Here is a 54,361-nt window from a genome sequence, read left to right as displayed (position 1 = left end):
TCGCGGGACAAAGCAGTATCGGCCTGGCCACACGACTGGAAAGACTGGCAAGAGTCGGATGACGACCATTTTACGTTATTGCAAGAGAAGGCAGGCCCCGAGCCAGGCACAACACCCCCCTACGCCTACACTGCTCGTGCTCTGGAGCTACAAACTGGCATCAGCAAAACGCAGATCAATCTGTCCCTGAAGCACTGCATCGATATTGGCCTAGCCAAGACCGACCGCAAAACAGGCGCCCCAAGAGCCAACACCAAAGCCCTGCTTGAGTTCATCGTTTACGGCCTGAAGTACGTGTTCCCAGCCCGCGCGGGTGAGCTGACACGCGGTATCGCCACCGGCTTTGGAGCACCTGTGCTGGACAAAAGCCTTATCAGCTCCGGTGAACACGTTCCCGTCTGGCCCTATGCCCGTGGCAATACCATGGGAACGAAAGTCGAGCCGCTGTTCAAGAGCGCAGCCGATGCGGCTCGAAGAGATCCGGAGATGTATGCCTTGCTGGCGCTGGTGGATGCCATACGGTTGGGGCAACCCCGTGAGCGCAACCTTGCTGCAGACATGCTGCAGGATAGATTGGAGCTGCCATGAGTGTTTTCAGTACCCTTCACGCCATGCTGCTTGAGGTTGCTAGGGCTTTGGGGCCTGACCTTTGCCAGCAGATGACATTTGTCGGTGGCTGTACAACAGGGCTCCTGTTGACCGACACCTTCACCCGGGAACAAGTGCGCAGTACCGACGATGTCGATCTGATCGTACACGTCATGGGTCCGGTTGGCTTTGCCCACTTGCAACAAACACTCAGCGATCGCGGCTTCCGAGTCAGCCCGCAAGATGACGATGACTTCCCGATCTGCGCCATGAAACTGGGTGACCTTCGCGTCGATTTCATGCCAGACGACGATTCCCTCGGCTTCAGCAACCGCTGGTACCGCGGCGCCATGAGTACCGCCACGGCCTATCAGCTCGACGAGCAAACCATGATCAATCTGGTCAGCCCCGTGTACTTCGTGGCCACCAAGCTCGAAGCCTGGAAAGGCCGTGGACGAGGGGACGCACTCTCGAGTCGTGACATCGAAGACATCCTCAACCTGGTTGACGGGCGCGAGGAGCTACAGGACGAAATCGAAGCAGTCGGACCCGATGTGCGCGATTACATCCGACAGGAAGTAGCGCAATTGCTGGACGACAGGAACTTTGAATATGCCGTCAGTGCTCAAGCCAAGGGCGACAGTGATCGCGAACAGTTGCTGTTCGAGCGACTGGAAGCCCTGGCAGGGGCGAACCACTAATGCAGATTGGCTGGATCAGCCGCAAGGGCAAGGCCAGTCTTCGTAACAGCGATGCTGCAGCGTACGGCCGCAAGGACCACTTCGTGCTGGCCATGCTCGTGGATGCAGCCGAGAAGGGCGATGGGCAAGACTTTGCCAGGCACTGGTGCCGGGTGGTTATCGACGCCGCGCTGGGAGCGTCGCAACAGCTGAGCCTCGAAGGGCTGGTTGGCATCATGCGCGCCGAACAGCAGTATTTACGCCAACAACACCTCCACGCGATCGCCAGCTACTGCTGCGTACTCGTCGACCAGCAACAACAGCTGCTCCATGTCGCGCATGTAGGTGATTGCCTTGCGGGAATCCAACCTCCCGGAGCACCCATCAACTGGCTGAACCGCCCGCATAATCTTCAAGATCAGCCAATCTGGTCAAAATCCCCACGTACCGCAGAATCGCGGCATTTGCTGACCCGCTCGCTGAATGCGAAGCGCTTTTGCGCTCCTGACTGCCTGACGACACAACTATCACCGGATGCGCGGCTATTGATTTGCAGTGACGGCTACTGGCATGAACACTTGCATACGGGCGTCGATCTGCACTGCGTCAATGATGATGCCAGCATGCTTCGCATAGCGCCTGGAGAGCCGGCTATCGAACTTCAATCGGACTGCGACAACTTCCGAGAATGGACTCAGGCGAATCCTGCCTAGACGAAGCCTCCCTTTCACATGCCGTTAGCAGTTGTGTCGGACGCCGAATGGAGTTACATGCCGTTACTTCTAACGGCAAAATAAATCAGATTTAACCCCTTTCTTGTAGGGCATTTCCCAAAGATACTGGCGCGATCTATTTTCCGTTGCAGCCTGGCTAACTAGGGCTCTAGTCTCGGGGTGTCGTTGCACATCAACGATGCAGCTTTGACAGGCTGGAATGGTAAATAGTCTGCGGCTAGCCCTTATGGCGGCTGTATGTGGAGCACGTTCGCGTGCGCCGGGACTTTTGCTATTTCCACCGGTCTGTCAATCCACGTACAGCTGCCACCATCCTGTTTGACAGCAGGCTGGTGGACGCACCCATTGGGTAAATAGCCATGCTGAAAATAGTCCCCGATCCACCTTATCTTCACGCCCTCGAAGACACGCTGATGATGGCCGCTGACTACGCACTCTGTGCGGAGGTCGTTGCCCAGCAGGCGATGTTGATGCAGCCCAAGTCACCCGTGTCGTTGTTGATCATGACGTCAATGCACGAGCTGGATTCCCTGCGCAAATTGCTCGAATCCGCACTGGCTCAAATCCAGAAGCCAGCGGATCCGCAGACGCTGCATTAATCCGCATCATGACTTGCCTGGCCTGACGCTTTTGCAGAACTTCAGGGAGATCAAACAGTGGCCACCGAAGAAACCCACTTCACTGTCGGTAAAACCACCTTCTACCAAGGTGATAACCAGACCCACCCCCTCTTCCGCATCGAACCCGGCATTCCTTGCCAGAGCGCCCGCGAACAGGCCTCAGAGCTGATGGGCTACGTGCGCGACCTGACCATCGACGGCCTGATGGAAGACAAACCCCAGCTGCTCTGGGCCTCGCACTACCTCAGCGCCCTGGCCAAGGCACTGCTCGATGATGCCGAACTGGGGATGATGAAAAATCCTTGATACCAGCGATTGCCATCAGTCACTCAAGGTTGCTTTCATACCGCAGCCATCCTGCAACATCTACTCCCCCGCCTACGCGGTCTTTGGGATGAGTCCGGCCTTCATACACAGGCACCTCTGGGAAGTCGAATGGGCTCATCCCCTCAATACAAGCCACGTTGACCCCGTACTGGTCCGGCACAGAGCGACGCTGGTGGAAGGTGTAGATCCCACACTTCGAGCAGAAGTAGTGCTTGGCTTCGTGTGTGTTGAATTGATAGAGGGTCAGCGCTTCTTCACCTTTGGTGACGGTGATGTCGTTCAGGTTGGCTGATACCGCCACGGCGCCACGCATGCGGCAGAGCGAGCAGTTGCACCTTCGCGCTGTACGCAGCCCGTCGGTCAAGCGCAGTGAAAATCTCACTGTTCCGCAATGGCAGGCTGCTTGATAAACAGGGCGATCATCGTCTTTTTCATCAGTCATAGCGTTTCTCTACTCTGACAAGCCAATCCGGTTATTTACGGGGCAAGGCCAAGTGAAACGATGAATGCCCCGTCCCGAACCCTATGCGAGATAACCCTGCAACAATCGCCGCACATTTTCCACTAGCGCAGACTCCCCCTTACGCGGTGGAAGCAGCGAGAACCTGGCTTGCGCCAATACTGGCAAGCCAGCCCTGTAAGGCTCCACACCATGCGGGACAGCACTCGCGTTAAGGCACGCAATTCCAAGCCCTGCCTTCAATGCTGATTGCAACCCCGCCACGCCTGAAGTCGAGTAGACGATCTCGTAATCGACATGGGCGCGCTCCAGCACCTGGCAGCTGTACTCCGACAATCCGCACCCGCTGATCGCGAGCAATGGCAGCGGCTGCCCAGGCTCTGGCACCCAACCGGCAGCGGCAACCCATTGCAGTGGTTCCTGCCTTACTTCAAATAGGTTGGATGAAGACACGCGCTCGTTAAAACGCATGGCCAGGCCAATGTCCAGGTGGTCATTTGCCTGATCAATTTCCAGGCTCTTTTTCATCACCACATGAAGCCGAAGCCGTGGATGCCATTCACGTAGTTTTTTCAGTAGCCCGGCAATGTCGTCGGGGCGAAAGTAATCCGTGATCGCCAGGCGAATCTCGCCTTCGAATTGTTCGCCTCGAACGTCGGACAGCGCCCGCTCGCCAAGGGCGATGATTTGCCTGGCATGGCGCAAAAGCCGTTCACCAGCAGGTGTCGGGCGAACGCCTTGCTTGCCGCGAATGAGCAACTCGACACCGATGGCATCTTCCAGCTTTCGCAGCTGTTCACTGATGGCGGAGGTCGAGCGAAACAAGGCTGGGGCGGCTGCCGAGATACTGCCTGCGTCACAAACCGCCAAGTAGACGTACAGCTGAGCAATGTCGAAGTGGTACATGCAGGTTCCGGATAAATAGGAAGATGAGCACCGATTTTCCCGCTTTTGTGGATGATGTTCAAAGGCTAAGTTACAGGCACATCACTTACGAGGATTACCGAAATGCCTGGCATAACCCTGACCTTATCCGGCGCGCCAGATACTGCCTTGGCGTCCCGACTCAGCCACGAGCTGACTGAACTGACCGCACGCGTTCTGGACAAGCAGCCATCACAAACGATGGTGATCGTGCGGTTCGTCGATCCTGGCTTGTGGTTTATCGACAGCGAATCGCTTGAGCGCTTAGGGCGAAACAGCTTTCGCCTGGAAGTCACGATCACCGACGAAACGACGACAGTGGAGCAGAAACGGCAGTACCAGCGTGAAGCCTATGATCTGCTTTCGGGACGGATCGGCAATGTGCACCCCCATTCAAACGTCCACATCATCGACGTGCGCGCCACGGCTTATGGCTATGGCGGGGTGCCGCAAAGTGCGAAGCTGTGGAGCTGAAACAGGTAACTCGGCCTGGCGTTATCGAACCAGCGCCAGCCGCAAGCCAAGCCCCACCAGTACAGCGCCCATTGCGGCATCGATTGGCCGACGCACCTTCGCGTAAAACGCCCGCACCCGAGCCGTGGAAAACATCAATGCCAGCGCGGAAAACCAGGCAAACGCAACAAGCGTGACCACCACCACGGCAGCAGCCATCACCCAGCCTGGAGCATGTGCCGGCAGCACGGTGATGAAAAAGCTGCCGAAGAACGCCGCGGCCTTAGGATTAGTGGCAGACACCAGCAACCCGACGCGGGGTGCTGCTGTGGTGGTGTTTTGCGTCGTGCTGATTTCAAGGGCTGCATAAGGCCGCCGCGCGCCAAGCAGCATTTTGATGCCCATGTAGATCAGATACGCCGCGCCCACCACCCGAATCGCGTCATACAACCACGCCACTGTGCTCAGCAAGACCCCCAATCCGACAATCGCCAGCACCGCCCAGATGGCGATGCCTGCGCTGGTGCCCACTGCAACACCAATTCCTCGGCTGCGGCTGACCAAGGCGTTGGAAGTGACGGCGATGAAATCGGGGCCTGGGCTTACGCAGGCCAGGAACATGACGGCGCCAATGGTCAAAAGCTGGGGAACGTAGTCCACGTGATGTCTCCAGTTACTTCGTTGTCTATCGCGCTACGTCGTAATGCACCGACAGCTGGCCTTTCTTCTCTTTGAGCTTGAGCACCTTGATCGGCCCGACCAAACCCGTCGAGGCGACATGCGTACCGCCGCAACCGTGCATCGGCAAGGTGCCGAAGCACACTGAGCGGACACCGTCCTGGTCGCTCAACTGCCGCGGCAGGTCACGCTCGACCAGCGTGTTCACCGCCGCCTCGATGCCTTCGGCCGTGAGCGCCTCGCAACCCGCCTGGCGCTCGAAAACCACCCGGCACTCCCCCGGCCAGTGGTGGCCTTTGCTGGGGAGCCAGCCCACGTTCTGCCCGACACACGCAATCAGGTGACCGGCGGAATGCAGGCGAGCATGCAGCGCACGCACCTCGGGCGAGATGGCAATCTCGACGCTGCCGACGGGCACGGGTTGCCCGACGACATGCGCCACATCGCCCTCGATATTGAGCACTTCCTCTACCTGGATACCCGCGATGGTTCCCTGGTCCGCCAGCTGCCCACCGCCCTGGGGGTGAAAGAGGGTTTCGGCCAGCCCGACCCGGAACCGCCCATCCTCCATCGGCGTGCAACGCACCACGTGCGTGCTCAAGGTCAACTCATCACTGGTGTAGTACGCCCGTTGCGTCATCGATCAAAATCCTTGGTTCTTTCCGGGCAGCGCCCGATCAAGACTCAAGGCTAAAGGGCGAGGATGTCGCGCACTTGTAAAAAATTGATGGGGCAACAGCGATCAGTAACGAGACGGTGGAACGCCAAAGGCTTGCCTGAAGGCTCGATTGAAGTGGCTCTGATCGTAGAACCCCACCTCTTGCGCGACCCTGGTCAATTCCCACTGGGTATGGCTCAGCAGCACACAGGCGCGCTCCAGGCGCAAACGCACCAGCCAGGCATGTGGCGTCATGCCGACCGTTTGCTTGAACAGCTTGAGGAAGTGAAAACGCTCCAGGCCGCACAACGCAGCCAGTGCTTCGAGCGTGATCTTCTCGGCGAGGTGTTCGTTGCAGTAGTCCCGCACACGGTGCCACTGCACGTTCGAAAGCGTGCCTTTTACGAACTGCGGCTTGACCATCCGCGCTTGGGCGAACAGCCGACCGAGCAGCATAAGCCATTGAGCATCGACGAACAGCGGGTCGGTAGGCAGCCCTGCTGCAAGCGCGTCGTGCAGCCGGGAAAGCTGGAGGGCGAGCCTGGCATCCTGCAACAGCGCGCCACCCAGGGCGGAAAACTGGTCACGGCCCGTCAGCTCTTCGGTCACGCTGCGCAACAGGTTCGCAGATACGCGAAAGGTCTTTAGCGTGTAGGCGTCGTCGCCTGCACTGATGCCATCGTGGATCTCGCCGGGTGGCATCAACTGGATGGTGCCTGGCGAGAGCAGCGTCGTCTCGCCATTGAACACCTGGCGTTGCACGCCATCGGTGATCAATCCGACGTGGAAATCCAGATGATAGTGACTGCCGAAGCGAAAGCTTGAGAAGCGGGCCTCGCTCAGTACCAGCCCCGGGATTTCGCTGTTGCGTTTGTAATCAACGTGATCTGCCATCGACCGCCTCCTGCCACACCGGGGGATCATCTCATACCTGATCTGGTGGGGCAGGCGTGGTTGTCGGGTTTAGGGCTTGGCGAGGCTGCGCCAGCGCTTGGCTGGCGGCAGCGGTGCCTTCATCAGTCGGCTGGATCATTCAGGTTGCTGGGGTCGATCATCCTTCCGCACTGTTCACTGGCCAGCCGGCTGATGATCCGGATCGCCTGGTGGATACCTGCTGTGTTACGAAAGCTCAGGTGAGGGTTGTGTTCGCACTCCAGCACTTCATCGTGCTGGACCAAGGCTTCGCCGAGCAGTTCGAGGGTCCAGGCGTAGCTTTGGATGGTCGATAAGCGCTCCTGGTCAGTCATGGGACACCTGCCTTGGGTTGGAGGTGGGATGAGCCAGGTCACAGATCGGGTAGAAGCGGTGAGGTTTGGGAGCCGGCGCGGAGCGGCGGTGGAGAACGGATGCGAGGATCCTGAACAGATTTCTGGTGGTCATGCATGAGTTCCTTTCGTTGTGGAACTGCCACCGCTCGCGGCCAAGCAAGTTTGGGTGGCAGCAGTACGCGGGTTGGCCGACCGGGACGAAAGGAGCCCGGCACACCCGAAGGTGTCCCGCGCACCACCGCCATAACACGACATCGCGGGCACAAAAAAAGCGCCTGCGATGAAGACTGGGCGCTGCTGCGCCTTTCGATTCCGACCGGCCAAGGTCGCATCGCCGATGCTTCGGCGACTGGGGCAATTTATCCCTATGGAACCGCTTGCGCAAGGGCGCGTGGGTTGTTCAGAGGCCATACGCTTTGTAGGAAGTATCCGCGCCTTTATGTTCCGAACAGTAGACGGCACGCTCACGCTGGAGCCCCACGAAGGTGATCGGGTGCTCGGATTCCACTATTCCGTGGTGACCTGGACGCCCCAGCCCAATCCGCGTGGAACCAAAGTCGGCGAAATCACCATCGACTGGGCAAAAGAAAAGGCGACCCTTTCGGAGCCGGCTTCGGATGTTAATGAGGCTGTAGTCGCAGCGATTCTTTAGTTTCCGGATCTACGATCCATCAGGTCAGAACCCGTCGAATCATCGCCGTATGGTGGGGCCTATCGACTGTCCCTACGTCAGTGAGTGCCAGTTTCACTGCTACCAGATTCGGGGGGCCAATTACTGGCAAGCCATGCCCAAAAATGCGCGTTTGCAGTCCTCGCCGAACATCTCGGAGATTTGCCCTGAAAGGTCAAACCACCCATTTTCGGCAATTTGTTTCAGCGACCTGAAAAGTGCGCGACTTTCTTAAAAGCACAAAAAAGGCCTGCATCGCTGCAGGCCTTGATATCTGGTGCGGAGACAGGAATCGAATAAAAGGCATTTAACCCAGTAAATACTGAAAAAATTATGCCAGCCACTCAAAACATATCCCTAAACGTATCCCTAAAGCGAAAATCACTCGCAGCTCTCCACTACGTAGTGATGTTTTTTCAGGACCAACGAGCCAAGGCTTACGATCCTAGAGCGCCGAAGGATCAGTCAGACTTAGCTGCTGAGGTACCTCTGCGTCCATTCGCCATCGAGCTTATCCATCCTTTTCTTGCTTAGACCTCTACACCAAGGAAAGCGCCTCCACTCAGCGTGACGAAGAAAACCCGCAAGACGACGAGATCTTTTCCAAGAAGACCAGCCGCCCAGCCTCAGGGTCTCTATGCGCAACCTCGCCCGATTCAGCCCACCCGTACTGGCCTTCGCGTTGGCAGCGGCTACCAGTTCATACGGTGGTAGGTCCTCAAGTCTTGCGGCCTCTGCCCATAGCAGATCAATCATGATCAGGCACCGTCTACGAATACCATCATGGCAGACCAGCCAAGTTGTGATTTCACTGCGCAGCCTGTCATGTCTTGATTCTACTTCTGTGGGCCCCAGAGACCCATAGCACTTCAGGTGTTCCGACCTGTTCTCCAACAATGTACGGAAAGGAGAACCCTGTCTCAGCAGTTCCGTGCCGAAAATTGGGTAAACGTCCTGTATTTTGATGTGACCTTGCAAGATCCTGGTACAAAGATCAGATAGCATTCCACATACATTGCGAACGGATGCCTGTGCCCACGAGGAAGCGATTTCGTCAGATGGCATTTGAGATTGCTCACGAAGCTTCTGAAGCTGATCGTGATGAGCGACTTGGTAAAAGTCGTTGACCCTCCGCCCGAGAAAAACAATCGTCGCCCAATCACTCCGTAGCTCGATCCATCTACTGCGGTACATCTCAGCCCAATCAAGCCTCTGCTGCTGTCGCTGCCCTGACAGAATTTTGACTTGAGCAGCACCTACGGCGACTAGTAGCACCGTTGCTAAAGCGGTCAGCTCAGCATCCTGCATAACTCCTCCGGCCCAAAGCTGTGAAAGCTGGATGATGGCTAATGGCCGGAGGCACTGCAAGAAACAAATGGTCGTCGCCAGGGCGGTGAACCTCCGTATGAGGGTGTTCACCAAGTTCACCAGTTCACTAAGCTTCCAAACCTTCCGCTAACAAGATGCCGCGGGTTTCCAGCCCCGTATCTGGCCTTCTCTCTCAGGGTCCCCGACGGTCCCAAGGATCGGAAAGTGGGGAGTCGCTTCAGCCGCTGAAGGCACGATCTATTAGGGGGCATGGGGTCAAATAACAACGAATCTAAAACGGTGTAACAGGTGTAATGGGTGTAACGAAAGAACTCAACCCATTGTTTTTAAAGGGCAAAACCTTGATATACGCTCTTGCTCTCGCTTTCCTCTAGCAGTGTAACAACAGACCCGGTGTAACCATGGTTTGCTGCTATCGATCCGGAGCGGACGCTCAGCCACCATGTGCTTGCATTTAACATACGGAAATTCGTATATTCGACTTTCCATATGTACTGGTGCAGCTATGATTACCCCGCTCCATGTGTTCAAGAGCCTATCCGACGAGACCCGTGCTCGCGCCACCTTGCTGATCGCCAGCCTTGGTGAACTATGTGTCTGCGAACTGATGTGCGCTTTGAATGACAGCCAACCTAAGATAAGTCGCCACCTAGCGCAGCTGCGCAGCAATGGCATGCTGTTGGATCGGCGACAGGGTCAGTGGGTGTACTACCGCCTAAACCCGGAACTTCCCGTCTGGGTGCATGAAATGCTGCAGGTGACCTTGCAGGCCAACTCACAGTGGTTGGCAGAAAACTCGCTTCGGCTGCAAAACATGGACGGCCGCCCCGTCCGTGACGCTGCCTGCTGCTGACCAACATCGAGCGAGGTCTTCATGCTGGTCGCAATTGCCGTCTTTGTTTTCACCCTCATCCTGGTCATCTGGCAACCGAAGGGGCTTGGTGTGGGCTGGAGTGCCGCGCTCGGTGCCCTGATCGCCCTGTCGGCGGGTGCCGTTTCGCTGCACGACATCCCGACCGTGTGGGCGATTGTCTGGAACGCCACCGCAACCTTCATCGCTGTCATCATCATCAGCCTGCTGCTGGACGAGGCCGGTTTCTTCGAGTGGGCCGCGCTGCACGTGGCGCGCTGGGCGAACGGCAGCGGTTACCGCCTATTCGCCTTCAGCGTACTGCTCGGTGCTGCCGTGTCGGCACTGTTCGCCAATGACGGTGCGGCACTGATCCTCACCCCTATCGTCATGTCGATGCTGCTCGCGCTCCGTTTTTCTCCCGCCGCGACGCTGGCCTTCGTCATGGCCGCCGGCTTCATCGCCGACACGGCGAGCTTGCCGCTGGTAGTCTCCAACTTGGTGAACATCGTCTCGGCCGACTACTTCAGGCTGGGCTTCAGCGAATATGCCTCGGTGATGGTGCCGGTGAACTTCGTTAGCGTGGCCGCAACCCTACTGGTGCTGTTCCTGTTCTTCCGCCGTGATATCCCGAGGCAGTACACGGTCGCGGCCTTGAAGACGCCAAGCGAGGCGATTCATGACCGCGCAACCTTCAACTTCGGTGGCTGGGTGCTGCTGGCGTTGTTGATCGGCCTGTTCGCCCTGGAACCACTTGGTATCCCGATCAGTGCGGTAGCCGCAGCCTGTGCGGCGATCCTCTTTGCCGTCGCCGCTCGCGGACATCGCATCTCGACCCGCAAGGTACTGCGCGAAGCGCCCTGGCAGGTGGTGATCTTCTCTCTTGGCATGTACCTGGTGGTCTACGGGTTGAAAAATGCCGGCCTCACCGACATGCTCACCCACCTGCTGGATCGCCTCGCGCAGCAAGGGCTGTGGAGTGCCGCCATTGGCACCGGGTTGATTGCTGCATTGCTGTCCTCGGTCATGAACAACATGCCCAGCGTGCTGGTTGGCGCCCTGTCGATCCAGGCCAGCGAGGCGCAAGGGCTGGTGCGTGAGGCGATGATCTACGCCAACGTCATCGGCTGCGACCTCGGCCCAAAAATCACCCCCATCGGCAGCCTCGCCACGCTGCTCTGGCTACACGTGCTGGAGCGCAAAGGCGTGCGCATCACCTGGGGTTACTACTTCAAGGTCGGCATCCTGCTGACGCTGCCGGTTCTGTTGATCACCCTTTCGGCCCTGGCATTGCGCCTGAGCCTCTGACATCCGCCACGAAGCGGAGGAGCCCCCATGCGAGTCCTGTTCATGTGCACGGCCAACAGCTGCCGCAGCATCCTTTCCGAGGCCATGTTCAATCACTTGGCACCTCACGGATTTGAAGCCGTCAGTTCCGGCAGTTTTCCGAAGGGCCAAGTGTTGCCTCGCAGCCTGACCACCTTGCAGCATGCCGGCATTTCAACCGATGGGCTGAGCAGCAAGGGTAATGACGCGTTCGTGGACTGCCCTCCTGATATCGTCATCACGGTGTGCGACAAGGCAGCCGGCGAAGCTTGCCCGGTGTATTTCGGCCCTGCACTGAAGTCGCACTGGGGGCTGGAGGATCCGTCCGATGTCGTGGCTGACCAGGCATCGGTCGACGCAGCATTCCGCGCCACGCTGGCTCGCATCGAGTTACGCTGCCGGGCGTTCTTCGCTCTTCCTTTCGAAACCCTTGGCCGCGACGAACTCAAACGCGAGCTGGATCGCATTGGCGCTCTCTGAGCAGGAGGAAACATGTCCGATCAACTGCCTAATCTCGATCTCTCGCTGTTCGACCTACCGACAGCGACAACCCCTACCAGCGAGCACAAGCCGCGCATCCTTTTGCTATACGGATCGACCCGCGAGCGCTCCTTCAGCCGCCTGCTGGTGGAAGAAGCAGCGCGCCTGCTGGAGCACTTCGGCGCCGAGACGCGCATCTTTAACCCCTCTGGTCTGCCGCTACCTGACGACGTGCCGGTGGAGCATCCCAAGGTGCAGGAACTGCGTGATCTGGTGCAGTGGTCGGAAGGCCAGGTCTGGTGCTCGCCGGAGCGTCACGGCGCAATGTCCGCCGTGTTCAAGGCGCAGATCGACTGGGTTCCCCTTGCGCTTGGGGCCGTGCGCCCCACCCAGGGCAAGACACTGGCGGTGATGCAGGTCTGCGGCGGCTCGCAGTCATTCAATGTAGTCAACCAGCTGCGGGTGTTGGGTCGCTGGATGCGCATGTTCACTATCCCCAACCAGTCGTCGGTCCCAAAGGCCTATCAGGAGTTCGACGACGCGGGCCGCATGAAGCCGTCGGCGTACTATGATCGCGTGGTGGACGTCATGGAGGAACTGGTGAAGTTCACCGTGCTGCTGCGTGACCGCCAGGAGTTCTTGGTAGATCGGTATTCGGAACGCAAAGAAAGCGCCGAGCAGCTTTCCGTCCGAGTAAATCAGCGCTCAATCTGAGGCAGACATGCGCATTGAAGTCAGAGAAGCCCGCCACGAGGACGGTGCGGCGATCCAGGCCATCTACGCCCCTTTCGTGACCGACACGGCGATCTCCTTCGAGGAAATACCGCCGACAACCGAGGAGATGCGGCAGCGCATCATCACGACGCTGCAGACTTATCCATACCTTGTCGCGGAGCGCAATGGGCGCCTGGTTGGCTACGCGTACGCCAGTCAGCATCGGGCACGGCCTGCATACCGATGGGCGGTGGATGTCACTGTTTATGTCGCGGAAGGCGAGCACCGCTCTGGGGTGGGTCGCAGTCTCTATGCCGAGCTGCTTCCGGTACTCTCCAAGCAGGGATTCAACGCAGCCTATGCCGGCATTGCGCTGCCCAACGCTGGCAGCGTCGGTCTGCATGAGCGGCTGGGCTTCCTGCACATCGGCACCTTTCCTCAGGTCGGTTTCAAGCTGGGCCGGTGGCACGACGTAGGTTATTGGCGCATGGAGCTGGGCGCGCCGATTGAATCGCCGACAGACCCTCTGCGCTACTCGGAAATGCTCGGCTGACGTCCGCAATGGGTCGATAGCAGTCGTTCGCGACTGGCCGCTATCGACCCATTGCGGACGTTCGAGGCTTCTACGAAACGATGGTCGATTCACGCCACGATCCGCTATAACGACAAAAATTCCACGCCCCTACCTCAACCGAATTTACTTATGGAAAACCGATGAGTCGGCAGATAATATCAGACTGACATCTCATGTGAGGAAGGATGACGGTGACGGTAAATCTGGTGAATTTTGATGAGCTAGCTAGTAACCTTGGTAGCCTGTCATTCAATGTTGCAAATATCAACAAACGCTTTAGCACAACAACCCTTTATGAACAGTTATTGAAAGAAGACACTACTGTTGTGAACGACGTTTCTCTAGACAAGCGGGAGCGTTTTTTCACCACTGCCAATCCCATTTTTTTACGCCGCATCCACTTTACGGGCGCCAATCAAAAAGGGATTGAGTTGGTTATCTACACATCAGAGGGCACCGCTCGGACTGTCCCAGTGCCGCCAGAAACAAAAGGCGGATCTGTAGCTATAATCAACGAGTTCTGCGTAAAATTTTCAATCAAGACCAGCAATAAATTCTCAAAGCCAACGCTGAGAAAGGTTGAGATTTATGGCTTTGAATTCACTAATGCCCAGAAAACAAAAACTGGAATTCAAAACTATATCAATGCAAACAACAACGTTGCAGAATTCATCAAGCAGGCTCGATTGGAGGTGAGCAACCTCCAGGCCAGCCATGATGGACTGACCTCCGACTCCACCTCTTTAGCTGAGTCGATAGAAACCCTGACCGCTGAATCGGCTGAACTTTCAGCAAATGTCAATAAAGAAATGGCTACATTAGGTCAGGTCAAAGCATCGCTCAAAGACTCCGAAGCCGATCTGACCAAGCTCAACGCGGAAGTTGAGGCAAAGCGTAGCAACGCACAACAACTTGATCGGGAGCGCAAAATTCTTAACGACGAAATTGCTTCGCTTAAACAAGAGCTATCAAGCCTAGTAAACGACAGAAGCGTAATTTCGGATGAGTTCACTGACTACGTCAAGGAAGGTAAGGCGCAAGCAAGAACTTATCTCGCACTAATGATACTGCCTTGCCTTACCATCGGTCTGTGTGCATATCTGATTCATAACGGCGCAAGCAACCTAGTATTTACCCATTATGCTGCACGAGAAGACATGATTGCAGCATTGATGCTTCGAATTCCACTTGCACTCGCACTAGGGGCAGCGATCTATTACTCTTGGCTCATCGGTTCGGCTTTCTTGAAAAAGATTTTCAGCATCCAAGAAGAACGTCTAACCTTAGCCAAGTTGCTCGTGCTGGCGAAAAATACCGTATTCTCTACAGCAGAAGATCTGGGCATCGACCCTAAAGAAAAGTTTTATCTACGAACCAGGCTGAAAATCGAACTTCTGAAATCGCACCTAGCGAAGGATATCGGATCTGAAATGAGATTGATGGAGCTTGAAAAGCAGGCGACACCACCTCGTAATTCCCAAGATACTAAGGATGAGGGGTCCGAGACTGAAGCCAAGTCAACATAGCATTCGAGTTGAGCTAGATGCTCTATTCCGTCAATGAAGAATGGCGTACTAGATTAGAATCTGCCTTCGAGGCTAAGCAGGCAGAATTTTGAAAGTAGGTGAATGGCCGCTGAGGGTCGAAAGCAGCCGGTCGCGACTGACCGCAATCGATCCATAGCGGCCCTTAGCGAAGGGCCGTTAGCTATCTGTTATGAGCGACAAGAATTCGGCCAAGAGCGGCCATCCGACCTGCTTACTAAATTAGGTACATTCATTCATCCGTCTTGCTCTCCACGATAATCTGATCATTTGGGACATCTAACTGGCGTCGAAGCGCGCCATCCTTGAACGAAATGACGGTCGTATTACCAAAGCCCTTGAATTGCACGGTCACATCGGCATAGGCCTTGTAGCCATCTGGTGCCTTGACCTCTTTTATTATCAGCGCATCAGGAATAAGAGCGCTATATGGTGCTTTCACATACACGGCGGCGTGCTCAATCCGAACCTGAGCCATACGCATCGCACTATCCATCAGAAGACCTGAAACACCGCCTATAATTAACGGCGTCAGCATGACGACGGCGATACTCACCACATAGGCACTTTTATGTTTTCCGGCTTTATCGTAGCTCTGTAGCTCGCCTTTCTCAGCAGTGACGATCACAGAGGCAAGCAAACGCTCATGCTGACGGTACTGGTCCCCTGCTGACTTCGCTATGGAGTAGAAGATGTACAGCGCTATCGAGAGCAACGGTAAATTCCAGTAGGCTACCATGTCACGCTTGCCAAAAAGCCATATCAGTAAAATAGCAAATGTAGCGAAAGGAATGCTGCCCCAATGAAACTGGGCCAGTTTATATGCCATTTCTTTCTTTGGATTCATTCTTTTCTGTATGTATTTAAAAAGGAAATTGAAGATTGGCCTTATCACAACCGACAAGGCAATGCCAAGTGACAGCAGGCAAACGACGAACATGGCATATACAGCACCAAAACAACTCGCTGCCAGCATAAACAATAGCCCGTCCCCTAAGGTCAGGCCTTGGGGGAAATGGCCGATCCGTAGTGCATAAATTATTACGCAGGCACTACCTAAGCCGACACTAAGCTTGAGCGCAGCACCAGTTAGCTTCAATAGACTTTCAGTGGTTGACTCAAGCGAGGAAATAAATGTCTTCATAAGCGCACACCTGTTAAGTTTTAGTATTATCCATTACAGCTCTCCCATAGTATGTCGGCGCAACCACTCATAGCATGAGCCTGCAGATTTGTAGATCTGTTAAATTTCCGCAAATAAAACAGAACTGCTGTTCTCGGCCAGTATTCACCAGTGACGAACGTCCGCAATGGGTCGAAAGCGGTCAGTCGTGACCGGCAGCTTTCAAATCGAAGGGGACGAGACGGGCGAGTGACACAGAAGGCCATTGATTCGTCCCGATGAGTCATATTGATGCCTTTCCATATTCAGGCTAATACTGAAACATCTGCCTGGGGAGGCACGAATCATGCAAACAAGATTTATTATCGTTCCAGCCGTTCCAGTAGAAAGAGAATCTTTCCAATCAGGATCTCGGTTTTATTCCACTACCGTGTCTGGTGGCTTCGACATCTATGACAACCAGGAAAAATTACGGCTGAAGCCAAGCTACCCGGCCAGATCGCTCGCGGAGGCTGCACGCTTGAAGCTAAACAGCGAATGCCGTAACCCGGACGAACTTTTTCCGTTCTTGAGGGTGGAATGCAATGCCACCGAGGAGTGACTTGGGAGTGCGTGCGGACTTTGGTTGAGCTGCTTGCCCCGCCAACGTGGTGGGCTTGAGGTGAGCGCAGAACAAGCCGCTGGGTTAGCCGAGCTAGTGTCTGCTATGGGTCGAAAGCAGTCCTGCCTGAGGACTGCTTCTGGCCGGTTCCTGCCCTTGGTGAATGGCACCTATAGGTCGAGAGCGGTCATTCATCAACTGCATCTGTCGACCGAAACTAGTCCTCCTCTAACTTGGCACGACCGCTATTGGATGAACACGTAGGAAACCCTAACCATGCAACAGCAAACAGCCCGCATCTGCGGGCTGTTTCGGGTTACGCTTCGATCAGGTCCGCTAGGGAGATGTGTTCAGCGCCATCTAACACATCATTGCGGCTGAGATCCCTAGACAAAGGACCGAACCCCGGTATCGACAGTCCTGACAACAGCATACTGCCACCACCCCGATAACGATCAGCTGCCAAAATCTTCGCGCCGACGGCAGCCAGTTGCTCGGCCAAGCGATTCCATTCCTCACCGAGTGTCAACTCGGCTGTGGCCAGAGCATTGTCCTGGGCATGGCTTTGTTGCTGCTGAGTGGTGGTAATCTGAGTATCAAGCACATCAATTTCTGCCTGCAAGGCAGCGATAATCAGTTCTTGGCGCCTTGCGTGTTCATCAGCCTCGATGAGCATAGCGCTGGCCTTCTGCATATCATTACTTGCAGCCTTCTCGCCCTCGCTATTGCCGGTTGCTACGCTGCGAGCGTAGAGGTTCGCTGCGTCAAGCTCAGCTTGTTGCGCTCTTTCGATGGCTAGTTCCGTTTCTTTTTGAATCGACTGGAGGCGTTCATGTACGAGCACGCGAGTACTGCTCAATGCAGCGACTGTACTTGCGGAATCGGACATGACTTGGCGAGCCTTCGCCCTGGTCTGTTTCGCATCCGCCAAGCGCTCCTGATAACTGATCTTGCGATCAATTCGCTCAATAGCATCAGGAATACTGCGCAAGCGACCCTCTGCGGCGGAAAGCTTATTCATAGCCGCCGTCCTTTCAGGGCTACCTATGCAATTGCCATGACGGTCCCAGTTACTCGGTGTCGCCTCCCACGCGGCTCTCAGGCCCGGAATGCTATCTTCAAGAGAGTCACGCTCTGCAATCAATTCGTCACGCTGCTTTTTCAGTTCTTTCATGATCAACACCTAATGATTGGAAGTGGTTATGTGCGAGGCTGGCAAGGCCATATGTTGCCGACACTACCTCGTGGGTTTAGAGGTAGTGGTTCAAGCAGCCTGTGCTTCGTTCTCAGCCAGTTCAGGGATCGTCACGACGACGTAGCAGCGCTGTAGTCCGAGGCCGGGCAGGCGCACAGAGGTGGAGGCCTTGCCATCTTTGCCAGGCTCTAATACCCGACGTCTCAGCAGCTCTTTGTTGACTGCATTGATATTCATGCCTCGGAAGATTTCAGAGCGCCAAGCTTCGGGAAGTACGTAATAGGTCGTCGTCGTGTGCGACGTGTCACCCATGCCGTGCTCCATCGACTTGCGAAAGCCGAGCCGGTCAATAGTGCGGGGGCCGTGCTCGTCTACCTTGGCAGCGGTCGACTCCCAGCGTGTAAAGCGGCTCTCCCCAAAACGCTCAATCACCTGGCGCAGGCGGGCGAGAATCGCATCACCTTCCAAGTTTCCAGCCCCTCCTCGCTCAGCAAGCCAGGCATTCAGACACACGCGGGCGGAGTCGAGTGCCAAACCGTCCGGCCATCCCGTAACGCCCAAGGCGGTGGCCAGCTCTCCCGCCGCCGCGGCCAAACCGAAGCGGGTTGCGGCACGCTGGGCCTGGCCGCTAGCGCTGGCAGGTAGGGCTTCAGTCGTGAAGCGCTCCACTGTGCTGCGCACCATGGCTGTGTAGGCGCGCAATTTGGTCGGGTCGCAGAGGGCCGACAGGAAGGCAAGGGCAGGCGAGCCATAAAACTTGGCCACCCGCGCCTTAAGCGCATCCGACAAGGCAGCGGCATCGTCGAAGCCATGCAGCTCCTCGAACAGCCCAAGCCCTTTGCTAGCATCGGCTGGGACGGCAAGTAGCCGCACCTCCATCCCTGCTTTCAGGTCCTTGTTTGCTTCGGCCATGTGTTGCGCAAGGGTCTTTTCACCCGTGGAAAGGAACAGCAACCGCCATTCTTGTACTTGGCGCCCGCTCAACCCGCGATCATTGGCCCGCGCCTTGCCGGTGCCGTTGCCCAACATATAGACCGTTTCCCCGATGATTCTCGGGTCACACATCCCTATCTCATCGAGCACCAGCAACCCGTCCGAGTGCGCTGCCGCGATGCTTTCCAGGGCGTTATCAGTAGAGCGCCAGGAGCGCACCAGGCGCGGCCCACCCCAAACTGAGGCCGCGACCTGCAAGTGGGTGGTCTTTCCGCCCGAGCTGTCTCCGTACAGATGGAAACCGCCCGATTCATGCCCGAGCAAATGCAGCACTGCCCCAGCAAAAGCCACGCACACTACGAATGCCAGGCGGTTATTGCCCACACACAATGCGCCGATGTGCTGTTGCCACTGCTCCAGCGTGCCCGATTGAGTGACGGGCGGGAGCTGGGCGCCGGCCTCGTAGAAATGGAGATATTCAGTACTCGCCCCTATCTGCCGATCCGGCACCAGATAGGCGTCCCCATGCCAGCCCAGGCGGGTTACCAAGCGGGCGCGCTCGGAACCGTCATAGCCTTGCAGGTAGCTCTGTAGGTCGTTACGCGAATTGCGAGCAGTGCGCACGGGTGCCAGGCGCAGCCCCATATCAACCAGTGGCGCAAGTACTTCCTTGCCAAAGTCGCCCGCCATTGCCCTGGCCGGAATGTTAAGGCGCTTGCTGGCCCCGTCAGGATCATCGAACTCCACCAGCAGGCCCCAACCGTGGCCCTTTTCGTCTCGGGTGCGAGCCAATATCTCTAACCGTGAACAAACCGGTCGTGCTTCGCCATCTTCACCGGCATAGAACACCCCATCCTTTGTGACACGAAAGCCGCTCGGGGCCGGGGCGGTTTTCTTCTCGGATTGGGGCTTGGCCTGGTCAGTGGCTTTGCTCTGCTTGGTGGGGTTGGGCGTGGTGGCAAGTGCGACGGCAGACAGCTTCCCGGTGCGTTGCAGCTCCGACAAGTGTTGGGCTGTCCAGCCTTTAGATTGGGCATCCGCCGCATCGTCACCTTCGCGCCACTCACCGCCTGGCGCGAAAGTGGGGCGCTCACCGTCCATACCAGGGAGTTGTCTGAATACAGTCAAAGCTACCGTCTGAACCGAGGCAGCTCCAAGCTTCCGAAGGTGATCGGCCAAGGCATCCATGCACTTCAAGCCTGGAGCGTCGTTATCTGGCCACAGCAATACGTCACGCCCGGCTAGCGCCGCGAAATCAGCCTTCTGCCAGGAGTTCGTCCCGTTAGGCCAGCAGGTGGCAACATGCTCGGGCAACAGCTCGGCAGCGGCATCGGCGGCCTTTTCACCCTCGCACAATACGACTGGTGCCGAAGGACGTTTAGCCAGGTCATCAAGGTGCAGTAGCGGGCGCGGCTCCGACAAGCCCTGCCAGCGCCAGGCCAGCGAACCGTTAGCAGAGTGTTTACACCAGGTGAGAGGCGCGAAGACTTTACGCGCCGTGCCGCTCTCATCCGGCCCGAGGTCAAAGCGGTACAGCACCATAAGTGGCTGACCGTTGGCGTCACGGTAAATCCAAACCTTGGAAGGTTTACCGTGCTGCCGGTGCGCTTGCAGCACCTTCTGCATTGCCTGTTCAGGAATGGGCAACACGGGCACCCACTCTGGCTTTTTGGCCTGGCCAGTGGGCGGTGTGACGTTGGTGCTATTCGTTGCCTCGACACCGAGGAAAGCCGCCAGCTTGTTGCAAGCTTCGACATCGGTGCCGCGATCAAGGTAGCGCACCAGGTCGATCAAATCCCCACCTTTGTCACCGGTGGCGAAGTCGCACCAGGTAGCTTTGGCCAGGTTCACCTTGAGCGATCCTGAATGCTTGTCAGCTCGGGTTGGGTTGGGGGCGGTGTACTCCTTGCCGCCGTCTACACGCTTGCCATTGGGAAGCCAGTGGGCTAACACGCGATCAATCGCCGCCAGGGAGGCCGCTTTGACCTGGGCAAAGGTCGGATGCCGGGAGTTGGGGGTGGTCCTACTCATGCTGGGCCCCCTCGGCAATCTGAATCCCAGTGGTTACATCATCGACAAGCGCCTTTGCCTGCTCGCCCAGATAATGTGCCGCCCACACCAGTGCATTGTTGTCTTCGCTCACGCCAGCTAGCTGGGTCAGTTTGTTTACGCAGTTCATGAGCACCGATGCCTGCTCCAATGCTTCCTCACCGGAAACACCCGGGCACACCTTGAAAAGCGGTTGATTCAACGAGCTGTGCTTAGAGAAGGTGACCCCACCTACGGTATTGACCTGAAAGTGCCCGTTCATTTCCAGCCCCCTTCCGCGACATGGGAGGTCGAGTCATCGGCATGCACGACCAGGGTACGAATCTGCTCCAGCGTTCCGCGCACATCCCACAGGGCGCCGAGGATCACACTATTAGCCAGGCGTTGCCCGTGCTCACTCTCAAACTGATCCTCTACCAAGCACAGCACTGCTTGGGCTCGCTCAATGGCGCAAGTGAGCGCGTCAATCGGGACGCCTACCGGCGCATTTGCTGTGATGCATAGCAGGTCTTCTGGCTGAGAAAAGTGCTGTGTTGGATTGGTCATTGGGCACCCCCGTTTGCTTCCAGGGCGCGAGCACGGGCCATAGCAGCGTTGTAACGCGCCAAGCGGACGGAGAGGGACGAGTCGGCGTGCAGTGCCGCAATGGCACGGGCCTTCAGGGCAGCAATGTGGTTCTGGAGGGCAGACGGATTGAGGGCGTGCATGGGCGGAGCTCCTTGATTTGAGGAGCTGCCACTGATCGTCGCCAAACGATTTAGGGTGGCAGCTGTGCGCAGGTTGGCGAACCGGGAATCAAGGAACCCGGCAGACCCGAAGGTCTCCCACGCACAGCCGCCATAACACGGGAATGCGGGCACAAAAAAAGCGCCTGCATTCGTGATAGGGGCGCTTGTGCGCCTTGATTTCGTCGGGTCGCCAAACCCGGTCGCTGAATTTGCAGCGACCTGCGAAGAGTAACGTGTGAACCGACGAGGCGCAAGCTGATAGGTGCGGTCAGGTTGCATGGCTCTGGGCCATGGCATAGAGTAGGCGTGCAAAGTGAATATCCTCAGACGCCCTCGGTTGCAGCCGGGGGCGTTCTCCTTAGTGGGCGGCGACCGGGCGGCGCTCAAGCTTGAGCCAGGTGAGATTGCGGCCTTGCCGCGCCTTCTCATACATCTGCCCTAGTGCATCGGGATTGGCGAGCACGTTGGGAACCAACTGCGCCGCATCTCGAATCGTCACGTCGCCAGGCGTCTCGATAGCTAGTAGCCCCCAATCGAGAGTCGGCCAAATCAGCAGCAGAACGTGCGCCCCTTTGGCCAGCGCTTCGTCCCGCAGTTTTTGCAACCGCGCCAACCGCCCATGTGTTGGAGCCTTTTGACCCAGTTCGTCGATTGCATCGAGCGCTGCGTGAGGGAGGAAAATGGGCGTCATGCGGCCACCTTGTCACGCGCAGCGATACGAGCGCGCGTCCAGGCCTGAACTTCAGAAAGAACCCAAGCCACGGGAGCGCCGCGGGCGGTGCTGTCTGTGAGTTTCACAGGCTGAGGGAAGGTGCTTTCAGGTTGACTCATCAGCTTGTAGATCGTTGGGCGTGCAAGCCCCACGAGCTCTACAACTTCTTTCATGCGAATGAGCCTGGCCGGCTGATCGATTGCAGAGCCGCCCAGCGGTGCGGGTTGGAGTGTCATAGCTGTATCCCTGTATTGGTTTTACAGGGCGCAGACTATGGAGTTGCTACTTAACGGTTAAGGTTCACTTTACTTTTTTGTTAGTGAACTGGGTTGGGTTACGCAACCAGGGAATGCGTTTTAGAACCTCACCCATCTGTACCTTCGATAGCGACGTTCCCGTTTCGCGCTCCTGCCAAGCACGTAACTTGCTGTTCAGGTTGTGCCTCGCTGTTCCTGCCAGGACAAGTTCTCGGGCCTTTCCCGCTATCGCTCGATCACGGCTGGCAAGTTCCTTGCGCCGAGCAACGCCACTCAACACTCCGTCGATTTTGGTGTCTGCATGCCTTGACGCTGCGTTGGCCAACTCGCCTATCTCGCAGCATGCTGCGTTTTCATCAGGTTCTAGCCAGGCGCTAGCACCTGGCACGTAGTCGTCGATGCAGCAAAGATGCATCTGGTAGTACTCAAGGGCGGGTATCTCTTGACCTTGTGTAATCAAGTTCTCGGCCAAGCCGCATAAAGCATGGATAGCATTTGCCAGCGCGAAAGCAGCAATAACTTGCACATCTGTCGCCGTTTCGAGCCCGGTATAGTTCCGGAACTGGGCTACAAGTTGCCTGGCCCCGTAGTGAGAAATCACCTGGTAGATCGCGTCATTGTATTGCAGTGCAGCATTGCTCAGCTCTGCGCCGATTTCCTCCGGGAGCCAGTGGCGGCAGCGCTCCATGATGTTCAGTACGGCATCAACCTCTGAAGCGTAACCACTGAAGATTGGAAGGCGCTTTAGATGCTCCCTGATGGTGCTGGATTCGGTCCGGGTCGGATGGATGGCCAGCCCATCAATGGACAAAGAGTCAGGCTGCATCAACATTCCCCCACGCCCCGGCAGTTTGCGCCGAGCCCGCGATTTGCATTGACCTGAGAGAGCATGCGCATAGGCCAGCAGGCGGGCGAGGGGCTTTTTGCGTTACACGGGACGGCGAGGTTACACCGGATGTACGAAAATATTTTGGTCGGTGTTACGCGCCTAATCCCCAATGAATTCAGCGTCTTGGCCTGATCCGTTACACGGGTTACACCTGGTACACCGGCTTTTGATGGGACAAGCATTGTCATGCCCTCCACCATCATCTCAGTCTGCTTCATGGATGGAGGGACCTCCCATGAGCAAAATCATAGGGAGTAATCGCATCCCTGCGATTAGCATCCAGATAGTCGGCCCACCACTGCACCATAAGTCTCCGCTCTTGTAAGTGCTCAGCCTTGTGGATGTAGGCGGCACGCACCGTGTTTCTCTCTTGGTGGCTCATTTGCCGCTCGACCGCGTCTTTACTCCAAAGTCCTGACTCAACCAGTGCAGAACAGGCCATTGTCCGAAAACCATGGCCGCATACCTCTGCTTTGGTGTCATATCCCATTCGCCGCAGCGCTTTGTTCACGGTGTTCTCGCTCATGGGCTTCCAGTGATTGTGATCGCCCGCAAACACCAGATCGAAACGACCAGTGAGGTTACGAACTTTCTCCAGCACCTCTACAGCCTGTCGGCTGAGCGGCACCAAGTGTGGCGTGCTCATCTTGGAGCCTCGATGAGAGTTCTTCACACCCTGAATAGCCAACCTTTCGCCAGGGATTTCCCACATCAGCCTGCCCATGTCTATCTCTCCCCAGCGAGCGAAGCGGAGCTCGCTGGAGCGGATGAACACCAACATGGTCAGTTGCACCGCGAGCTTGGTCAGGCCGCGCCCGCTGTCGGCATCTATCCGCTGGAGAAGCTCAGGTAAGCGCTCGAACGGCAAAGCAGGCCTGTGCGCTGTTTTGCGGGTAGCCGTGGCGCCTTGCAGATCGATCGCAGGGTTGAAATCCAGGTGGCCATGCTGAACCGCCATGCGGAGGATGCCCGTCATGTACTGGCGTAGGCGCGCCGCCGTATCCAAGGTATCCCGCTTCTCTGCCGCTTTCAGTGGTACAAGCAGATCCCGTGTTTTCAGCTCCGCGACCGGACGATCACCGAGGGTGGGCAACAGGTGTGATTCAATCCGTCGCCATACGGTGGCAGCATGACCAGGTGTCCACTTACGAGCGCAGGCCGCGTGCCATTCCTGAGCAAGCAAACGGAATGTATTCGCCCGGGCGTTAGCCGCTTCCTGTTTGTCCAAGCGCGCCTGCTCGATGGGGTCTTTCCCAGCAGCAAGGAGCTCAAGCGCCTGAGCGCGTCGCTCCCTGGCCGCTTTCAAGCCGAGCGCCGGATAGTTGCCAAACGTTGCTAAACCATCCCGGCCATCAGGTTTGGTGTACTTCATACGCCAGGTCTTGACCCCTGACGGCTTCACCAGCAGGTAGAGGCCCTTGCCATCGAACAGCTTGTAGTCCTTCTCCCGTGGCTTGGCCGCATCACATTTGGGATCGGTGAGAGGCACCACTGTGCGCGCCATAGGGATACGTTTCCTTGTCGAACCGAGATATCCCTAACCATATCCCTAAATCGCGTATATGCCCAGAGACAAAACGAGACAGACAGAAACAACAAAGCCCGCTCTAGGCGGGCTTTTCTGGGTGTTTCGTAGACAGTCATAGACTTCTAGAAACTGGTCTCTGGTGCCGGAGACAGGAATCGAACCTGCGACCTTCGCGTTACGAGTGCGCTGCTCTACCGACTGAGCTACACCGGCGTGTAGCGCAACGTACCACTGCCGCACCCGCCGCGTAAACCCCTGTTTCCCCGGCCTTATTCCCCGCCCCTCAGGGCGCTTTGCAGCCCTTCGGCGCGAGGTCTTCCTCGATATCGGTCGTGCAGGTCCAGCCAGTTGGCGTGCGCGTCAGGGCAAGGCTCTTGCCAACCACATTGGTCGGCGCATCAACCAGGGTGCATGCAATCGTGCCAATCCCGTCAGCCGCCTTGCTGCTCACCGCAATCGCACAGTTCGCCGTAGCCGGCTGGCCGCCCAACTCGGCCACACTCCCAACATCCTTGCCTTCATTCAAGCGCAGCTCCATCGCCGTCTTCAGCGCGCTGATCTCCAGCAACCCGGCCGCGGCCTTGGTGCGGGACTGGTGGTTGGTGTACATCGGTAAGGCGATGGTCGCCAGAATGCCGATGATCGCGACGACGATCATCAGTTCGATCAGGGTGATACCGCGTTGCCCTTTCATGAACGATTTCCTTTTTGATACGGGTACTCGTGGAGGTCAGGTTCGCCCCCAGCTGGCAGCGGCGCAGTAGGCCTGAACAGACACCTTTTGTCACCCCTGCCTGCCAGGGCGTCATCTTCGCTGAACTACTCTAGTGAGCATCACGGACGCACGCCCGCTCACGGACGCGGCAAGCTGTTTCCAGGCTTGTCGCACGAGTAGAAAAGGACCTTTGCATGAACTCATCTACACACCTCTATAACTGGTACGGCACCGATGCCAACGGCGCCGCAGTCAGCGGCCAGGTCAGCGGGCGCAGCCCTGCGTATGCGCGGGCCGGCTTGCAGCGCCAGGGCATCCGCGTGGTCAGCCTGCGGACGGCTGGCGGGTTTGAATGGCGTTTGCCGAAGGCTCGGGAAAAGACCGACCCGGCGGGTTTCAGTCGGCAGCTGGCGACCTTGCTCAAGGCCGGGGTGCCACTGCTGCAGGCCTTCGAGGTGATGGGGCGTAGCGGTTGCAGTGCGGAGCAAGCGGCCTTGCTGGATAAATTGAAACGGGATGTGGCCTCGGGCCTGGGGCTGGCGGATGCGCTACAGCGCCATCCGGCGTGGTTCGATGGGTTGTACTGCAACCTGATTCGTGTGGGCGAGCAATCCGGCACGCTCGATCGGCAGCTGGAGCAACTGGCGGCGATGCTGGAGCAGCGCCAGGTGCTGCGTAAACGCGTGCGCAAGGCAATGCTCTACCCGTTCCTGCTGTTGCTGACCGGGTTGGGCGTTTCGGCGGTGTTGTTGCTGGAGGTTATTCCGCGTTTCGAGAGCCTGTTTGCCGGTTTCGATGCGGCGCTACCGGCGTTCACGCAGTGGGTGATCGACTTGTCCACAGGGCTGGGGCGCTTTGCGCCGCTGCTGTTGATGACCGCGCTTGGCCTGGGCTTCGGCGTGACCCGGTTGTATCAGAAGCATGCGCCAGCACGCTTGTGGATAACTGCGCAGGCTTTGCGCCTGCCTGTGTTCGGCAGGCTGTTGAGCCAGGCAGCACTGGCGCGCTTCGCTCGCACCCTGGCCACATCATATGCTGCCGGGGTGCCGTTGCTGGATGCGCTGGTCACCGTGGCCAAGGCCTGCGGTGACGACCTGCACGAGCAGGCGGTGCAGCGCTTGCGCCAGGGAATGGCCAACGGGCAGGCGCTGAATCAGGCGATGGCCACTGAACCGCTGTTTCCACCATTGTTGGTGCAACTCACCGCCATCGGTGAATCCAGCGGCACGCTGGACCAGATGCTGGATAAGTCCGCCAGCCATTACGAGGAACAGGTCAGCCAGACGCTGGACCAGTTGACCAGCCTGCTGGAGCCGGCCATCGTGCTGATCCTGGGCTTGCTGGTCGGTGGCCTGGTGGTGGCGATGTACCTGCCGATCTTCCAGTTGGGTAGCTTGATCTGAACATGACTTCATGGACTTTGCTGGCCGAGCAGCCGGCGTACTTCATTACCCTGGCGGCTGTGCTAGGCCTGCTGGTGGGCAGCTTCCTCAACGTGGTGGTGCATCGCTTGCCGATCATGCTGGAGCGCCAATGGCGGCGTGAGGCGCAGGAAGCATTGGGCCTGCCGACCACCGAATATGAGCGCTTCAATCTGTCCCTCCCCGCCTCCCACTGCCCGCACTGCGGGCACGCGATCCGCGCCTGGGAAAACATCCCGGTGCTGAGTTACCTGGCATTGCGCGGGCGCTGCTCGGCCTGCAAGCAGCCGATCAGTGCGCGATATCCATTGGTCGAACTGGCCTGTGCGCTGTTGTCGATCGTGGTGGCCTGGCATTCCGGCGCAAGTATCGAGGCGCTGGCCCTGCTGCCGCTCACCTGGAGCCTGCTGGCACTGAGCCTGATCGATCATGACCAGCAGATTCTGCCCGATGTCATTGTGCTGCCGACGCTGTGGCTGGGTTTGATCGTCAATGCCTTCGACACCGTGGTGCCGTTGCCCGCTGCACTGTGGGGCGCGGTGGCCGGGTACCTGAGCCTGTGGTCGGTGTATTGGCTGTTCAAATTGATCACCGGCAAGGAGGGCATGGGCTATGGCGACTTCAAGCTGCTGGCGCTGATCGGCGCCTGGGGCGGCTGGCAGGTATTGCCGTTGACCTTGCTGCTGTCATCGGTAATCGGCGTGGTGGCGGGCCTGTGCCTGCTGCGCGTGCGCAGCCAATCCGCCGGCACGGCCATACCCTTTGGCCCTTATCTGGCGATTGCGGGGTGGATTGCTGTGCTCTGGGGTGATGAAATGTACGCCTTCTACCTGCAACTGTTTGGAATGTGATGACCACCAAGGCCTTCACCCCCTGGATTCTCGGGCTGACCGGCGGCATCGGCAGCGGCAAGAGCGCCGCCGCCGAGCGCTTCGTCGAACTTGGCGTGCACCTGGTCGACGCCGACCAGGCGGCGCGCTGGGTGGTCGAACCCGGTCGCCCGGCACTGGCCAGCATCGTCGAGCGCTTCGGCACCGGTGTGCTGCTGGACGATGGCCAACTGGACCGCGCAGCGTTGCGCCAGCTGATCTTCGCCGACCCGGCTCAGCGCAAGTGGCTGGAGCAATTGCTGCACCCGCTTATCGGGCAGGAGATCTTCAGTTACCTGGCCAAGGCCGAGTCGCCCTATGCGGTGTATGTGTCGCCGTTGCTGATCGAGTCGGGCCAGTACCAGAAGGTCCAGCGCGTGCTGGTAATCGATGTGCCGCAAGAGCTGCAGGTGACGCGCACCTTGGCGCGTGACAACACCAGCCCTGAGCAGGTACAGGCCATTCTCAGGGCCCAGCTGGCCCGTGAGGAGCGCCTGGGCCATGCCGACGATGTGGTGGTCAATGACGGCGACCTCGCCGCACTGCACGAGCAGATTGACCGCCTGCACCATTTTTACCTGACTTTACGAGGAGGCCAGCCATGAGCCAGCCATTGACCGTCGATTGCCCGACCTGTGGCGCACCTGTGGAATGGAACGAGAAGAATGCGTACCGGCCATTCTGTTCAGACCGCTGCAAGCTGATCGACCTGGGCGCCTGGGCGGCCGAGGAGCACAAGATTCCGGTGGCGCCGGATGCCGAGGATGAGCTGTTCTCGGGGGAGCTGGAGCCGCGGCATTAAACTGAAGCCTAGGCTGCCTGTGCCGGCCTCTTCGCTCGTGAACCCGCTCCCACAGGTCCGTCACAGATCTGCAAGCGGTGATCCCCCTGTGGGAGCGGGTTTACCCGCGAAGAGGCCAGTACAGCCAAGACATAAATCAGCGCTCATCATCCTTCCACGGCGCCTGCAGATACCGGGTGCGGTTGAACGTCTCCAGCCATTCCGGGCAGAACACCACCAGCGCACTGATCACCATGCCGTTGATGAACGCCTCCGGGAACATCATCAACCACAGGTAGCCGATAAAATCGCTGAGCCACTCCGGCATCGCAAAGCGACCATCCAGCCATAACACCCCCAACGCCACCGGCACGCAGATCAGCACCGTCAGCGCGGCGGGAAAGAACCCCGAACAAAAGATGTAAACGAACAGGTTTCGCGGCTGCGCCCGCTCGACCAGGATGGCGCATACCTCGGTAATCAGCACCGGCAAGCCCACCAGCAGCAAACCGTTGACCCCAAGTGCCGCGAGGTCCTGCCTGCCCAGCGCCAGCAAGCCGAGTTGCGCGAGAAAACCACCTACAATCGCCAGCGGCCAGTCCAGCAATAATGTCACCGCAGTCATGCCGATAAAGTGATACGACACGCCTGTATCGAAATCGCGCCTGACCAGCCACAGGGCAAACAGGCAGAACACCGTGCCGAACAGGAGGTGCTGACGCCGCCGGTCGGTCACCAGCTCGACCCAACGCGTGCAACTGGCAGCCCAGATCAGCAAGGGCACGTAACCAAGCCAACCCACGGCCAGGCTGGTTGTGGATAAAACCTGCGCGCTGATCACCTGGAACCTATCCCTTTTGGCCATGTGGACAAGCTGAGTCTACACCCTGCCCCGTTTCCTACGGGCAAACAGCATCTTACCGTCATCGATTAGCGGCTAAGCTTGTTCCCATGGATGACTCTGACTACCTGCGCCTGCTTACCATCCAGGCCGAACAAGCCAATGCCTTTCTCTCCAACGCCCGCAAGTGGGAGCGGGAGCGGTGGGTGTGCCAGCGCCTGTTGCAAGGGCTGAACATCCCCTACCGCAGCGAGGACTTCACCCCGGCCGGCCAGGAGCCACCGGATGTGCTGTTCCGCGATGCGGCATTCGAAGTGTTCTTCGTGCTCGACGAAGGCCGTCGCCTCAACGACGAGTGGCGTGAGGAGCTGCAACGCCGGCGCAGTGCCTTTTCCCTGGCTCAGCTGGTGCGCCGCGAAGCCCGCCCCCGGCGCATCGCCGCCGCTGAACTGCTCGGGCGCCTGGCGCCGACCCTGCGCAAGAAAGCGCACAACTACCGTGAGCGTGGGCTGGACTTGAGTGAGTTGGACATCATTGCCTTCGCCAGCCTCAAGCGCGAAGTGCTCGACCTCAACACCCATTTCCCACCGCCCACCGAGTACCTGCGCCAGGGCTGGCGCTCGCTGTCGCTGGTGGGGCCGACCTTCGCCCGGGTGCTGTTCGCCCACCCCGATGCACCGGACTTTCTGCGTGGCAACCTGGGGCGCAGTATCGTCTTCGACGTGGGCATCAGTCTTTGATCCACTGCCGAGAGTCTTTGCGATGGCGTAGACTCGGCGCCAGGGATAGAAAGCATTATCATTTGTTTGACGCGCTTGCATGAACGCTGTGGCGTTCCTGCAGTCACAAACGTCTATCTGACGAGGCCCACCATGACCAGCCGCCTGAACCCGGAAGATCAGCGTCGTGTCGATGAGTATCTGCGAGCCCCCCAGCACCAAGTCGAGCGCCGGCCTTTCCGGCCCTGGCTGCTCCTTGTGCTGGTACTGGCCGTGACCATCGGGTTGGGTCTCATCAGCCGCCTGCTGAGTGGACTGGTGCTATGAGCTGCTTCGCGCTCGCCCTCCCCTCGTGCAGTTTGCGGCCGGCCCTGGGGGCCACGAATTCCGTAAACCTTATGAGATATCCCCATGACTCATCGCATCGTGATTGTCGGCGGCGGCGCCGGCGGCCTGGAACTGGCGACCCGCCTGGGTAAAAGCCTGGGCAAGCGCAAGCAGGCCGAGATCACCCTGGTCGACGCCAACCTCACGCACATCTGGAAACCCCTGCTGCACGAAGTGGCCGCCGGCTCGCTGAACTCCTCGGAAGACGAACTGAACTACGTGGCCCAGGCCAAGTGGAACCACTTCAACTTCCAGCTGGGGCGCATGAGTGGCCTGGACCGCGAAGGCAAGCAGATTCAGCTGGCCGCCACTCTCGATGAAGAGGGCCGCGAGTTGCTGCCTGCGCGCACCCTGGGCTACGACACCCTGGTCATCGCCGTGGGTTCCAACACCAACGACTTTGGCACCCTGGGCGCGGCGCAGCACTGCCTGTTCCTCGACACCCGCAAGCAGGCCGAGCGCTTCCATCAGCAGCTGCTGAACCACTACCTGCGTGCCCATGCCGGTGACGTGGCCAGCGAGCAGATCAGCGTGGCCATCGTCGGCGCTGGTGCCACCGGTGTGGAACTGGCCGCAGAGCTGCACCACGCGGCCCATGAACTGGCGGCCTATGGTCTGGACCGCATTCAGCCTAAGGACATGCACATCACCCTGATCGAGGCCGGCCCGCGCGTGCTGCCTGCATTGCCGGAGCGTATCAGCGTGCCGGTGCACAAGACCCTGGAGAAACTCGGGGTGAAAGTGATGACAAACGCGGCGGTCAGTGAAGTGACCGAGGATGGCCTGAAGACCAAGGATGGTGAAGTGATCCAGGCCAGCCTCAAGGTGTGGGCGGCAGGTATCCGTGCGCCGGGCTTCCTCAAGGACATCGATGGCCTGGAAACCAACCGCATCAACCAGCTGGTAGTGCGCCCTACCCTGCAGACCACCCGCGATGACAACATCTTCGCCTTCGGTGACTGTGCCGCGTGCCCGCAACCGGGCAGCGATCGCAACGTGCCACCACGGGCCCAGGCCGCGCACCAGCAGGCTTCGATGCTGGCGCAGAGCCTGAAGGCACGGCTGGAGAACAAGGCACTGCCAACCTACGCGTACAAGGACTACGGTTCGCTGGTGTCACTGTCGCGCTTCTCGGCGGTGGGCAACCTGATGGGGAACCTGATGGGCAGCGTGAAGCTGGAGGGCTGGCTGGCGCGGATGTTCTACGTGTCGTTGTACCGTATGCACCAGATGGCGTTGTACGGGTTCTTCCGCACCGCACTGATGATGCTGGGTAGCAAGATTGGCCGGGGCACCGAGCCGCGGTTGAAGCTGCACTGACCGACAACGAAGGGTCGCTTGGGCGGCCCTTCTTTTTGCACCTTTTTCGAGGCTAAAGAAAAAGGGCATCTCATTCGAGATGCCCTTTTTGCATGGTGGGTCGTGTAGGATTCGAACCTACGACCAATTGGTTAAAAGCCAACTGCTCTACCAACTGAGCTAACGACCCAAAAAATGGTCGGGGTGAGGGGATTCGAACTCCTGACATCCTGCTCCCAAAGCAGGCGCGCTACCGGACTGCGCTACACCCCGAGGTCTTGCTTAAAAAAAAGGGCACCTCATCGAGATGCCCCTTTTTACATGGTGGGTCGTGTAGGATTCGAACCTACGACCAATTGGTTAAAAGCCAACTGCTCTACCAACTGAGCTAACGACCCGGAAAATGGTCGGGGTGAGGGGATTCGAACTCCTGACATCCTGCTCCCAAAGCAGGCGCGCTACCGGACTGCGCTACACCCCGAGATTGGCTCCGCGACCTGGACTCGAACCAGGGACCCAATGATTAACAGTCATTTGCTCTACCGACTGAGCTATCGCGGAACTGAACTTCGGTACATCTTTACTACTTCGAAGCCTGTGTTAGCTTCGGACTCTTGAGCTTCGTCGCTTTCGCGTTGTCGCTGCTGAGGCCGGCTATTCTACATTCTTCGTTTTGCTTGTCAACCACTTTTTTTCATTCAACTTACTGATTTGTAAGTTGTTTTGCGGTCACCGATGTTGCTGGTGATTCGCTTAGTGCCTGACAACGCGGCGTATATTAGGGGCACTCGTTTTTTGATGCAAGCAGAAATTTCAAAAATTTCAGCAGGTTAGCCTGAAAGCCCGGAAAGCCCCGGATTTGCGGGGCCGGCACAGGTAAATGGGCAAAAAAAGCCCCGCCGAAGCGGGGCTCATTTGCAACACTGATCAGGCAAAGACGATTTCGTCGCCTTCCACCTTCGCGGTAATCGCCGTCCCCGGGAGGAACTTGCCAGCCAGGATCAACTGCGCCAACGGGTTTTCGATCCAGCGCTGGATGGCCCGCTTCAGCGGCCGTGCGCCATACACCGGGTCGTAACCCACGGCGATCAGCTTGTCCAAGGCCTCCGGGCTCAGGCTCAGCGACAGCTCGCGTTCCAGCAGGCGGCTGCGCAGGCGGCCAAGCTGGATCTCGGTGATGCCGGCGATCTGCTCGCGGCCCAGTGGCTCGAACACCACCACTTCGTCGATCCGGTTGATGAACTCCGGACGGAAGTGCGAACCCACCGCGTCCATCACCGCCGCACGCTGCGCCTCGCGGTCCCCCACCAGCTCCTGGATCTGTGCCGAGCCCAGGTTGGAGGTCATCACGATCACCGTGTTGCGGAAGTCCACGGTGCGGCCATGGCTATCAGTCAGGCGGCCGTCTTCCAGCACTTGCAGCAGCACGTTGAACACATCCGGGTGCGCCTTTTCCACTTCATCCAGCAGCACCACCGAGTACGGCTTGCGGCGCACGGCCTCAGTCAGGTAACCGCCCTCTTCATAGCCAACATAGCCTGGCGGAGCGCCGATCAGGCGAGCTACGGAATGCTTTTCCATGAACTCGGACATGTCGATGCGCACCATGGCCTCTTCGGTGTCGAACAGGAACTCGGCCAGCGCCTTGCACAGCTCGGTCTTGCCCACGCCGGTCGGGCCGAGGAACATGAACGAACCACTCGGCCGGTTCGGGTCGGACAGCCCGGCACGCGAACGGCGCACGGCGTTGGCAACCGCAGTCACTGCCTCGCCCTGACCGATCACCCGCTGGTGCAGCAGCTCTTCCATCTTCAGCAGCTTCTCACGCTCGCCTTCGAGCATCTTCGCCACCGGGATGCCGGTCCACTTGGATACCACTTCGGCAATTTCTTCCTCGGTGACCTTGTTGCGCAGCAGCTGATTTTCGGTCTTGCCGTGCTGGTCGACCATCTGCAGGCTGCGCTCCAGGTCAGGGATCACCCCGTACTGCAGCTCGGCCATGCGGCTCAGGTCGCCTTTACGACGAGCGGTTTCCAGTTCCTGACGGGCCTGCTCGATCTTTTGCTGGATCTGCGCCGAGCCCTGCACTTCGGCTTTCTCCGACGCCCAGATCTCTTCCAGGTCGGAATACTCACGCTCCAGCCGCTCGATTTCCTCGGTCAGCTTCTCAAGGCGCTTCTTGGCCGCCTCGTCTTCTTCCTTCTTCAGCGCCTGGGACTCCACCTTCAGCTGGATCAGGCGACGGTCGAGGCGGTCGAGCACTTCCGGCTTGGAGTCGATTTCCATGCGGATGCGGCTGGCCGCTTCGTCGATCAGGTCGATTGCCTTGTCGGGCAACTGACGGTCGGTGATGTAGCGGTGGCTGAGCTTGGCCGCGGCGATGATCGCGCCGTCGGTGATGGCCACCTTGTGGTGCACTTCATAACGCTCTTTCAGGCCACGCAGGATGGCGATGGTGTCTTCCTCGCTCGGCTCCTCCACCAGCACCTTCTGGAAGCGCCGCTCCAGCGCCGCGTCCTTCTCGATGAACTGGCGATATTCGTTGAGCGTGGTGGCACCAACGCAGTGCAGTTCGCCACGGGCCAGGGCCGGCTTGAGCATGTTGCCAGCGTCCATGGCGCCCTCGCCTTTACCGGCGCCGACCATGGTGTGCAGTTCGTCGATAAACAGGATGATCTGGCCTTCCTGCTTGGACAGCTCGTTGAGCAGGCCTTTGAGGCGCTCTTCGAACTCACCGCGGTACTTGGCCCCGGCGATCAGCGCGCCCATGTCCAGCGCCAGCAGGCGTTTGCCTTTCAGGCCATCGGGCACTTCACCATTGATGATGCGTTGGGCCAGGCCTTCGGCGATGGCGGTCTTGCCCACGCCAGGCTCACCGATCAGCACCGGGTTGTTCTTGGTTCGCCGTTGCAGCACCTGCACGGTGCGGCGGATTTCATCATCACGGCCAATCACCGGGTCAAGCTTGCCTTCTTCGGCGCGCTTGGTCAGGTCGACGGTGTACTTGTCCAGGGCCTGGCGTGACTCCTCGGCATTGGCATCATTCACTGCCGCACCGCCGCGCAGGTTGTTGATGGCGTTTTCCAGAGCCTTCTTGCTCACACCTTGGCTGAGCAGCAGCTTGCCGAGCTTGCTGTTCTCGTCCATGGCGGCGAGCAGTACCAGTTCGCTGGAAATGAACTGGTCGCCCTTCTGCTGGGCCAGGCGATCGGCCTGGTTGAGCAGGCGCGCCAAGTCCTGCGACATGTTCACGTCGCCAGTAGGATTCTGGATTTTCGGCAACTGGTCGAGTTCTTTCACCAATGCCTGGCGCAGGCTGTTGATATCGAAGCCGACCTGCATCAGCAGCGGCTTGATCGAACCGCCCTGCTGTTCGAGCAGCGCCTGTAACAGGTGCACGGGCTCGATGGCGGGGTGGTCCATACCAACGGCCAGGGACTGGGCATCGGATATTGCAAGCTGGAGCTTGCTGGTCAAACGGTCTATTCGCATGGGGTACCTTCCTTTAAAGGGCAGGTCGGAGCGATGGACAGCGCCTGTTTATGAAGAAACCTGCCTGAGATGCCTTAATAGATAAGGGTGATTCTGGAAGATTCAAGCTTAGCGGGGTTGACCGGGGTCAACCTGATGGATTAGCTGTGGCCCATTCGCGGGTAAACCCGCGAAGAGGCCAGTACAGGCTAGCGCGGGTCCAGCCAGACCAGCGAGGCGAAACGCCCCCCTTGCGGGGTACGGCGATAGGAGAAGAAACGGGCATCACTGACCGTGCAGTAACCTCCGCCATAAACAGCCGTCACCCCAAGCGCCGCCAGCCGAATGCGCGCCAGCTCATAGATGTCGGCCATCAACTTGCCCGGCCGTTCCCCGTCGACGAAAGCCCTGGCCGCTTCCGGATGCACGGCGGTAAAAGCATCGCGCACCTCCAGCCCCACTTCGAAAGCCTTGGGGCCGATCGCCGGCCCAAGCCACACCAGCACTTCTTCAGGCGCCACGCCCAGGCGATCCACTGTGGCCTCAAGCACGCCGCCCGCCAGCCCGCGCCAGCCAGCATGCGCGGCGGCCACCCGGGTGCCGGCGCGATCACAGAACAGCGCCGGCAGGCAATCGGCGGTCATCACGGTGCAGGCAATGCCAGGCTGGGCAGTCCAGCTGGCATCGGCTTCGGCCACCACGGCCGGGTCGGCATCCGCCACCACCAGGCCATGCACCTGCTTGAGCCAGGCTGGCTGGATGGTGAAGGCGTCACTCAGGCGACGGCGGTTCTCAGCAACCGCGACCGGGTCATCGCCCACGTGATCGCCGAGGTTGAAGGATTCATAGGGCGGCAGGCTGATGCCGCCTTCGCGGGTAGTGACGCAGGCGCGAACCGAGGCTGGGGCTGGCCAGTCGGGAAACAATAGCGACTGCGTCAGGCCACTCATCCGATAAAGCTCTCGCGGTCCTGGTTGAGCAGCGACAGCAACCAGACGAAGTCGTCCGGCAGCGGCGACTCCCACTTCATGATTTCACCGGTAATCGGGTGGGCCAACGCGAGGAAACGCGCATGCAGCGCCTGACGCGGGAAGGTCTTCACCGCCTCGACCATGGTTGGGCTGGCAGCTGGCGGAATGCGGAAGCGCCCGCCGTAGGTCTGGTCACCGACCAGCGGGAAACCGACATGGGCCATGTGCACGCGAATCTGGTGGGTACGGCCGGTTTCCAGCTTCACGCGCACGTGGGTGTGCGAGCGGAAGCGCTTGAGCACACGGTAGTGACTGACCGCCGGCTTGCCGCCGTCGGTTACCGCCATGCGCTGGCGCATGCCGCCGTGGCGACCGATCGGCGCATCGATCTTGCCGCCGGCGGTCACTACACCAATCACGATGCACTCGTAGATACGGCTGACTTTACGCGCTTGCATCTGTTCGACCAGCTTGGTCTGCGCCTGCAAGGTCTTGGCTACCACCATCAGACCCGTAGTGTCTTTGTCCAGGCGGTGAACGATACCGGCACGTGGCACGTTGACGATGTCCGGCACATGGTGCAGCAGCGCGTTGAGCAAGGTACCACTGGCATGCCCGGCAGCCGGGTGCACAACCAGCCCGGCAGGCTTGTTGATCACCATGATATGGTCGTCTTCGTAGACGATATCGAGTTCGATATCTTCTGCGATCCACTCACCCTGGGCCTCTTGCTCGGCCTCCAGAATAAGTTGCGAACCGCCGTGGACCGGGTCCCGAGGGCGCACGACGGCACCATCGACCGTCAGACGGCCCTCTTTGATCCACGAAGTAAGCCGCGAACGCGAATACTCGGCGAACAATTGGGCGGCGACCTGGTCGAGGCGTTGGCCGCCCAGTTCGGACGGTACCTCTGCGCTAAGTTGAATGATCTCGGACATGCTCGATTCGGCGGGCGCACAGCCTTTGGTTTCAGCTGCGAGCTTGTGGTTAAATACGGCTTCTTTTGTCCCGGGGTTGGCCGGGGCGCTCATCATAACAGGACGGCACCGCCCAAGACAGCGGCCGTCAAAGGGACGCAAGCCGCCATGCAAGTGAAACACCTGCTGCTGATCGCCATCCTCGGGCTCACCGCGGCCTGTTCCTCCAATAAGGAAGTCATTGACGAGAACCTCAGTGAGGCCGAGCTGTATCAACAGGCTCAGGCTGACCTGGACAACTCCAGCTATACCAGCGCCGTGAACAAGCTCAAGGCTTTGGAGTCGCGCTATCCGTTCGGCCGCTACGCCGACCAGGCGCAGCTCGAGCTGATCTACGCCAACTACAAGAACTCTGAGCCTGAGGCTGCCAAATCGGCCGCCGAGCGCTTCATCCGCCTGCACCCGCAGCACCCGAACGTCGACTACGCCTACTACCTCAAGGGCCTGACCTCGTTCGACCAGGACCGTGGCCTGCTGGCGCGCTTCCTGCCACTGGACATGACCAAGCGTGACCCGGGTGCCGCCCGCGACTCGTACAACGAGTTCGCCCAGCTGACCAGCCGCTTCCCCAACAGCCGCTACTCGCCGGACGCCAAGCAGCGCATGATCTACCTGCGCAACCTGCTGGCTTCCTACGAAATCCACGTGGCCGACTACTACTTGAGCCGCCAGGCCTACGTAGCCGCTGCCAACCGTGGCCGCTACGTGGTCGAGAACTTCCAGGAAACGCCATCGGTCGGCGACGGCCTGGCTATCATGGTCGAGTCGTACCAGAAGATGCACCTGGACGACCTGGCTGCCACCAGCCTGGAAACCCTCAAGCTCAACTACCCCGACCACCCGAGCCTGGTCGATGGCCAGTTCCAGCCCAAGCAGACCGAGTCTGACGGCCGCGGCTGGCTGTCCAAGGCGACCCTGGGCCTGATCGAGACCGACACCCCGCTGCCGCCGGGCGAAACCCGCGCCAACCAGGACGTGGTCAAGCAGTTCCAGGACGCCCGCGACGAGATGCCGCAAGAGCTGCTGCCGAAGGACGAGAACGGCGACCCGATCGTGCCGGCAGGCCCGAAGGAAGCTGAAAAAGACCGCTCTTGGTTCAGCTACATGACCTTTGGTCTGTTCGACTGACCCAAGCGCTATGAGAAAGGGAGGCCTGAGGCCTCCCTTTTTTTATGGTCGCGCCCTAGACTGTTGGCTCCTACAACCAACAAGCTGGACACCATGGTTCGCCTACTTTTCTGGATCGCCCTGATTGCCGCCGCGTTCTGGCTGTGGCGCAAGTTCAAAGTCAGTCAGCAGTCGCACTCCGAGCCCAAGCTCGATGCACCATTGAAGATGGTGCGCTGCGCCCACTGCGGCGTGCACCTGCCCGACGACCGGGCGCTGCAGCAAGGTAATGACTGGTATTGCAGCCAGGCGCACTTGCAGCAGGGGCCTGGCCGGTAAGGCTGAGGCTATCCCTGTTCAAGCCCTTTCGCGGGTGAACCCGCGAAGAGGCCCTCAGCCCAAACGCCCCTCTGGCGTATAAGGCGCAGGATCAATGATCGGCTCGGCCCCAGTCAGAAGGTCGGTGAACAGCTGACACGATGCTGGCGCCAGCACCAGCCCGTTGCGGTAATGCCCGCAGTTCAGCCACAACCCATCATGCCCAGGCACCGGCCCGATGTAGGGAATGCCTTCAGGCGAACCCGGCCGCAGCCCGGCCCAGTGCCCCACCACCGTGGCATCCTTGAGTTCTGGCAGCAGTTCGATGGCCGAAGCCTTGAGGCTGGCCAACGCGTCCTCGGTCGGGGTCTTGTCGTACCCGGCATGTTCCAGCGTACTGCCCACCAGAATGTGCCCGTCTCGACGCGGGATCGCATAGCGCCCCTTGGCCAGCACCATGCTCGGCAGGAAATCTTCGGCGCACTTGAACAGGATCATCTGGCCCTTCACCGGTTCGACCGGCAGCTCGAGCCCCAAGGTGCGCAGCAGATCACCGCTCCACGCGCCGGCACTGAGCACCACTTCATCCGCCTTGAGCACAGCGTCAGCCGTCTGTACGCCAGCCACGCGCCCGTTCTCATGAACGAAGCCGCTGACCTGGCAGTGCTCGCGCAGGGTCACGTTAGGCAGTGCCAGCAGCGCCGCCTTGAGCGACTTCACCAGCCGTGGGTTACGTACGTTGGCCACACCGGCCATGAAGATCGCACGCTTGAAGCCTGGGCCAAGCACGGGCACCGCATCGTAAGCGGCGGAGATATCCACAGCGCTGAGTGGCCGCCCTTCACGCTCGGCCCAGGCCAGCGCCTCGGCTTCGTCATCCAGATCGAGCCAGTACAGGCCTGTGGTGTGCACCTCGGGATCGAGGCCAGTGCTGGCGAACAGGCGTTCGCCCAGCTGTGGATAAAAATCCTGCGACCAGTGTGCCAGGGCGGTCACTGCCGGGCTGTAGCGCCAGGGGTACAACGGCGAGACGATACCACCACCGGCCCAGGACGACTCGCGGCCAACTTCACCCTGATCACACACCACCACCTGGCCCACCTTCGCCGCCAGGTTGAACGCGGTCAGCAGGCCGATCACCCCGCCGCCGACCACCACTACTTGCTTGCTCATCTGTCGATCCAACACCTGAAGTAATTCCGCGATGCCTGGGCACCATTCAACCTTCAGCTTCCCCAGCAGCGTTCACCGCTACCCGCTGCACCCGGATTGCTCTGCACGCCGGCCTGGTCGAGCTGGAAGTCGCCACAACGATCGTCGGCCATCAAGCCGTCGGGCAGCCGCCGGGCGGTCAGCGTGAAGGTGTCGCTGTCGCGTTGGGCCTGCAGGCGATAATGACGGTTGGCGGCGGGCAATTGCGGGTCGCCCTCGGCGTACTGGCCGGTGCGCACGCGGTGGCGCTCCAGGCGCAAGGCGGCATCATGCAGCAGGCCAACCACTTCGCTGCGTGCGGCTCGCCTGAGCTGGTCGCTGTAACTGGGGTAGGCAATGGCTGCCAGAATGCCGGTCACGGCCACGACAATCAACAACTCGATCAGGCTCATACCTTGCTGCATGTCAGTCCTCCCTCAGTCTTTGTCGCCAGAGAATGCGCTGGGGGGCTTGTGGTTGAGCGGTCGGGATGGCGTAAACGGCTTCCAGCACCTGACGGGCTGCCTGTTGCTCGCTGACGGCTGTTATTCGGTACAAGGTCACCTTTTCGCCCTCGGGCCTATGCGCCGCACGGTCGGTTTCACCCAGGTTCTGCAGGTGGAAGTAGCCGCCCTCGATGCTTTTCCATTGGCCTTGCAGACCGTGCGGGCGTGAAGGTGCTTGGCAGTCGCTGCACTGCTCCGGTGGTGAGCGTTGCAATTCATCGACGCCGGCCAGCAACACGGCCTCTGCTTGTTCAAATGCCAGCAGGCCATCACTCATGGCACCGGTCATTCGCGTTTCGTTCAGTGCGTCGCGTAAGGCTGATGCAGCAAGCAAAGCCAGCAGCAGGCTGAGTACCAGCGACAGCAGCAGAACCATTCCGCGTTGACGGTTCATGGGCTGGAAACCAGATTGCGCAGGGCCACGCTTATTTCATGCCGCTGCTCAAGTTGCAGTGTCGGTTCAAACAACGTCAGTCGCAGGTCTACCCTTCCCCCTTCGGGCGCTTCGACCTGCGTCACCTGCATCTCACGCACATGGTTGGCGAGCGGCTGAGCGTTGAAATAGAGAATTGAATCGCGCAGCTCGTAGCGATGGCGCCTGATCCGCACGGTCATGACCGCGCCCGTTTCCAAAGGAGGATTTTTGTACACGACGGCTTCATCACGACAGTTCGTCAGCAATGTCCAATCCGGCTTCCCTGCGTACCCGGATTCAGCGACCACCAACTCCAGGCTGGACGTGCGGATCACCAGTGGCTGCGCGAATGCCTGCCGAGCAAGCGGGTCCTGAAAGTCTCCGGGCCTCAGTTGCAGGCAACCGAACATGCCAGCCATTCGAATGTCCTGGGCCATGCGCAGCAAGGCCAGACGTGCGTCATCCTGGAGGCGCAACGCCGCGCCCTGAAGCCGCCATGCCTGATGGGCGGAAACGACCAGCTGACCGGCAGCCACCAACACCATCAGCCCGATCGCCAGCGCCAGCATCACCTCCAGCAACCCGAAGCCGACTTGCACGCGCTTCATGGCCTGCCCCGCTCGTGCTCGCTGTGCTCCGCCAACGCTGCCTGCCCTTCCCGCCGCGCACTGTCGGTGGCTTGCAATGCCTTGAGCTGCAAGGCGGCCGAAGCGAACATGCCCACTGCCACCACAACTACCGCCAACAGCACTTCCAAAAGCGTCATGCCCCGCTGTTTCTTGTGCATCCTTGCACCTCCTGCGACTTTTCCCGCAACTACCTTGAACTTGGACGTCTGGACCTCATGTCCAACGACCGTGAAGCTATAGCCAAGCACGTCCAGGGAGGATTGCACGGTGAAGCAACGTGGCGTAACACTGATTCAAATGATGTTTGCACTGGCCATGGCCGCCTTGCTGACACAACTCGGCATGCCGGCCTACGCCAGGTTGAGCGATGACCTGCACAGAGCTGCGGCAGCCCGGGATCTGGCCCAGGCACTGCGCAGCGCACGCAGCCACGCCATGCTGCAAGGCCAGCCTGTGCTTGTGCGACCGCTGGAAAATGATTGGGGCAAGGGGTGGACAGTTCAGCTCGAACACAATCAGCAAGTGCTGCGCGAACACCGGCTAACGCGTCCAATGAGAATTGTCGAAAACACCACGGGACAGGTGAAATTCAGTGCCTTAGGCATGCCGGTAGGACGAATTGGTGCGACGCTGGGCGTATGTGAGGGGTCTGCTGCGATCAGCAAATACCAGGTAGTGGTATCAAGGGCAGGACGAGTGGACCTGCGCGCAGATGAGACAGCAGACTCTCTGTGCGCAGGCCGCTGACTCAGATCAGCGAGCGAACCCGCAGCTCTTTGGGCATGGAGAACGTGATGTTCTCCGGCCGGCCGTCCAGCTCTTCGGCGCCAGTAGCGCCCCAGGCCTTGAGCTGTTCGATCACACCTTGCACCAACACTTCGGGGGCTGAAGCACCGGCAGTGATGCCCACCCGCGCCGCCTTCTCAAACCAGGCACGCTGCATGTCCTCGGCGCCATCGATCAGGTAGGCCGGGGTGCCCATACGCTCGGCCAGCTCGCGCAGGCGGTTGGAGTTGGAGCTGTTGGGGCTGCCAACCACCAGCAGTACATCGCTTTCGCTGGCCAGCTGCTTGACGGCATCCTGGCGGTTTTGCGTGGCGTAGCAGATGTCGTCCTTGCGCGGGCCGCCGATGTTCGGGAAGCGTGCGCGCAGGGCATCGATGACACGGCTGGTGTCGTCCATCGACAGCGTGGTCTGGGTGACGAAGGCCAGATGGTCCGGGTCATTCACCTGCAGCTGGGCAACATCGTCTTCGTCTTCGACGAGGTAGATGGCGCCGCCGTTGCTGGCATCGTATTGCCCCATGGTGCCTTCGACTTCCGGGTGCCCCTCGTGGCCGATGAGAATGCACTCACGACCATCGCGGCTGTACTTGGCCACTTCGATGTGCACCTTTGTGACCAGCGGGCAGGTCGCGTCGAACACCTTCAGGCCACGGCCAGCGGCTTCCTGGCGCACGGCCTGGGATACGCCGTGGGCGCTGAAGATGACGATGACATCGTCCGGCACCTGATCCAGTTCTTCAACGAAGATGGCCCCACGATTGCGCAGGTCTTCCACCACGAACTTGTTATGCACCACTTCGTGACGCACATAGATCGGCGGGCCGAACACTTCCAGCGCACGGTTGACGATTTCGATCGCCCGGTCGACCCCCGCGCAGAAGCCGCGCGGGTTGGCGAGTTTGATTTGCATGCTCGGCTCCAGGCTTACAGGGCCTTGACCTCGAGGATCTCCACCTCGAAGGTCAAGGTCTTGCCAGCCAGTGGGTGATTGAAGTCGATGGTCACCTGATTGTCATCGAATGCTTTGACCACACCAGGCAGCTCGGTGTTGGCGGCATCGTTGAAGATGATCAGCAGCCCTTCGGACAACTCCATGCCCTCGAACTGGGACCGCGGCATGACTTGCACGTTCTGCGGGTTGGGCTGGCCGAAGGCGTTCTCCGGGGCCACCACCACCGTGCGCTTGTCACCGGCCTTGAAGCCGAACAGGGCGCTCTCGAAGCCCGGCAGCAAGTTGCCGTCGCCGACCTTGAAGGTGGCCGGCGCTTTATCGAACGTGCTGTCGACGGTGTCGCCGTTTTCCAGGTGCAGCGCGAAGTGCAGGGTGACTTCGGTGTTCTGGCCGATACGGGTGTCAGTCATGGACCGGATCCTCGGACTTCTTGCTCTTGAACATATCCAGCGCCAGCATCACCGCACCAACGGTGATGGCGCTGTCGGCCAGGTTGAAGGCCGGGAAGTAATGGCGGTTCTGCCAGTGCACCAGGATGAAGTCGACCACATGGCCGAGCACGATGCGGTCGTACAGGTTGCCGATCGCACCGCCCAGTACCAATGCCAGCGCCACCGCCAGCCAGGTCTCGCCGCGCCCCAGGCGCTTGAGCCATACCACCAGCACCGCACTGACCACCACGGCGATCAGGGCGAACAGCCAGCGCTGCCAGCCAGCGCCATCGGCGAGGAAGCTGAAGGCGGCACCGGTGTTGTAGGCCAGGGTCCAGCTGAAGTAGTCCGGGATGACGACGATCTGCTGGTACATGGTCAGGGCGTTGTTGAAGTACAGCTTGGTGGCCTGGTCGAGGACCAGGACCAGCAAGCTCAGCCACAGCCATGCAAGGCGCCCGAAGCGCCCTGCTGCAGGGTTAGGCATAGTGGCGCACCTCACCCGAGCCGGTCAGGTTGTCGACGCAACGGCCACAGATTTCCGGGTGCTCCGGGTGGCTGCCGACGTCGGCGCGGAAGTGCCAGCAACGGCCGCACTTGACGTGACCGGACTTGACCACCTGCAGCTTGAGGCCTTCGACTTCGGTGGCCACGGCTTCGGCAGGCGCCTGGGCGAACGGCACTACGCTGGCGGCCGAAGTGATCAGCACGAAGCGCAGTTCGTCGCCCAGCTTGCTCAGGTCGGCACTCAGGCTTTCCTCGGCGAACAGGGTGACTTCGGCCTGCAGGTTGCCGCCGATGACCTTGGCGGTACGCTGGTTTTCCAGCTCTTTGTTGACCGCGGCCTTGACAGCCATCACGCGATCCCAGTAAGCGCGGTCCAGCTCGGTGCCTTCCGGCAGCTCGCTCAGGCCCTGGTACCAGCCGTTGAGCATCACCGACTCGTTGCGCTCGCCCGGCAGGTACTGCCAGATTTCATCGGCGGTGAACGCCAGGATCGGCGCGATCCAGCGCACCAGTGCCTCGCTGATGTGGAACAGCGCGGTCTGGCAGGAACGGCGGGCGACACTGTTGGCGCCAGTGGTGTATTGGCGGTCCTTGATGATGTCGAGGTAGAAGCCGCCCAGCTCCTGTACGCAGAAGTTGTGAATCTTCGAATAGACGTTCCAGAAGCGGTACTCGCCGTAGTGCTCTTCCAGCTCGCGCTGCAGCAGCAGGGTACGGTCCACCGCCCAGCGGTCCAGGGCGATCATTTCTTCCGGCTTCAGCAGGTCACGGGCCGGGTCGAAGCCGGACAGGTTGGAGAGCAGGAAGCGCGCGGTGTTGCGGATACGGCGGTAGGCATCGGCGCTGCGTTGCAGGATCTGCTCGGAAACCGCCATCTCGCCCGAGTAGTCGGTCGCCGAAACCCACAGGCGCAGGATGTCGGCACCCAGGGTGTTGTTGACCTTTTCCGGTTCGATGGTGTTGCCCAGTGACTTGGACATCTTGCGGCCGCTTTCGTCCACGGTGAAGCCGTGGGTCAGCAGTTCGCGATACGGCGCGTGGCCGTCGATGGCGCAACCGGTCAGCAACGACGAGTGGAACCAACCGCGGTGCTGGTCGGAACCTTCCAGGTACAGGTCGGCGCGCGGGCCGGTGGCATGGCCGATGTCGTGGGAGCCACGCAACACGTGCCAGTGGGTGGTACCGGAGTCGAACCAGACGTCCAGGGTATCGGAGATCTTGTCGTACTGGCCGGCTTCGTCACCCAGCAGCTCGGCGGCATCGAGCTTGAACCAGGCTTCGATGCCCTCTTGCTCGACGCGCTTGGCTACCGCTTCCATCAGCTCGACGGTGCGTGGGTGCAATTCGCCGGTCTGCTTGTGCAGGAAGAACGGGATCGGTACGCCCCAGTTGCGCTGACGCGAAATGCACCAGTCCGGGCGGTTGGCGATCATCGAATGCAGGCGCGCCTGGCCCCAGGCCGGGACGAACTTGGTGTCTTCGATGGCCTTCAGCGCGCGCTCGCGCAGAGGCTCGCCAGTGCTCGGCTGCTTGTCCATGCCGACGAACCACTGCGCAGTGGCGCGGTAGATCAGCGGAGTCTTGTGGCGCCAGCAATGCATGTAGCTGTGGCTGATGGTTTCGGTGTGCATCAGCGCGCCGACTTCGCTCAGCTTGTCGACGATTGCCGGGTTGGCCTTCCAGATGAACTGGCCGCCGAAGAACGGCAGCGACTCGACGTACACGCCGTTGCTCTGCACCGGGGTGAGGATGTCGTCGTTGACCATGCCGTAGCGCTTGCAGGTGACGAAGTCGTCTTCACCATAGGCTGGCGAGGAGTGAACAACGCCGGTGCCGGCACCCAGCTCGACGTAGTCAGCCAGGTAGACTGGCGACAGGCGGTCATAGAACGGGTGGCGGAAGTTGATCAGTTCCAGTGCCGAGCCCTGCGCGGTGGCGATCACCGTGCCTTCCAGGTTGTAACGCTTGAGGCACGACTCGACCAGCTCTTCGGCCAGCACCAGCAGGCGCTCGCCGGTGTCGACCAGGGCGTACTTGAACTCCGGGTGGATGTTCAGCGCCTGGTTGGCCGGGATGGTCCACGGAGTGGTGGTCCAGATCACGATGGCGGCAGGCTTGGCCAGCGACGCCAGGCCGAAGGCGGCAGCCAGCTTGGCCTCGTCGGCGACCGGGAAAGCCACGTCGATGGTCTGGGACTTCTTGTCGGCATATTCGACTTCGGCTTCAGCCAGGGCCGAACCGCAGTCGAAGCACCAGTTCACAGGCTTGAGGCCCTTGAACACGAAACCTTGCTTGACCATCTCGGCCAGGGCACGAATTTCACCAGCCTCGTTGGCGAAGTTCATGGTCTTGTACGGGTTGTCCCAGTCGCCCAGCACGCCCAGGCGGATGAACTCGGCCTTCTGCCCTTCGATCTGCTCGGCGGCGTACTCGCGGCACAGCTCGCGGGTGCGGTCGGCAGTCAGGTGCTTGCCGTGGGTGACCTCGACCTTGTGCTCGATTGGCAGGCCATGGCAGTCCCAGCCGGGCACGTACGGCGCGTCGAAGCCGGACAGGGTCTTGGAGCGGACGATCATGTCCTTGAGGATCTTGTTCAGCGCATGACCGATGTGAATCTTGCCGTTGGCATAGGGCGGGCCGTCGTGCAGGACGAACTTTGGACGATCCTTGCCAATTTCGCGCAGCTTCTGGTACAGGCCAATGCTGTCCCAGCGCTGCAGGATCTGCGGTTCGCGCTGAGGCAGGCCGGCCTTCATGGGGAAGGCGGTGTCCGGAAGGTTTAGCGTGGCTTTGTAGTCGGTCATTTCAGGCTCTTCGTTAGCGGTTGAGCGTGCCAATGTGCACGTGCGGCGGCGATATCCGCATCGATCGCCGACTTCAGCGCCTCCAGGGAGGCGAATCGCTGCTCTTCGCGCAGCTTGTGGTGGAATTCCACCGTCAGGCGCCGGCCATACAGATCGCCGGCATAATCCAGTAGATGTATCTCGAGGTGCGGGCGGCCGTCACCGGCCACCGTGGGGCGCACGCCAATGTTGCCCACACCCGGCCAGGCCTTGCCGTCGATGTCGATACTGGCCAGGTAGACCCCGGACAGCGGCACGCGGCGGCGTTTGAGCTGGATGTTGGCGGTTGGCGTGCCCAGCTGGCGAGCCAGCTTCTGGCCATGCAGCACACGGCCGCTGATACGGTATGGGCGGCCCAGCAGGTGCTCGGCCAGCTCGAAGTTGCCCGCGGACAGCGCCTTGCGCACTTCGGTGCTGCTGACCCGCAGGCCGTCCTGGATCACCGTGTTGGCGGCTTCGACGGTAAACCCGTACTGCTTGCCGGCAGCGACCAGGAAGGCGAAGTCACCGGCACGGTCACAGCCGAAGCGGAAGTCGTCGCCTACCTCAAGGTGGCGCACACCCAGGCCGTCGACCAGGATTGCCTTGACGAATGCATCGGCGCTGAGCTTGCTCAGGCGCTGGTTGAATGCCAGGCACAGCACCCGGTCGATGCCTTCGTCGGCCAGCAGCTCTACCTTGTCGCGCAGGCGCGCCAGGCGCGCGGGCGCGGTGTCCGGGGCGAAGTACTCGCGCGGCTGTGGCTCGAAGATGACAACGCAGGTCGGCAGGCCCAGCTCCTGGCCGCGCTCGCGCAGGCGCGCCAGGATCGCCTGGTGGCCGCGGTGAACCCCGTCGAAGTTGCCAATGGTGGCGACACAGCCCCGGTGCTCGGGGCGCAGGTTGTGAAGACCTCGAACCAGCTGCATAACGCGCTTCTTGCTCATAAAGTGGCCGATTATAACCACACCCGGGCGCTGGTGACAGGCAGCAGCGCCCAGGGGTGACGTGGAATGTGAAAAACCGACGTCTGACCCGCCATCTACTTCAATGCAGGGCCTTGCGGGCGAAATGCCGAGGCCGGAACCCACACAGGTACAGGCAACCGAAATAGGTCAGCACACCGGCCGCGATCAGCGCGCCCAGGCGCAGGAACCGCTCGAGCATGTTGCCCTGTTCCCAGGCCGGCAGGTAATGCATGCCCAGCAGCAACACCGCTACCATCAGCGTGACTGCCAGCACCAGCTTGAACAGGTACAGCGCCCAGCCCGGTTGCGGCTGGAACAACTGCTGGCTGCGCAGCTTCCAGAACAAGAGGCCCGCATTCAGGCACGCGCCCAGGCTGATCGCCAGGGCCAGGCCGGCGTGCTGCAGCGGGCCGATCAGTGCCAGGTTGAACAGCTGGGTGCAGACCAGGGTGAAGATGGCGATCTTCACTGGCGTACGAATATTCTGCTGCGCATAGAAGCCCGGTGCCAGTACCTTGACCAGAATGATCGCCAGCAGGCCGACCGAATAGGCGATCAGCGCGCGCTGGGTCATGGCCGCGTCGGTGGCAGTGAACTTGCCATACTGGAATAGCGCCACGGTCAGCGGCTCGGCGAGGACCGCCAGGGCCAGGGTGCACGGCAGCACCAGCAGGAAGCACAGGCGCAGGCCCCAGTCCATGATCCGCGAGTATTCCTCGCGGTCCTTGTTGGCGTAGGTCTTGGCCAGGGTCGGCAGCAGGATGGTGCCCAGGGCCACGCCCAGCACGCCCGAAGGCAGTTCCATGAGGCGGTCGGCGTAATACATCCACGACACCGAGCCGGCCACCAGGAAGGAGGCGAAGATCGTGTTGATGATCAGCGAAATCTGGCTCACCGAGACCCCGAGGATCGCCGGCAGCATCTGCCTGAGCACCCGCCACACGCCAGCGTCACGCAGGCTGATGCGCGGCAGCACGAGCATGCCGATCTTCTTCAGCGCCGGCAGCTGGTACAGCAACTGTGCCAGGCCTCCGACCAGTACGCCCCAGGCCAGGGCCATGATCGGCGGGTTGAAGTAAGGCGTGAGCAACACGGCAAAGATGATCATCGCCACGTTCAGCAAGGTCGGGGTGAACGCCGGAACGGAAAAGCGGTTCCAGGTGTTGAGGATCGCACCGGCCAGCGACGACAGTGAGATCAGCAATATATAAGGGAACGTCACGCGCAACAGGTCCGTGGTCAGCGCGTACTTCTCAGGGCTGTCGACGAAGCCCGGGGCCGTGGCCCAGACCACCCAGGGTGCAGCGAGGATGCCGACCGCCGTGACCAGTGCCAGCACCAGGGTCAGCAGGCCGCTGACGTAGGCGATGAAGGTCCGCGTCGCCTCCTCGCCCTGTTGGGTCTTGTATTCGGCCAGAATCGGCACGAACGCCTGGGAGAATGCCCCTTCGGCAAAGATCCGCCTGAGCAGGTTAGGCAGCTTGAAGGCGATGAAGAAGGCGTCGGTGGCGATACCGGCACCGAAGACTCGGGCCAGGATGGTGTCGCGCACGAAGCCCAGCACCCGCGAAATCATGGTGATGGAGCTGACTGCAGCGAGGGATTTGAGCAGATTCATCGAAAAGATTCACGCCAGGGACAGAGGGCGCTGCCAGACAGCGTCCGAATGTGCGATACTCCCGCGCCTTCGCAGGGGAGCCAAAAATTCCCGAGTTTACAGGTAGCACGGCAGAAAGGAATATTTCCCGCCTGTTGCTGCACCACTCGGCGGAACCCTGCAGGTGGCCTTGACATCCGGTCGACTCATCGGCATGATTCGCGGCCTATTTTGTTTGCTATTTACCTAAAGTCTTTCGAGGAGCTCGACGGTGGCCAACACACCTTCCGCCAAGAAACGTGCAAAACAGGCTGAGAAGCGTCGCAGCCACAACGCCAGCCTGCGTTCCATGGTCCGCACCTACATCAAGAATGTAGTTAAAGCCATCGACGCAAAAGACGCCGAAAAAGCGCAAGCCGCTTACGTTCTGGCTGTGCCTGTAATCGACCGTATGGCCGATAAAGGCATCATCCACAAGAACAAAGCTGCTCGCCACAAAGGCCGTCTGAATGGCCACATCAAGGCACTGAAAGAAGCTGCAGCTGCCTAAGCGACGTTCTTGTCGAAAAAACCGGCCCTAGGGTCGGTTTTTTTATGCCTGCGATTTCTTGCTGATACATCGCATTCATGCAGGAGCGGCCTTACCGGGGCGCCGGACCGGTCGGAAAGGGCCGCATAGCGGCCCCAGCTACATTGGATGCGAAGCTGACATCCTGGGGCTGCTACGCAGCCCGATCGCGACACAAGGCCGCTCCTACAGTTACTTCGCGATCTGGATCTTCGGCGCCCACTGCAGCCAGGCGTCCTCTGGCTGGTCGAACAAGGCGAAGGTCTGCTGCGGCCGGGCCGGGTTGCCCATCTGCTCGCCCTCGGGGGTGGCAAAGGCAATGCCGCCGTCGATGAGTGTTTGCAGCGACTCGGTACGCACCGTGGCGCCCTTGAACAAGCCCCAGTCAAAGCCGAAGCCACTGCTGTTCCAGAACCGGCTACCACCGCGCACCAGGGCGGCGTAACGCGGCTCGATCAGGATGTGGATCAACACACGGTCCGCAGTCTGGCCGAGCTCGAAACCAGTTACCTTGCCCACCGCCACCTCGCGATAGGTGACCGGCACGCCCGGCTTGATCGAACCACGGCGCGGTGCGCTCAAGGTCAACGGCAGGCCGACTTCCTCCCCTGCAACCTCAGGCGCCTCGCCCAGCGCTATGAAATCACGCTGCGGCCCCTTGTCCTTCACCGCTGGCTGCACTTCGATGTACTGGCCGCCAATCAAGGTATCGAGGTTCTCGGTACGCACCAGCCCAAGTTGCGGCTTGACCACCCAGAACTGCGTGCCTGTTCGGGCAATGCGATCCGCCGCTTCGGTGATACGCGCCCGCAGTACAACAGCTTGCAGGTCCTTGGTCAGGTCCACGCTTTCGACGCTGCCGACATCCAGCCCACGGAAGCGAATTGGCGTACCTGGCTTGAGGCCATCGGCCCGATCCACCCGGATAGTCACCAAGGTGCCCGTGCGGTTTACCGCCTCCTGGCTCTCCAGCAGACGGAAGCGCGGAATACGTCGCTTAAGCGCAACGTTGGGCGTTGGCGTATCGAAGGCGATACCACCCGCCATGAGCGTCTGCAACGACTCACTCTTGATCTTGATGCCGGACAGTCCGCCCGTCAGGGTAATACCGCTGACGTTCCAGAAACGCGAGGAGCCGTTGACCAGGTTTTCGTACTCCTTCTCGATGTGCACACCAATCAGGATACGCTTGCTGTTGCGGGCAAACTGGTAGCTCTGCACGCTGCCCACCTTGACCTGGCGATACATCACCGGGCTGCCGATCTCGAGCGAACCCAGGGTGTCGGCGAACAGCACCAGGTGCAGGCCTGGGGCCTTCAGGTCCAGCGGCGGCGCCTTGGCCCTGGCTTCGAATTCGCGCTGTGGCTTGGCGCCCTTCTCGCCGGGGCGAATGGCGATGTAGTTACCTTTTACCAACGCTTCCAGGCCGGTGATGCCAGCCAGGGAAATAGACGGCTTGACCACCCAGAACTGCGTACCTTCGACCAGATAGTCCTCAGTCAGCGGGTCCAGCGTCAGCTCGGCAGTGGCGCTGGCCAGGTTGTCTTCCATCTTCAGGGTTTTCAACGAGCCGACCTGGATACCCTTGTACATGACTGGCGTACGGCCGGCCTGAAGGCCTTCATAGTCGCTCAGCTTCACTTTGACACGGATACCCGCCTGGGCCGCGTCGAAGTCTTCATACAAGCGGAATGGCAGGCTCGGGTCAGTCGGCGGGCTGTCTTTGCGATACTCCGGCGTAGCGAAGGCAATGCCACCCGCCACAATGCTAGACAGCGACTCGCTGCGCACCTTCACACCTGACAGATCAGCATCGATACTGATGCCGCTGGCATTCCAGAAACGCGTGTGCTTGCGCACCAGGCTGGCGTAGGCCGGTTCGATGAACACCTTGACCTCGACAGTGCCCTGATCGTCGGACAGCCGATAGCTTTTCACCCGGCCAACCTGGATCTGCTTGTAGAACACCGGGCTGTCCCGATTGAGCGAGCCCAGGCGATCGGCCTTGAGGGTCAGGTGCAGGCCAGGCTCGCTGTCTGACAGCGGTGGCGCGACCTTCAGCGCGGTAAAGCGCTTGGTCGGTTCCCCTTCCCCCGGGCTGACCGCGATGTAATTGCCGGATACCAGTGTTTCCAGGCCTGAAATACCCGCCAGGCTGACACTTGGCTTGACCAGCCAGAACCGCGTGCCCTTGGTCAGGTGCGGCTCGGCGGCCTTGTTCATCTCGATGGTAGCGATCACCCCCTGGTTCTCGCCCTTGGCATCGAGCACAAGTTTCGTCACCTTGCCGACAGGCATGCCCTTGAAGATCACCTCGGTCTTGTTGGCGACGATTCCTTCGCCGGTCTCGAAACGGACTTCGATCTCCACGCCAGCGTCGCGGTAGGCCTGCCAGGCCAACCAGCCACCGATCATGAGCGCGATCAGCGGCAGAATCCAGATGGCCGACCAGTTGGAGGCAGGGCGGGTTTTGGCCGTTGGCATGTCACTCATGGTCGTCATCCGACTCCGTGTTATCCCAGATCAGTCGGGGATCGAAAGTTAAAGCAGCAAGCATCGTGAGGATCACCACAGTAGCGAAGGCGACAGCGCCCAGGTTGGCTTCGACACTGGCGATACGGCCGAAATTCACCACTGCCACCAGAATGGCGATGACGAAGATATCCAGCATGGACCAGCGCCCTATGAACTCGATGAAGCGGTACATCAGAATCCGTTGCCTTGCTGACAGCGGCTGGCGACGCTGAACCGAATACAGCAACAGGCCGATACCCACCAGCTTGAAGGTAGGTACCAGAATGCTGGCAATGAACACCACGGCGGCAATTGGCAACATGCCGTGCTTGAGCAAGGTGATGACGCCGGACATGATGGTGTCGCCACTCCCCTGCCCCAAGGTGCTGACCGTCATGATCGGCAACAGGTTGGCCGGGATGTAGAGGATCGAGGCGGTGATCAACAGCGCCCAGGTGCGGATGATGCTGTTGGGTCGCCGCGCGTGCACGACGGCACCGCAGCGCGTACAGGTTTGCGAGTCGCTCTCTGCATCCTGACGGTTAAGCTCATGACATTCATTGCAGACCAGGATGCCTGCATCAATCGCCCGCATGTAGATCCTCCCCTGACAACGCACTCCAGATCTGGTGTGGCGACATCACCACTTCGAGCCAGACCTGGACCAGCAACAGGCTGATGAAGCAGAACAGACCCAGGCCAATGGTCAGTTCGGCCAGATCCACGAGTTTGACGATTGCCACCAACACGCCCATGAAATAGACCTCGAGCATGCCCCAGTCACGCAGGTGGTGATAAAAGCGGTAGAACACCAGCCCGTAATCACGCCCCACATTGAGGCGAATGCTCAACAACACGGCCAGTTGGCACAGCAGCTTGAGCAGTGGAATGGCCATGCTGCAAAGGAACACCACCACGGCAACGCCGCGCATCTCTGAGTTGTACAGGCCCAACACACCACTCCAGACAGTATCGTCCGAAGTCTGGCCGAGCAGGTGCAACTGCATGATTGGCAGGAAGTTGGCCGGTATGAACAGCAGCAAGGCCGTCAACACCAAGGCCAGGCTGCGGTTGACCACATTGTGCCTGTGGGCATACAACTCGTAGCCACAACGCGGGCATTGGGCTTTTTCGCCATGCTGCAGCACCGGCTTGCGCATCAGCAGGTCGCACTCGTGACAGGCGACCAGTTGGCCCAATGGCAACTGCTCCAAGGCTTGGGTTTGAACGGGATCGGGCATATCGAGATTCTGAATAGGTACGTCGGCTCTATTCTAGTGTTCCTGGCTCGAAATGTGGGAGACGGCTAATGCTTGGCAGGGGCCCAGAAATGATCCAGAAAGACAAAACCCCTACCTGCATGCGCAGATAGGGGTTTTGCGAAATGAATCTTGACGATGACCTACTCTCACATGGGGAAACCCCACACTACCATCGGCGATGCATCGTTTCACTGCTGAGTTCGGGATGGGATCAGGTGGTTCCAATGCTCTATGGTCGTCAAGAAATTCTGTTGCCAGAATGTCCGTTGAACACTCTTGGCTAATTCGGATATGTGAATTTGTGGTTGCGAACTTTCGGTTCGTGTCATCTTCACCACCGCAATCTGCGCTAGCAAATTGCTTGGGTGTTATATGGTCAAGCCTCACGGGCAATTAGTATTGGTTAGCTCAACGCCTCACAGCGCTTACACACCCAACCTATCAA

The 54,361-nt window shown here is 59.6% G+C and carries 58 protein-coding genes, 6 tRNA genes and 2 rRNA genes (1 of these 66 cut by a window edge); 24 read left to right on the top strand and 42 right to left on the bottom strand.

What is annotated here, in order from left to right:
• The 5 genes from ACQKPS_RS07490 to ACQKPS_RS07470 form a co-directional block, all read left to right on the top strand.
• Positions 1–588 carry the 3' portion of a hypothetical protein gene (locus ACQKPS_RS07490; RefSeq protein ID WP_427603422.1) on the top strand. It extends 57 nt beyond the left edge of the window, so 588 of the gene's 645 nt are visible here — the last part of the coding sequence; its start codon lies off the left edge, out of view; its stop codon occupies positions 586–588.
• The gene (locus ACQKPS_RS07485) at positions 585–1,289 is read left to right on the top strand and encodes a hypothetical protein (protein ID WP_427603420.1); all 705 of its coding nucleotides are present in this window, start codon (positions 585–587) and stop codon (positions 1,287–1,289) included. The genes ACQKPS_RS07490 and ACQKPS_RS07485 overlap by 4 nt, the downstream gene beginning before the upstream one ends.
• Positions 1,289–1,981, top strand: coding sequence for a hypothetical protein (locus ACQKPS_RS07480; protein WP_254483091.1), 693 nt, complete (start codon positions 1,289–1,291; stop codon positions 1,979–1,981). The genes ACQKPS_RS07485 and ACQKPS_RS07480 overlap by 1 nt, the downstream gene beginning before the upstream one ends.
• Before the next feature lie 380 nt (positions 1,982–2,361).
• Entirely contained in the window at positions 2,362–2,601 is a 240-nt protein-coding gene (locus ACQKPS_RS07475; protein WP_186604813.1) for a hypothetical protein, read from the top strand.
• A 57-nt stretch (positions 2,602–2,658) separates the two neighbouring features.
• A complete protein-coding gene (locus ACQKPS_RS07470; protein WP_254483089.1) occupies positions 2,659–2,928 on the top strand; it encodes a DUF3077 domain-containing protein in 270 nt (89 codons plus the stop codon).
• A 19-nt stretch (positions 2,929–2,947) separates the two neighbouring features.
• Here the strand turns inward: ACQKPS_RS07470 and ACQKPS_RS07465 are convergent, their stop codons facing one another.
• Both ACQKPS_RS07465 and ACQKPS_RS07460 read right to left on the bottom strand, forming a co-directional pair.
• Complete coding sequence (locus ACQKPS_RS07465; RefSeq protein ID WP_254483086.1) at positions 2,948–3,391, bottom strand: GFA family protein; 444 nt, start codon at positions 3,389–3,391, stop codon at positions 2,948–2,950.
• Positions 3,392–3,472: 81 nt separating this feature from the next.
• A complete protein-coding gene (locus ACQKPS_RS07460; RefSeq protein ID WP_427603417.1) occupies positions 3,473–4,315 on the bottom strand; it encodes a LysR family transcriptional regulator in 843 nt (280 codons plus the stop codon).
• 102 nt (positions 4,316–4,417) lie between these two features.
• Here ACQKPS_RS07460 and ACQKPS_RS07455 point away from each other — a divergent pair, with 102 nt between their 5' ends.
• Entirely contained in the window at positions 4,418–4,807 is a 390-nt protein-coding gene (locus ACQKPS_RS07455; RefSeq protein ID WP_254483081.1) for a tautomerase family protein, read from the top strand.
• Between the two features lie 21 nt (positions 4,808–4,828).
• Here ACQKPS_RS07455 and ACQKPS_RS07450 read toward each other — a convergent pair whose 3' ends face one another.
• From ACQKPS_RS07450 to ACQKPS_RS07435, 4 genes are all read right to left on the bottom strand, one after another.
• Positions 4,829–5,446, bottom strand: coding sequence for a LysE family translocator (locus ACQKPS_RS07450; protein WP_427603414.1), 618 nt, complete (start codon positions 5,444–5,446; stop codon positions 4,829–4,831).
• A gap of 25 nt (positions 5,447–5,471) precedes the next feature.
• Entirely contained in the window at positions 5,472–6,104 is a 633-nt protein-coding gene (locus tag ACQKPS_RS07445) for an alanyl-tRNA editing protein (protein WP_427603412.1), read from the bottom strand.
• A 102-nt stretch (positions 6,105–6,206) separates the two neighbouring features.
• Positions 6,207–7,016: an AraC family transcriptional regulator gene (locus ACQKPS_RS07440; RefSeq protein WP_427603410.1), complete on the bottom strand. Its 810-nt coding sequence runs from the start codon at positions 7,014–7,016 to the stop codon at positions 6,207–6,209.
• Positions 7,017–7,138: 122 nt separating this feature from the next.
• Positions 7,139–7,369, bottom strand: a complete 231-nt coding sequence (locus tag ACQKPS_RS07435) for a hypothetical protein (RefSeq protein ID WP_427603408.1) — start codon at positions 7,367–7,369, stop codon at positions 7,139–7,141.
• A 2,525-nt stretch (positions 7,370–9,894) separates the two neighbouring features.
• On the opposite strand from ACQKPS_RS07435, the gene ACQKPS_RS07430 reads away from it, so the two are divergent.
• From ACQKPS_RS07430 to ACQKPS_RS07405, 6 genes are all read left to right on the top strand, one after another.
• A complete protein-coding gene (locus ACQKPS_RS07430) occupies positions 9,895–10,242 on the top strand; it encodes a metalloregulator ArsR/SmtB family transcription factor (RefSeq protein WP_427603406.1) in 348 nt (115 codons plus the stop codon).
• A gap of 21 nt (positions 10,243–10,263) precedes the next feature.
• Positions 10,264–11,547, top strand: coding sequence for an arsenic transporter (locus ACQKPS_RS07425; protein ID WP_427603404.1), 1,284 nt, complete (start codon positions 10,264–10,266; stop codon positions 11,545–11,547).
• Between the two features lie 27 nt (positions 11,548–11,574).
• A complete protein-coding gene (locus ACQKPS_RS07420; protein WP_427603402.1) occupies positions 11,575–12,045 on the top strand; it encodes an arsenate reductase ArsC in 471 nt (156 codons plus the stop codon).
• 12 nt (positions 12,046–12,057) lie between these two features.
• Complete coding sequence (gene arsH / locus ACQKPS_RS07415; RefSeq protein WP_427603400.1) at positions 12,058–12,759, top strand: arsenical resistance protein ArsH; 702 nt, start codon at positions 12,058–12,060, stop codon at positions 12,757–12,759.
• A gap of 7 nt (positions 12,760–12,766) precedes the next feature.
• On the top strand, positions 12,767–13,312 hold the full coding sequence (locus ACQKPS_RS07410) for an arsinothricin resistance N-acetyltransferase ArsN1 family B (protein ID WP_427603398.1): 546 nt from the start codon (positions 12,767–12,769) through the stop codon (positions 13,310–13,312).
• Between the two features lie 212 nt (positions 13,313–13,524).
• Complete coding sequence (locus ACQKPS_RS07405; RefSeq protein ID WP_427603396.1) at positions 13,525–14,859, top strand: hypothetical protein; 1,335 nt, start codon at positions 13,525–13,527, stop codon at positions 14,857–14,859.
• A gap of 250 nt (positions 14,860–15,109) precedes the next feature.
• On the opposite strand, the gene ACQKPS_RS07400 is transcribed toward ACQKPS_RS07405, so the two are convergent.
• Positions 15,110–16,021, bottom strand: coding sequence for a hypothetical protein (locus ACQKPS_RS07400; RefSeq protein WP_427603395.1), 912 nt, complete (start codon positions 16,019–16,021; stop codon positions 15,110–15,112).
• Positions 16,022–16,346: 325 nt separating this feature from the next.
• Between ACQKPS_RS07400 and ACQKPS_RS07395 the strand changes: the two genes are divergently transcribed.
• On the top strand, positions 16,347–16,601 hold the full coding sequence (locus ACQKPS_RS07395; protein ID WP_427603393.1) for a hypothetical protein: 255 nt from the start codon (positions 16,347–16,349) through the stop codon (positions 16,599–16,601).
• 316 nt (positions 16,602–16,917) lie between these two features.
• Here the strand turns inward: ACQKPS_RS07395 and ACQKPS_RS07390 are convergent, their stop codons facing one another.
• The 10 genes from ACQKPS_RS07390 to ACQKPS_RS07345 all read right to left on the bottom strand — a co-directional run bounded on the left by ACQKPS_RS07390 (position 16,918) and on the right by ACQKPS_RS07345 (position 25,586).
• On the bottom strand, positions 16,918–17,775 hold the full coding sequence (locus ACQKPS_RS07390) for a hypothetical protein (RefSeq protein ID WP_427603391.1): 858 nt from the start codon (positions 17,773–17,775) through the stop codon (positions 16,918–16,920).
• 90 nt (positions 17,776–17,865) lie between these two features.
• Positions 17,866–20,760 carry a DUF927 domain-containing protein gene (locus ACQKPS_RS07385; protein ID WP_427603390.1) on the bottom strand — a complete coding sequence of 965 codons (2,895 nt, stop codon included), beginning with the start codon at positions 20,758–20,760 and terminating at the stop codon, positions 17,866–17,868.
• Positions 20,753–21,040, bottom strand: a complete 288-nt coding sequence (locus ACQKPS_RS07380; protein ID WP_427603388.1) for a DUF3077 domain-containing protein — start codon at positions 21,038–21,040, stop codon at positions 20,753–20,755. The genes ACQKPS_RS07385 and ACQKPS_RS07380 overlap by 8 nt, the downstream gene beginning before the upstream one ends.
• Positions 21,037–21,324, bottom strand: a complete 288-nt coding sequence (locus ACQKPS_RS07375) for a hypothetical protein (protein WP_427603386.1) — start codon at positions 21,322–21,324, stop codon at positions 21,037–21,039. The genes ACQKPS_RS07380 and ACQKPS_RS07375 overlap by 4 nt, the downstream gene beginning before the upstream one ends.
• A 540-nt stretch (positions 21,325–21,864) precedes the next feature.
• Complete coding sequence (locus ACQKPS_RS07370; protein ID WP_069943424.1) at positions 21,865–22,197, bottom strand: hypothetical protein; 333 nt, start codon at positions 22,195–22,197, stop codon at positions 21,865–21,867.
• A complete protein-coding gene (locus ACQKPS_RS07365) occupies positions 22,194–22,454 on the bottom strand; it encodes a helix-turn-helix transcriptional regulator (protein WP_139668892.1) in 261 nt (86 codons plus the stop codon). The genes ACQKPS_RS07370 and ACQKPS_RS07365 overlap by 4 nt, the downstream gene beginning before the upstream one ends.
• Before the next feature lie 64 nt (positions 22,455–22,518).
• Positions 22,519–23,301, bottom strand: coding sequence for a hypothetical protein (locus ACQKPS_RS07360; protein ID WP_427603383.1), 783 nt, complete (start codon positions 23,299–23,301; stop codon positions 22,519–22,521).
• 277 nt (positions 23,302–23,578) lie between these two features.
• Positions 23,579–24,868 carry a tyrosine-type recombinase/integrase gene (locus tag ACQKPS_RS07355; protein WP_427603381.1) on the bottom strand — a complete coding sequence of 430 codons (1,290 nt, stop codon included), beginning with the start codon at positions 24,866–24,868 and terminating at the stop codon, positions 23,579–23,581.
• Positions 24,869–25,029: 161 nt separating this feature from the next.
• A tRNA-Thr gene (locus ACQKPS_RS07350) sits at positions 25,030–25,105 on the bottom strand.
• Positions 25,106–25,175: 70 nt separating this feature from the next.
• A complete protein-coding gene (locus ACQKPS_RS07345; protein WP_283725418.1) occupies positions 25,176–25,586 on the bottom strand; it encodes a pilin in 411 nt (136 codons plus the stop codon).
• 215 nt (positions 25,587–25,801) lie between these two features.
• On the opposite strand from ACQKPS_RS07345, the gene ACQKPS_RS07340 reads away from it, so the two are divergent.
• Genes ACQKPS_RS07340 through yacG form a run of 4 tightly spaced genes read left to right on the top strand, consistent with a single transcriptional unit; the run spans position 25,802 to position 28,699 of the window.
• Positions 25,802–27,010 carry a type II secretion system F family protein gene (locus ACQKPS_RS07340; protein ID WP_427603379.1) on the top strand — a complete coding sequence of 403 codons (1,209 nt, stop codon included), beginning with the start codon at positions 25,802–25,804 and terminating at the stop codon, positions 27,008–27,010.
• Between the two features lie 2 nt (positions 27,011–27,012).
• Positions 27,013–27,879, top strand: a complete 867-nt coding sequence (locus ACQKPS_RS07335; protein WP_427603377.1) for a prepilin peptidase — start codon at positions 27,013–27,015, stop codon at positions 27,877–27,879.
• On the top strand, positions 27,879–28,502 hold the full coding sequence (coaE, locus tag ACQKPS_RS07330) for a dephospho-CoA kinase (protein ID WP_427603375.1): 624 nt from the start codon (positions 27,879–27,881) through the stop codon (positions 28,500–28,502). Before ACQKPS_RS07335 ends, coaE begins: the two co-directional genes overlap by 1 nt.
• On the top strand, positions 28,499–28,699 hold the full coding sequence (gene yacG, locus ACQKPS_RS07325; protein ID WP_054886117.1) for a DNA gyrase inhibitor YacG: 201 nt from the start codon (positions 28,499–28,501) through the stop codon (positions 28,697–28,699). Before coaE ends, yacG begins: the two co-directional genes overlap by 4 nt.
• Before the next feature lie 136 nt (positions 28,700–28,835).
• On the opposite strand, the gene ACQKPS_RS07320 is transcribed toward yacG, so the two are convergent.
• A complete protein-coding gene (locus ACQKPS_RS07320; protein ID WP_427603372.1) occupies positions 28,836–29,543 on the bottom strand; it encodes an energy-coupling factor ABC transporter permease in 708 nt (235 codons plus the stop codon).
• Positions 29,544–29,629: 86 nt separating this feature from the next.
• On the opposite strand from ACQKPS_RS07320, the gene ACQKPS_RS07315 reads away from it, so the two are divergent.
• The 3 genes from ACQKPS_RS07315 to ACQKPS_RS07305 all read left to right on the top strand — a co-directional run bounded on the left by ACQKPS_RS07315 (position 29,630) and on the right by ACQKPS_RS07305 (position 31,945).
• The gene (locus ACQKPS_RS07315; protein ID WP_027918232.1) at positions 29,630–30,259 is read left to right on the top strand and encodes a DUF1780 domain-containing protein; all 630 of its coding nucleotides are present in this window, start codon (positions 29,630–29,632) and stop codon (positions 30,257–30,259) included.
• Positions 30,260–30,391: 132 nt separating this feature from the next.
• On the top strand, positions 30,392–30,565 hold the full coding sequence (locus tag ACQKPS_RS07310; protein WP_008091951.1) for a DUF3094 domain-containing protein: 174 nt from the start codon (positions 30,392–30,394) through the stop codon (positions 30,563–30,565).
• Between the two features lie 84 nt (positions 30,566–30,649).
• On the top strand, positions 30,650–31,945 hold the full coding sequence (locus ACQKPS_RS07305; protein WP_254483060.1) for an NAD(P)/FAD-dependent oxidoreductase: 1,296 nt from the start codon (positions 30,650–30,652) through the stop codon (positions 31,943–31,945).
• 93 nt (positions 31,946–32,038) lie between these two features.
• Here ACQKPS_RS07305 and ACQKPS_RS07300 read toward each other — a convergent pair.
• The 8 genes from ACQKPS_RS07300 to rluD form a co-directional block, all read right to left on the bottom strand.
• Positions 32,039–32,114, bottom strand: a tRNA-Lys gene (locus tag ACQKPS_RS07300).
• A 6-nt stretch (positions 32,115–32,120) separates the two neighbouring features.
• Positions 32,121–32,197, bottom strand: a tRNA-Pro gene (locus tag ACQKPS_RS07295).
• A gap of 49 nt (positions 32,198–32,246) precedes the next feature.
• Positions 32,247–32,322: transfer RNA gene (locus tag ACQKPS_RS07290), tRNA-Lys, on the bottom strand.
• 6 nt (positions 32,323–32,328) lie between these two features.
• Positions 32,329–32,405 (bottom strand) — tRNA-Pro (locus tag ACQKPS_RS07285).
• 4 nt (positions 32,406–32,409) lie between these two features.
• Positions 32,410–32,485: transfer RNA gene (locus ACQKPS_RS07280), tRNA-Asn, on the bottom strand.
• A gap of 366 nt (positions 32,486–32,851) precedes the next feature.
• Positions 32,852–35,416, bottom strand: a complete 2,565-nt coding sequence (gene clpB / locus ACQKPS_RS07275; protein WP_254483059.1) for an ATP-dependent chaperone ClpB — start codon at positions 35,414–35,416, stop codon at positions 32,852–32,854.
• A 188-nt stretch (positions 35,417–35,604) separates the two neighbouring features.
• Complete coding sequence (pgeF, locus tag ACQKPS_RS07270; protein WP_254483058.1) at positions 35,605–36,345, bottom strand: peptidoglycan editing factor PgeF; 741 nt, start codon at positions 36,343–36,345, stop codon at positions 35,605–35,607.
• Positions 36,342–37,304, bottom strand: a complete 963-nt coding sequence (gene rluD / locus ACQKPS_RS07265; protein WP_027918228.1) for a 23S rRNA pseudouridine(1911/1915/1917) synthase RluD — start codon at positions 37,302–37,304, stop codon at positions 36,342–36,344. Before rluD ends, pgeF begins: the two co-directional genes overlap by 4 nt.
• A 147-nt stretch (positions 37,305–37,451) precedes the next feature.
• On the opposite strand from rluD, the gene ACQKPS_RS07260 reads away from it, so the two are divergent.
• The gene (locus ACQKPS_RS07260; protein WP_176510280.1) at positions 37,452–38,471 is read left to right on the top strand and encodes an outer membrane protein assembly factor BamD; all 1,020 of its coding nucleotides are present in this window, start codon (positions 37,452–37,454) and stop codon (positions 38,469–38,471) included.
• Between the two features lie 93 nt (positions 38,472–38,564).
• Positions 38,565–38,789: a PP0621 family protein gene (locus ACQKPS_RS07255; RefSeq protein ID WP_159412196.1), complete on the top strand. Its 225-nt coding sequence runs from the start codon at positions 38,565–38,567 to the stop codon at positions 38,787–38,789.
• A gap of 54 nt (positions 38,790–38,843) precedes the next feature.
• Here the strand turns inward: ACQKPS_RS07255 and thiO are convergent, their stop codons facing one another.
• From thiO to ACQKPS_RS07230, 5 genes are read right to left on the bottom strand one after another with little or no spacing between them, the layout of a single operon-like run.
• The gene (gene thiO, locus ACQKPS_RS07250) at positions 38,844–39,941 is read right to left on the bottom strand and encodes a glycine oxidase ThiO (RefSeq protein ID WP_427603367.1); all 1,098 of its coding nucleotides are present in this window, start codon (positions 39,939–39,941) and stop codon (positions 38,844–38,846) included.
• A 53-nt stretch (positions 39,942–39,994) separates the two neighbouring features.
• Positions 39,995–40,384: a type IV pilin protein gene (locus ACQKPS_RS07245; RefSeq protein ID WP_283725423.1), complete on the bottom strand. Its 390-nt coding sequence runs from the start codon at positions 40,382–40,384 to the stop codon at positions 39,995–39,997.
• Between the two features lies 1 nt (position 40,385).
• Positions 40,386–40,859 carry a hypothetical protein gene (locus ACQKPS_RS07240; RefSeq protein WP_427603365.1) on the bottom strand — a complete coding sequence of 158 codons (474 nt, stop codon included), beginning with the start codon at positions 40,857–40,859 and terminating at the stop codon, positions 40,386–40,388.
• A complete protein-coding gene (locus ACQKPS_RS07235) occupies positions 40,856–41,488 on the bottom strand; it encodes a PilW family protein (protein WP_254483050.1) in 633 nt (210 codons plus the stop codon). Before ACQKPS_RS07235 ends, ACQKPS_RS07240 begins: the two co-directional genes overlap by 4 nt.
• Positions 41,485–41,667, bottom strand: coding sequence for a prepilin-type N-terminal cleavage/methylation domain-containing protein (locus ACQKPS_RS07230; RefSeq protein ID WP_254483049.1), 183 nt, complete (start codon positions 41,665–41,667; stop codon positions 41,485–41,487). Before ACQKPS_RS07230 ends, ACQKPS_RS07235 begins: the two co-directional genes overlap by 4 nt.
• A gap of 109 nt (positions 41,668–41,776) precedes the next feature.
• On the opposite strand from ACQKPS_RS07230, the gene ACQKPS_RS07225 reads away from it, so the two are divergent.
• Positions 41,777–42,256, top strand: a complete 480-nt coding sequence (locus ACQKPS_RS07225; RefSeq protein WP_254483048.1) for a GspH/FimT family pseudopilin — start codon at positions 41,777–41,779, stop codon at positions 42,254–42,256.
• Position 42,257: 1 nt separating this feature from the next.
• On the opposite strand, the gene ispH is transcribed toward ACQKPS_RS07225, so the two are convergent.
• The 6 genes from ispH to murJ form a co-directional block, all read right to left on the bottom strand.
• On the bottom strand, positions 42,258–43,205 hold the full coding sequence (ispH, locus tag ACQKPS_RS07220) for a 4-hydroxy-3-methylbut-2-enyl diphosphate reductase (RefSeq protein ID WP_254483047.1): 948 nt from the start codon (positions 43,203–43,205) through the stop codon (positions 42,258–42,260).
• 14 nt (positions 43,206–43,219) lie between these two features.
• Entirely contained in the window at positions 43,220–43,657 is a 438-nt protein-coding gene (gene fkpB / locus ACQKPS_RS07215) for an FKBP-type peptidyl-prolyl cis-trans isomerase (RefSeq protein ID WP_103445784.1), read from the bottom strand.
• A complete protein-coding gene (lspA, locus tag ACQKPS_RS07210; protein WP_054886101.1) occupies positions 43,650–44,165 on the bottom strand; it encodes a signal peptidase II in 516 nt (171 codons plus the stop codon). The genes fkpB and lspA overlap by 8 nt, the downstream gene beginning before the upstream one ends.
• Positions 44,158–46,989, bottom strand: coding sequence for an isoleucine--tRNA ligase (gene ileS / locus ACQKPS_RS07205; RefSeq protein ID WP_254483045.1), 2,832 nt, complete (start codon positions 46,987–46,989; stop codon positions 44,158–44,160). The genes lspA and ileS overlap by 8 nt, the downstream gene beginning before the upstream one ends.
• Entirely contained in the window at positions 46,986–47,936 is a 951-nt protein-coding gene (gene ribF / locus ACQKPS_RS07200) for a bifunctional riboflavin kinase/FAD synthetase (RefSeq protein ID WP_427603361.1), read from the bottom strand. Before ribF ends, ileS begins: the two co-directional genes overlap by 4 nt.
• Positions 47,937–48,054: 118 nt before the next feature.
• Positions 48,055–49,593, bottom strand: a complete 1,539-nt coding sequence (gene murJ, locus ACQKPS_RS07195) for a murein biosynthesis integral membrane protein MurJ (RefSeq protein ID WP_427603359.1) — start codon at positions 49,591–49,593, stop codon at positions 48,055–48,057.
• Between the two features lie 250 nt (positions 49,594–49,843).
• Between murJ and rpsT the strand changes: the two genes are divergently transcribed.
• Complete coding sequence (gene rpsT / locus ACQKPS_RS07190; RefSeq protein ID WP_003247625.1) at positions 49,844–50,122, top strand: 30S ribosomal protein S20; 279 nt, start codon at positions 49,844–49,846, stop codon at positions 50,120–50,122.
• 210 nt (positions 50,123–50,332) lie between these two features.
• Here the strand turns inward: rpsT and ACQKPS_RS07185 are convergent, their stop codons facing one another.
• The 5 genes from ACQKPS_RS07185 to ACQKPS_RS07165 all read right to left on the bottom strand — a co-directional run.
• Positions 50,333–52,633: a PqiB family protein gene (locus ACQKPS_RS07185; protein ID WP_254483042.1), complete on the bottom strand. Its 2,301-nt coding sequence runs from the start codon at positions 52,631–52,633 to the stop codon at positions 50,333–50,335.
• On the bottom strand, positions 52,626–53,249 hold the full coding sequence (locus ACQKPS_RS07180) for a paraquat-inducible protein A (protein ID WP_027918212.1): 624 nt from the start codon (positions 53,247–53,249) through the stop codon (positions 52,626–52,628). The genes ACQKPS_RS07185 and ACQKPS_RS07180 overlap by 8 nt, the downstream gene beginning before the upstream one ends.
• Positions 53,236–53,895: a paraquat-inducible protein A gene (locus ACQKPS_RS07175; protein WP_427603356.1), complete on the bottom strand. Its 660-nt coding sequence runs from the start codon at positions 53,893–53,895 to the stop codon at positions 53,236–53,238. The genes ACQKPS_RS07180 and ACQKPS_RS07175 overlap by 14 nt, the downstream gene beginning before the upstream one ends.
• Before the next feature lie 148 nt (positions 53,896–54,043).
• A 5S ribosomal RNA gene (gene rrf, locus ACQKPS_RS07170) occupies positions 54,044–54,159 on the bottom strand.
• Between the two features lie 129 nt (positions 54,160–54,288).
• Positions 54,289–54,361, bottom strand: a 23S ribosomal RNA gene (locus ACQKPS_RS07165); the annotation flags it as partial.

This window comes from Pseudomonas sp. NPDC086566 (genome assembly GCF_050280885.1).
Classification (GTDB): domain Bacteria; phylum Pseudomonadota; class Gammaproteobacteria; order Pseudomonadales; family Pseudomonadaceae; genus Aquipseudomonas; species Aquipseudomonas vlassakiae.
The sequence above is the reverse complement of the archived record's forward strand: the minus strand, read 5'-3'. Positions and strand labels throughout refer to the sequence as shown.

What these genes read in the sequence shown, in the direction of transcription:
- ACQKPS_RS07240 (WP_427603365.1), bottom strand. Translation starts at nt 40,859, where the DNA reads ATGAACCGTCAACGCGGAATGGTTCTGCTGCTGTCGCTGGTACTCAGC.
- ACQKPS_RS07335 (WP_427603377.1), top strand. Translation starts at nt 27,013, where the DNA reads ATGACTTCATGGACTTTGCTGGCCGAGCAGCCGGCGTACTTCATTACC.
- ACQKPS_RS07420 (WP_427603402.1), top strand. Translation starts at nt 11,575, where the DNA reads ATGCGAGTCCTGTTCATGTGCACGGCCAACAGCTGCCGCAGCATCCTT.
- murJ (WP_427603359.1), bottom strand. Translation starts at nt 49,593, where the DNA reads ATGAATCTGCTCAAATCCCTCGCTGCAGTCAGCTCCATCACCATGATT.
- ACQKPS_RS07480 (WP_254483091.1), top strand. Translation starts at nt 1,289, where the DNA reads ATGCAGATTGGCTGGATCAGCCGCAAGGGCAAGGCCAGTCTTCGTAAC.
- ACQKPS_RS07445 (WP_427603412.1), bottom strand. Translation starts at nt 6,104, where the DNA reads ATGACGCAACGGGCGTACTACACCAGTGATGAGTTGACCTTGAGCACG.
- ACQKPS_RS07255 (WP_159412196.1), top strand. Translation starts at nt 38,565, where the DNA reads ATGGTTCGCCTACTTTTCTGGATCGCCCTGATTGCCGCCGCGTTCTGG.
- ACQKPS_RS07375 (WP_427603386.1), bottom strand. Translation starts at nt 21,324, where the DNA reads ATGACCAATCCAACACAGCACTTTTCTCAGCCAGAAGACCTGCTATGC.
- ACQKPS_RS07360 (WP_427603383.1), bottom strand. Translation starts at nt 23,301, where the DNA reads ATGCAGCCTGACTCTTTGTCCATTGATGGGCTGGCCATCCATCCGACC.
- rluD (WP_027918228.1), bottom strand. Translation starts at nt 37,304, where the DNA reads ATGTCCGAGATCATTCAACTTAGCGCAGAGGTACCGTCCGAACTGGGC.
- ACQKPS_RS07305 (WP_254483060.1), top strand. Translation starts at nt 30,650, where the DNA reads ATGACTCATCGCATCGTGATTGTCGGCGGCGGCGCCGGCGGCCTGGAA.
- ACQKPS_RS07385 (WP_427603390.1), bottom strand. Translation starts at nt 20,760, where the DNA reads ATGAGTAGGACCACCCCCAACTCCCGGCATCCGACCTTTGCCCAGGTC.
- thiO (WP_427603367.1), bottom strand. Translation starts at nt 39,941, where the DNA reads ATGAGCAAGCAAGTAGTGGTGGTCGGCGGCGGGGTGATCGGCCTGCTG.
- ACQKPS_RS07370 (WP_069943424.1), bottom strand. Translation starts at nt 22,197, where the DNA reads ATGACGCCCATTTTCCTCCCTCACGCAGCGCTCGATGCAATCGACGAA.
- ACQKPS_RS07475 (WP_186604813.1), top strand. Translation starts at nt 2,362, where the DNA reads ATGCTGAAAATAGTCCCCGATCCACCTTATCTTCACGCCCTCGAAGAC.
- arsH (WP_427603400.1), top strand. Translation starts at nt 12,058, where the DNA reads ATGTCCGATCAACTGCCTAATCTCGATCTCTCGCTGTTCGACCTACCG.
- pgeF (WP_254483058.1), bottom strand. Translation starts at nt 36,345, where the DNA reads ATGAGTGGCCTGACGCAGTCGCTATTGTTTCCCGACTGGCCAGCCCCA.
- yacG (WP_054886117.1), top strand. Translation starts at nt 28,499, where the DNA reads ATGAGCCAGCCATTGACCGTCGATTGCCCGACCTGTGGCGCACCTGTG.
- ileS (WP_254483045.1), bottom strand. Translation starts at nt 46,989, where the DNA reads ATGACCGACTACAAAGCCACGCTAAACCTTCCGGACACCGCCTTCCCC.
- ACQKPS_RS07315 (WP_027918232.1), top strand. Translation starts at nt 29,630, where the DNA reads ATGGATGACTCTGACTACCTGCGCCTGCTTACCATCCAGGCCGAACAA.
- ACQKPS_RS07400 (WP_427603395.1), bottom strand. Translation starts at nt 16,021, where the DNA reads ATGAAGACATTTATTTCCTCGCTTGAGTCAACCACTGAAAGTCTATTG.
- ACQKPS_RS07175 (WP_427603356.1), bottom strand. Translation starts at nt 53,895, where the DNA reads ATGCCCGATCCCGTTCAAACCCAAGCCTTGGAGCAGTTGCCATTGGGC.
- ACQKPS_RS07465 (WP_254483086.1), bottom strand. Translation starts at nt 3,391, where the DNA reads ATGACTGATGAAAAAGACGATGATCGCCCTGTTTATCAAGCAGCCTGC.
- ribF (WP_427603361.1), bottom strand. Translation starts at nt 47,936, where the DNA reads ATGCAGCTGGTTCGAGGTCTTCACAACCTGCGCCCCGAGCACCGGGGC.
- ACQKPS_RS07410 (WP_427603398.1), top strand. Translation starts at nt 12,767, where the DNA reads ATGCGCATTGAAGTCAGAGAAGCCCGCCACGAGGACGGTGCGGCGATC.
- ACQKPS_RS07460 (WP_427603417.1), bottom strand. Translation starts at nt 4,315, where the DNA reads ATGTACCACTTCGACATTGCTCAGCTGTACGTCTACTTGGCGGTTTGT.
- ACQKPS_RS07320 (WP_427603372.1), bottom strand. Translation starts at nt 29,543, where the DNA reads ATGGCCAAAAGGGATAGGTTCCAGGTGATCAGCGCGCAGGTTTTATCC.
- ACQKPS_RS07230 (WP_254483049.1), bottom strand. Translation starts at nt 41,667, where the DNA reads ATGCACAAGAAACAGCGGGGCATGACGCTTTTGGAAGTGCTGTTGGCG.
- ACQKPS_RS07435 (WP_427603408.1), bottom strand. Translation starts at nt 7,369, where the DNA reads ATGACTGACCAGGAGCGCTTATCGACCATCCAAAGCTACGCCTGGACC.
- clpB (WP_254483059.1), bottom strand. Translation starts at nt 35,416, where the DNA reads ATGCGAATAGACCGTTTGACCAGCAAGCTCCAGCTTGCAATATCCGAT.
- lspA (WP_054886101.1), bottom strand. Translation starts at nt 44,165, where the DNA reads ATGCCTAACCCTGCAGCAGGGCGCTTCGGGCGCCTTGCATGGCTGTGG.
- ACQKPS_RS07180 (WP_027918212.1), bottom strand. Translation starts at nt 53,249, where the DNA reads ATGCGGGCGATTGATGCAGGCATCCTGGTCTGCAATGAATGTCATGAG.
- ACQKPS_RS07365 (WP_139668892.1), bottom strand. Translation starts at nt 22,454, where the DNA reads ATGACACTCCAACCCGCACCGCTGGGCGGCTCTGCAATCGATCAGCCG.
- ACQKPS_RS07235 (WP_254483050.1), bottom strand. Translation starts at nt 41,488, where the DNA reads ATGAAGCGCGTGCAAGTCGGCTTCGGGTTGCTGGAGGTGATGCTGGCG.
- ACQKPS_RS07425 (WP_427603404.1), top strand. Translation starts at nt 10,264, where the DNA reads ATGCTGGTCGCAATTGCCGTCTTTGTTTTCACCCTCATCCTGGTCATC.
- ACQKPS_RS07430 (WP_427603406.1), top strand. Translation starts at nt 9,895, where the DNA reads ATGATTACCCCGCTCCATGTGTTCAAGAGCCTATCCGACGAGACCCGT.
- ACQKPS_RS07355 (WP_427603381.1), bottom strand. Translation starts at nt 24,868, where the DNA reads ATGGCGCGCACAGTGGTGCCTCTCACCGATCCCAAATGTGATGCGGCC.
- ACQKPS_RS07440 (WP_427603410.1), bottom strand. Translation starts at nt 7,016, where the DNA reads ATGGCAGATCACGTTGATTACAAACGCAACAGCGAAATCCCGGGGCTG.
- ACQKPS_RS07390 (WP_427603391.1), bottom strand. Translation starts at nt 17,775, where the DNA reads ATGAAAGAACTGAAAAAGCAGCGTGACGAATTGATTGCAGAGCGTGAC.
- ACQKPS_RS07345 (WP_283725418.1), bottom strand. Translation starts at nt 25,586, where the DNA reads ATGAAAGGGCAACGCGGTATCACCCTGATCGAACTGATGATCGTCGTC.
- ispH (WP_254483047.1), bottom strand. Translation starts at nt 43,205, where the DNA reads ATGCAAATCAAACTCGCCAACCCGCGCGGCTTCTGCGCGGGGGTCGAC.
- ACQKPS_RS07455 (WP_254483081.1), top strand. Translation starts at nt 4,418, where the DNA reads ATGCCTGGCATAACCCTGACCTTATCCGGCGCGCCAGATACTGCCTTG.
- ACQKPS_RS07310 (WP_008091951.1), top strand. Translation starts at nt 30,392, where the DNA reads ATGACCAGCCGCCTGAACCCGGAAGATCAGCGTCGTGTCGATGAGTAT.
- ACQKPS_RS07395 (WP_427603393.1), top strand. Translation starts at nt 16,347, where the DNA reads ATGCAAACAAGATTTATTATCGTTCCAGCCGTTCCAGTAGAAAGAGAA.
- ACQKPS_RS07340 (WP_427603379.1), top strand. Translation starts at nt 25,802, where the DNA reads ATGAACTCATCTACACACCTCTATAACTGGTACGGCACCGATGCCAAC.
- ACQKPS_RS07185 (WP_254483042.1), bottom strand. Translation starts at nt 52,633, where the DNA reads ATGAGTGACATGCCAACGGCCAAAACCCGCCCTGCCTCCAACTGGTCG.
- ACQKPS_RS07260 (WP_176510280.1), top strand. Translation starts at nt 37,452, where the DNA reads ATGCAAGTGAAACACCTGCTGCTGATCGCCATCCTCGGGCTCACCGCG.
- fkpB (WP_103445784.1), bottom strand. Translation starts at nt 43,657, where the DNA reads ATGACTGACACCCGTATCGGCCAGAACACCGAAGTCACCCTGCACTTC.
- ACQKPS_RS07485 (WP_427603420.1), top strand. Translation starts at nt 585, where the DNA reads ATGAGTGTTTTCAGTACCCTTCACGCCATGCTGCTTGAGGTTGCTAGG.
- ACQKPS_RS07380 (WP_427603388.1), bottom strand. Translation starts at nt 21,040, where the DNA reads ATGAACGGGCACTTTCAGGTCAATACCGTAGGTGGGGTCACCTTCTCT.
- coaE (WP_427603375.1), top strand. Translation starts at nt 27,879, where the DNA reads ATGACCACCAAGGCCTTCACCCCCTGGATTCTCGGGCTGACCGGCGGC.
- ACQKPS_RS07245 (WP_283725423.1), bottom strand. Translation starts at nt 40,384, where the DNA reads ATGCAGCAAGGTATGAGCCTGATCGAGTTGTTGATTGTCGTGGCCGTG.